Raw genomic sequence first — 57,671 nt, 5'->3', positions numbered from 1 at the left:
CGCCGACCGAGACGCCGTCAGCGCTTCCGGAGACATGGCCTCCTCTTGGGAGCGCCAGCGCGCTCCAGATCGATGAGGTTTATTTTGCGGGCGGCGATCAGGAGTATATTGCTTTGACGAACCTCGGTGCAGAAACGATCTCGTTGCGTGGATGGATGATCGGCGATGCAGAGACGCCGGGGGACAACGAAGGCGTCTATCGCCTGCCCGAGGACGCGGAGCTGCCTGCAGGCGCCGTTTACGTGATTGCGCGCAATGCATCCGTTTTTCGAGAGATGTTCGGGCGCTCGCCGGATGCGGCATGGGAGAAACAAGAGGGCGATGTTCCACTGCTCCAACGTGATCGGCGGCTCGGACGCGGCGCAATGGCGCTCAACGATGGCGGGGACGAGGTTGTGCTGCTTGCCCCTTCTGGCCTGTTGGCGGATGCAGTCGCTTATAAGAATGGAGCTTACGCCTCGCTTTCGTTGACAGGGTTACTGACGGCTGGCGCCGGACAATCGTTGCAGCGCGTTCCCGGCGTCGATTTTGTCGCCGCCGCTGACCTGCGCCATCGATTTATGGCCGGGTCGCCGCGCCCCTTTGAGTCGCTCCGGCCTCTCCCTGCGCCAACAAAAGAGATTGTGCGACTTGATGAAACGCATCAGGCGCTTTGGGGTTCGACGGGCGCTGCAAGCAATTTTTCAGCGGGTTTCTCCTCTCCTCCGCATTATCTGCTGATGCAGGCGGCTGCGCAAGGGCTGGACTTCCTCGCCATCGCCGATGAAACGCCGACCTATCCCGTGTTGTTGCCCTCGGAGGTCATTTTTATTCCGGCATGGCGTTGGAAGGCCGAAAAGGAAGAGATCGTCATCTATAATGATGCGCCGCCGTCGGACCGTTCACGCCCCGGCGTCGAAGACTATCTCCGCCAGCTGAATGCTCCCTGGCAAGTGATCGCCGGCATCGGGAATTTCAGTCCGGCCCCCCTGGTCGCTTCCGCCCCCAGCACTCCTCCTTCGGATATGAAAGATTGGTTTGCAAGCTGGCGGAACAATCGCGCCCCTTCCCTGCCAGGAGGCAACAGCCTCCCCGGTTCAGCAGACGTCTCGCAACTGCGCCCACGCTACACCGGCCTTGCCGTGCGCAGCGTCGATGCGCATGGCGTGCGCGAGGCGCTGCAAGCGCGACGCGGCTGGGTGACGACGTCGCCCGGTTTATGGCTGACCATGCAGGCGGAAACAATGGATGGTCAGCGCATCTGGATGGGGAATTGGTTGGCTGTGGCCAACCAGGTGACGCTGCATATTGCCTATGGCGACCGCAGCGGAGAGGCCGCGGGGCTGGCGCTCTGGCAGGACGGCAAGCTGATTCACCAGCTCGACCGACCCGCGCCGGACGGCAGGTGGACGCTGACGATACCCGCGCTTCCCGGCTCCATCTTGACGGCGGTTGCAACGCAGTTTGATGGCGACTTCGCCGTGACGGCTCCTCTATTCGTCGAGCAGAATGAAACGGGTGACCTGCTGATCAATGAGGTGCTGCCGGCCCCGCGCAACGACTACAACGGCGACGGGGTCGTGGACAGCAACGACGAGTACATCGAACTATACAATCCCGGCCGCGCGCCGATTCCGCTCGAGGGTTGGGTGTTGACGAACGGCGACGAGGACGCCTCTGCTCAGCGCATGAAATTCGGCAAAGGGCGTTATCTCGGCGGCGGAGAGCGCCTGCTTTTGCTGCGCAAGGCGCACCGCCTGAGTTTGCGCAATGACGGCGGCGTCATCCGGCTGCTTGACCCGCAGGGCGTCGAGCGCGATCGCATCGAATGGGACGCAACGCTGATCCGCGGGCGCAGCGTCTCGCGCATCCCGGATGGAGGTCCGTGGGTCTGGAACGCTGATGCAACGCCGGGAGGGGCCAACGCCAACACCGGTGTCGATGATTTTGCCCCGTGGCCAACTCTCCCGCCGCCGCCGCAACCTTCAGCGCCATCCAAAGCCCGACCTCCTGTCAATCCTGCTGCGGAGGCGACGGCGGGCCAGGCGGGCGGCCCGCCCGGTTCGATTGCGCAGGCGAAGCTGATGGGACTGGGCGCCTGGGTGGAATTTCGCGCCGTCGTGGTGGCGCCGCCGGGGCTCTTCAACAGCAACATTTATGTGGCCGACCTGGCGGGGGATGGCGTCACTGCTGGCATCGGCATCAACGTCTATCTGCGACGGGGCGAGTATCCCCCGTTGGAAGCAGGCGATTGGGTTTTGTTGAGGGGGCGGTTGGCCTCCTTCCGTGGAGAGACCGAGTTGATCCTCGACACTCCCGAGCAGGTCTGGCGCATCCAAAGCGGCGTCGCGCCGAAGCCGTTGACGGTGCGCGTCAATGAGATCGGCGAATCGCTGGAAGGTCGCCTCGTCACGTTCCGGGGCGTCGTCACCCGCTGGCAGGGCGACAGCATCTATCTGGGCGATCCGGATGACGCGGATGCAGAGCCTGTGCGCGTGACGGTGCGCAGCTCTCTGGGATGGAAGCGCCCCTACGTGAAGCTGGGCGAAGTGTGGGAGGTCACAGGCTTAGTCAGTCAGTTCGCCCGCGCAGCGCCATGGAACGGTGGCTACCGCATCCTGGTGCGCTGGCCGAGCGATCTGGTGAAGATAACAGGTCAGAGATAGCATCCATTTTTGAAGCTAGCCGACAATCCGCTCCCGTTTTTCCCCGATACCCCACTCATTGACCACCCTGTGGCTTTGTTCCCATCGGCCTTTCTGGCATACACTTGGAAAAAGCGGGCGCGCCAAACCAATCCAGCGTCTGAATGGGACGCGTCCGCCTATAGGATCAAAGTCAGGCGAACGTTGAGATTGTGTGGATTCAATATGGGAAACAATCGCTTTGCTCTTGCTTTTTTGCTGGCTTTGGGCGTGTTGCTGGCGGCGTGCAACAATGCCCCTCAGCCAACTCTTCAGGAAACCCCTCTCCCGGCGGAGCCGGCGCCGGTGAACATGATGGTCACGGCGGCGCATCCCCCTGCTCTGGATATGAACTTATTGACCGCCGACGGCGTGACGTTTCAGTGCGACGCCTCAGGGCCGGAGGCGCTTCACTGCCAGACCGCCGACGGCGTCACGGTGTGCTTTGGAAAACGCGTCGGCGATGCTTCGCAGCCCGAGACTTTGCACTGCCAGACGGCGCAACCTCCTCATCGCATTGAAGCAAAGGTCAATGCTTCGATTTTTGCTCGCTGGTCGATGCGTTTGCCGCCGGAGACGCTGAAGCTCAGCGGTCGCGAAGTGCTGGCCCTCTCCTTGCGCGTGGAGGGAACCTTGAGGCCCAACTTGTATTTTGTGGAAGCGGATGGGCGGCGCATCTTGCAGCGTTTGCCTGCGCTGCCGCTCGCAGAAGCGGGAACCGGCTCGACGACCTTCTATTTCCCGTTGAACGAAGTCCGTGATGACGAATTCCGTCCGTTGAACGTCGCCGCTTTGCAAGAGTTGCAGCTTGTCTTTGAGTGGGCGGACATGGAGGGCGCGCTTGAGATTGAGGATGTCCGCCTGCTGAGCACATGGCGCGAAATCGTGGCGCGGCCGACGCAGACGCCGCCGATCGAAGCGCCGAGCGGCTTCCTTGTAGAGCCAATTGCCGCCGAAGTATTCTCTATCACCCAATTTCAGGTCGTTGCCAAGGATACGCTCCTCGTCAGCCAGCAAAACGGCCGCATTTGGACATATCACGATCGCAACGGCGACGGCTTCTATGAGGAGCGCCAGCTCTATGCATCGGGCTTCGAGGAAGTCGTCGGATTGTTGTACGATCCGATCGACGGCGCTGTCTGGGTGGGCGGACGCGGCAATCTCTGGCGCACGATGGATGGAGACGGCGATGGCGTCGCCGATCAATTTGAGCTGCGCCTCGAAGGATTGCCCTGGGGGCGCCATCAAAACAACGGATTGATCTGGAATCCGGTCCCCGATCCGTTCACCGGAGAGCCGCCGTACACCTGGATTTACTTTGGATTAGGCTCCACCGGTGATCTGGAAACGGGCGGCGACCTCAATGCAACGATCCTGCGCCTCCATCGCGATGGTCAGGGTCAGGACGCCTTGGAGGTGGTCGCACGCGGCGTGCGCAACGCCTATGGTTTGCTGTGGGCGCCTGTCCCGTATCAAGGCTCGATTCTTTGGAGCCTTTTCGCCGGAGAAAATGGACCGGACTTCAACTCGGCCCCAGACGAGGTGAACCATATCCGCTGGGGACTGCACTATGGGTTCCCCGAGCAGTTCGGCATGGTCGACCCTCCAGAGCAGGAGGGACAGCCCTACAGCAGCCCCGTGCTGGAAGTCACTGCGCATGCAAGCGCCAACAGCCTTGCGTACATTACCAACCCGGACTGGCCCGAAGAATATCGCACGCTGTATGTCTCGCTCTTTGGGTCGGTCTTTAGCGCCGAACCGGTTCAACCGGCCGTTGAGCGGATTCTTCTGACCCCCATTCATGGGCCGGACGGGGTGACTTTCCGTGGAGAGGCTTCGCTGTTCCTCGACAACCTGAGTCGCCCCTTGCCCCTGGCCACGGATTCCAATGGCGATCTGTTGGTCGGCGATTACGGTTCAGGAATCATCTATCGAGTGCGCTATGTTGGAGCGCCTTGAACGATTGCGGGCGCTATCTGTGTTGTCTGTGTACACAGATTGACATGCCATTTGCCGCGTGCTACACTGCACATCACCATCAATCACGAACATGCGTTGATGGAGACGAGTAACCGTTGAAACGTTCTCAGCGAGTCCGGGATGGTGGAAGCCGGATGAACCCTTCGACGGTGAAAATCCCTCCGGAGCAGCGACCCGAACGGATGAGCTAGTAGGCGTCGCCGGTGACGTGAACCGTTATCTTCACGGCGGACTCGATGAGGGTTGAAGCAACTCGCTCATCGGCTCTGCACTGAGGCGCCTGTTCCATGGAACAGGAACCGGGGTGGTACCGCGGACTCTACAGCCCGTCCCCGTTGGAGGGAACGGGCTGTTTTTTTGGAATGATTGCGATGAGGTGATAGACGCCATGGAACCGAAATTTAAAGAAGTCAAACCGAGCGTCAACTATCCAGAGATGGAGGAGAAGATTCTGCAGCTCTGGCGGGAGCGAGATGTCTTTCAGCGCAGCATGCGCGAGCGCGAAGGGGGGCCGGAGTACGTCTTCTATGAAGGCCCGCCGACCGCCAACGGCCGACCCGGCATTCATCACGTGCTGGCGCGCGCGTTTAAGGACATTTTCCCCCGGTACAAAACCATGCAGGGATACTACGTCCTGCGCCGCGGCGGATGGGACACGCATGGCCTGCCGGTCGAGATTGAAGTCGAGAAAAAGCTCGGTCTGACCGGCAAAAGGCAGATTGAGGAATATGGCATCGACCGCTTCAATGCCCTTTGCCGCGAATCGACGATGGAATACATCGCCGACTGGGAGCAGCTCACCGAGCGCATGGCGTTTTGGGTCGACCTGAAAACCGCCTATGTGACCTTTCACAACGAGTATATCGAGTCGCTTTGGTGGATTCTCAAGCAATTTTGGGAGAGAGGCTTGCTCTTCCAGGGCTACAAGATTGTGCCCTATTGCCCGCGCTGCGGCACCCCGCTCAGCAGCCATGAGCTTTCCTTGGGGTACAAAGAAGGCACGATCGACCCCAGCGTCTACGTCAAGTTCCGCGTGCGTCATGGCGAGGGGCGCTCCTTCGTACAGAGCGGCCGATCGCCGGAAGAGGTGGAATACCTCCTCGCCTGGACGACGACGCCGTGGACGTTGCCGGGCAATGTGGCGCTGGCCGTCGGCGCCGACATCGACTACGTGCGCGTGCGCGACGTCAGTGGAGACATCCTTACGCTGGCGGCGGATCTGGCCGAGCGCGTCCTGCAGCCAGGCTATGAAGTGCTCGACCGCATGAAGGGGAGCGACCTGGCCGGCATCCACTACGAGCCGCTCTATCGCTTCTATCCCGTCGAGCAGGACTATTGCTACGTCGTCACGGGCGACTTCGTCAGCACCGAAGAAGGCACCGGCATCGTGCATATTGCGCCGGCCTTCGGCGCCGACGACATGGAGGTCGGCAAAAAGTACAACCTGCCGATCCTCCTCACCATCGACAGCGCAGGCGCATTTCGCCCCGAGGTGAAGCCATGGGCGGGCATGTTTGTCAAGGACGCCGACCCGCTCATCCAGCAAGATTTGGCCAACCGCGGCCTGCTCTACAAGGCGGGCGCCTATGAGCACACCTACCCCTTCTGTTGGCGGTGCGACTCGCCGCTGCTCTACGTGGCGCGCGAAACCTGGTACATCCGCACCAGCGCCTATCGAGACCGGCTGGTGGCCAACAACGAGCTGATCAGCTGGTATCCAGAGCACATCAAGCACGGACGCTTCGGCAACTGGCTGGAGAACAACGTGGACTGGGCGCTCGGTCGCGAACGGTACTGGGCCACGCCGATCCCCATCTGGAAGAGCGACGCGCCCGGCAGCACCTACATGGAATGCATCGGCTCGATCGCCGAGCTGGAGGAGAAGGTGGGGCGCAAGCTGGAAAACCTCGATCTGCACCGCCCCTACGTGGACGAGCTGACCTGGCCGGCGCCTGACGGCGGCGTGATGCGGCGCATCAAGGAAGTCTGCGACGTCTGGTTCGACTCCGGCTCCATGCCGGTGGCGCAGTGGCATTATCCCTTCGAGAACCAGGAAATCTGGGAGCGCCAGAAGCAGGCCGACTACATCTGTGAAGCGATCGACCAGACGCGCGGCTGGTTCTACACGCTGCACGCCGTGAGCACGCTGCTCTTCGACCGCCCGGCCTTTAAGAACGTGATTTGCCTGGGGCATATCCTCGCCGAAGACGGCAGCAAGATGAGCAAGAGCCGCGGCAACGTCGTCAACCCGTGGGACGTCTTCAACCTGCACGGCGCCGACGCCACGCGCTGGTATATGTACACCGCCAGCCCGCCCGGCAACAGCCGCCGCTTCTCCATCAACCTGGTCGGCGAGACGGTGCGAAGGTTCCTGAACACACTGTGGAACACCTATTCGTTCTTCGTGACCTACGCCAATCTCAGCGATTGGAGAGCAACGCCTGCCGCATCCTCAGCCTCTTCATCCCCATCCCCCCATCTCCTGGATCGCTGGGTGCTCTCCGAGCTGCATCGGCTCGTCCGCGACGTCACCGAGGCGTATGAGAACTACGACGTGCTCGGCGCCACGCGGCCGGTCGCCGACTTCGTCGAGAGCCTGAGCAACTGGTACGTGCGCCTCAGTCGACGCCGCTTCTGGGACGGCGACCCGCACGCGCTGCAGACGCTTTACGACGTGCTGGTGACGCTGGCGCATCTCCTGGCGCCGGCCACGCCTTTCATTGCAGAGGAAATCTATCAGAACCTCGTCGTCAACGTCGCATCGAACGAAGCGCAAAAAGCGGCGTCGCCGAACGTTCCGCCGCCGGACTCCGTCCATCTCTCGCGCTGGCCGCAGGTCAATCAGGCGTTGATTGACGAGCAGTTGAGCGCAGACATGGCGTTGGTGCAGCGCGTGACCAGCCTCGGTCACGCCGCCCGGCAGAACGCCAACCTGAAGGTGCGCCAGCCGCTGGCGCAGGTCGTCGTGCGCACGCGCAACCCGGCGGAAGAGGCGGCCCTGCGTCGGCTCCAGCAGCTTGTGCTCGACGAACTGAACGTCAAGGCCATGAGCTTCACCCACGCCAGCAGCGACCTGGTGGACGTGACGGTCTTCCCCTATCCGAAGCAGCTTGGCCAGAAATACGGCAAAGGCTATCCCAAGATTCGACAGGCGATGGCTGCAATGGACCAGGCCGAGCTGGCTGCGCGTTTCCAGGCCGGCGAGACGGTGGAAATTGAGGTCGACGGCGAACGCTACGCCGTCGCGCCGGAGGACGTCGAAGTGCGCGTGACCCCGCGCGCCGGCTTCAGCGTGGCGCAGGACGCCGGCTATCTGGTGGCGGTCACCACCGAACTGGACCAGGCGCTGATCCAGGAGGGGCACGCCCGCGAGCTGGTGCGGCGCATTCAGCAGCTGCGCAAAGACGCCGGGCTGGAGATCAGCGACCGCATCGTCACCTACATCGGCGATTCGGAGATCATGCACGACGTGTTGGCGCATTTCGGCGGCTACGTGCGCGAGGAGACGCTCAGCGTGGAGCTGGTGCAGCTTCACGCCGCGCAGGGGGACGCCGTCCCGGCGCACTTGCCGCAGACGAGCTTTGAGCTGGATGGCAAGACTATCACCATCGCCATTGCGAAGAAAGCATAGGCGGAGCAGAGCCGAAGCGCGTTGGCGTTGTTTCGGTTCTGACCGACTTTCTGTACAATAAAAGGCATGGTCGAACGCGAGGCAACGCCTGTCCAAAACCCGCTGAGCGAACGGGAGATGGAGGTGGCGCGGCTGTTGGCGACCGGCGCCAGCAACGCAGAGATTGCGCGGGAGCTGGTGATCAGCCCCCACACCGTCAAGGTGCATCTGCGCAACATCTTCGAGAAGCTCCAGGTGAACAGCCGCACCGAGGCGACGATGTTGCTGGTGCAGCGCGGCTGGCTCATTGTGCCCGGCGCTGTGGTGGAGCCGGTGGAGGCGGAAAAAACGTCGCCTCCACCGCCTGAACCGCCTCCCCTCGACGATCTGCCCGCCTACGTTGCGCCCTGGCAGCGCGCCTATTTGGTCGCCGCCCTGTCCCTCTGCCTCTTGCTCTTTATCGCTCCGTTCGCAGGCGCATGGATGGCCGAGACGCCCGATCTGCTCACCAACGCCAAAGCGTCGGCGACGGCTCCCCCTTCGCTGCAGCTGGATTCGCGCTGGCAAGCGCGAGCGCCGTTGCGCTTCCCGCTAGGACGTCACGCCATGGTGAACCTGCGCGGGGTGCAGTTTGTCCTGGGCGGAGAAACGAACGGAGGCGCAACGTTGGACTCCGTCTCCTACTATGACCCTGGAGTCGGCGCATGGGTTTCGGCGACGCCCCTGCCGACGCCGCTGGCCAACCTCGCCGCCGCCGTCCATGGAGAACGCATCTATGCAGCAGGGGGCAGCCATTTTCAACCCGACGGAACGGCCGCGCTTTCCGATCGCCTCTTTGCCTTCGACGCTGCTTCGGGACGCTGGGAGGAAGTCGCTCGACTCCCCTATCCGGTGGCCGGGGCCGCGCTGGTCGCCGACGACGGCGCACTCTATCTGCTCGGCGGCTGGGACGGCCAGACGATGCGCGATGAGATCTGGCGTTTCCCACTCCAGGCTGGAGAAGACAACGGCTGGGAGCAGGTCGGTCATCTGACCAAGGCGCGCGCGTTCCTGGGGGCTGCGCTCATCCAGGGGGACATTTACGTGGGCGGCGGCTATGACGGCGCACACGAACTCGACCTGCTGGAGCGTTTCACTCCTGCCACCGGCGAACTCCACGAGCTGGCGCCGATGGCGACCCCGCGCGGCGGACTGGCGCTGGTGTACGACGGCGTGGCGCTCTATGCATTGGGAGGCGGTTGGACACGGACGCTGGTCAATCTGGAGCGCTATGATCTGGTCACCAACGCCTGGAGCAACTTCCTATCGCCGATCGAAGGAGAGTGGCGCCATCTCGCCGCGGTCGGCGACAACGGCCAGATCGTGATCACTGGCGGCTGGGCCGGCGACTACCTTGACAGCCAGCTCCAGTATCAAAGCTCCTTCCGCGCGCTGCTGCCTGTCATCACCAGCGATTGAGCCTGCAGGAGGGTCCATCATGACGAGCGTTTTCCTATCGTGGCGCTGGTGGGTGATCGCAGCGCTCCTCCTGGCAGGCTGCAGGCCGGTTGCGCCGCCCCCTCCAGCCGTTGCAACGCCAGATGCGACGGTGACCATCGACGTCATCGCCTTTGGCTCCTGCGCCCGACAGACCAAACCACAGCCGATCTGGGACGCCGTGCTGGCGACTGCACCCGACCTCTTTGTCTTTCTGGGCGACAACGTTTACGGCGACACGACCGATATGGCCGAGCTGCGCCGCGCCTATGCATTGCTCGCTGCGCAGCCCGGCTTTCAACGCCTGCGCGCAACAACGCCCGTCGTCGCCACCTGGGACGACCATGACTATGGCCTCAACGACGTCGGCGGCGACTATCCCGCCAAATACGGCTCCAGGGAGGTTTTCCTCGATTTCTGGGGCGAACCGCCCGACAGCGAACGGCGGCTGCGCAACGGTGGAATTTACACTGCCTACGCATTCGGCCCGGAGGAGCGGCGGGTGCAGGTGATCCTGCTCGACACGCGCTGGGATCGCTCGCCGCTCGCACGGGTCAGCGACGAAGAACACCGGCGCAGAAGGGCGCACAACATCGGCCCCTATACGGCCAATCTCGACCCCGATGCGCGGCTGCTCGGGGAGGATCAGTGGGCGTGGCTGGAGGCGCAGCTTCGTCAACCGGCGACCGTGCGCATCATCGCCACCAGCATTCCCTTCGCACAGGAGGGAACCGGCTGGGAGATTTGGGCCAACTTTCCGGCGGAGCGCGCTCGACTGTTGCGGCTGCTGGCGGAGACCCGCGCCAACGGCGTCCTCTTCATCACCGGCGATACGCACCGCGCGCAATTTTCTCGCCTCGATGCAGGCGCGCCGTATCCGCTGTGGGAGGTCAATTCCAGCGGACTCACGGAAAATGTGGACCCAGATCGGGTGGCGCCGGACGTCAACCGCTACGGGGATTATTTCGTCGGCGACAATTTTGGGCTGATCACAATCGATTGGTCCGTCGAGGATCCGACGATCGCCTTGGAAATCCGCGCTGTGGAAAATCGCCCCGTGCTGCGCCACGTTCTGCGTTTGAGCGAGCTGCAGCCTTGACGCTGAGCAAGTTCATGCGCACAATTCATGCACCTTTCATCATGGCGTACAACGGATGGCCGACCGCCTGTCCGCCGTCGATGAGAAAAGTGGCGCCGGTGGTGAAGCTCGACGCCGGCGAGGCCAGATAGAGCGCAATCCCTGCAATTTCCTCCGGCTCGGCCATGCGACGCTGCGGAACGCCCGCCAGCACAGCCTCGTTGATCGCCGGGTTGGACCAGAGCGCAGCGCTGAACTTGGTTTTGACAAAGCCCGGCGCGATGGCGTTGACCTGAATGTTGAGCGGCGCCAGCTCGGCGGCCAGCGCCTCGGTCAGCATGATCACGCCCGCCTTGGTGACGCAGTAGACCCCCATGCCCGGCTGGGGAATTTTGCCCGCAATGGAGGCCACGTTGATGATCTTGCCGCCCCCACGCGCCTGCATATGCGGGACGCACGCTTTCACCATGCGCCAATATCCCTTGACGTTGACGTCGAAGGTCTTGTCCCAGTGGCTTTCCTCCGCCGTCAACACCGGCCCGAAGTGCGGGTTGGTGGCTGCATTGTTGACGAGGATGTCGACGCCGCCATAGCGCTCTACGGCGCCCTTCACCAACGCCTCGACCGCCGTTGCGTCGCCGGTGTGTGCGGCGATCGCGGTGACTTCGCCGCCGGCGGCGCGCAGCCGGGCCGCAGCGGCGTCCACATTCTCCTGTTTGCGGCTGGAGATGACCACGCTGGCGCCCGCGCCCGCCAGCGCCGCAGCGATGGCCTCGCCGATGCCGCGCGAGGCGCCGGTGACGATGGCGACTTTCCCGGTGAGATCAAATGTGGCAGCCATGCACGCCTCCTCTTTTGCCCTCTCTTCAATGTAGGTTTTTTGAGCATCCAAGACATTTGTAGCTTCGGCCTTGGGGTCGGACGCCTACAGTCGCACTGGAGGCGTGACCTACAGGAACGGCCGCGCTACAACAGCAGCGGAATCTCGGTGTAATTCGGCGGGACGAAGAGGCTGCCTTCGGTCACGCCCTGCGGCGCAATGCGCTCCAATCGCTTGCGCAGCGCCGCTCCGTTCAGCTTGCCGTCCAGCGCTGCGCGGAACGCCTCGGCGACCTCATAGACCTGGGCGCCGCTTTCGTGCACAAACTCCAGTCGATAGTGCTGAATGCCAACTGCTCGCCATGCATCGAGGTGCAGGCTGGCGTCCTGCGCCTCGGCGCCGAAGACGGTGTTGCGACAGCCGACGTCGGCCATGACCGGGTGGCGGCGTCCGGCGCCGTCCTGTAAGGCGACCTTGTGTTTTTCGCATGGATGGCCGCAATCTTTATAGCTGGTTCCCGTCGAGAGGAAACGGCAGAAGACGCAGTGCTCGGTGTGAAAGACCGGCAGGTGCTGATAGGCGATCGCTTCGATAAGGGCCGGGCCGACGCGCCGGGCCAGCTCCGCCACCTGAGCGGCGTTGAGGTCATGCGTCGGCGTCAGACGCGTCAGCCCCAGCGCCAGCAACGTGCGCGCCGAAAGTTCGTTGGCGGCGTTGAGGCTGAAGTCTCCGATCAGTTCCGGCGCGGCCGGCGCCGTGCGCAGGGCATAGAGCAGGCCGCTCGAGCGCACCAGGATGGGACAGCCCAGGCGCAGAAGAAAATTCACGATGCGCTGCTCGTTGGGTTTCAGGACGCGCGGGCTGGCGACGCGCACATCGACGCCGGCGGCCTGCACTTTTTCCACCGACGTGCGCAGCCCATAAAGCTCCAGATAGTCGAGCGTAATGCTGCTCGGTCGCACGGCCAGGGCGGCGTCGAGCTGTTCGGGCGTGCGCACCAGCAGATGCAGGGCGATCTGCTCTTGCCTGGAGGAAGTTCGATGGATCGGGAGATGAACGGTCGATTGCTGATTGGCCTCCGCCACCCGCCGCAGCGCATCGAGCGGATCATGCACGACGGCATGGCGGCGACGTTGGCGCTCCTGAAGTTGCGCCACAGCCTCGCGGCGCAGGTGGTTGAGCAGGGAGGCGGGCGCAAAGGGACGGCCGCTGACGTCCAGCGTAAGTTCGGCAAGCTCGTAGGGCGTGCCGCCCAGGCGTCCGAGCTGCTCGCGCAAGAGAGGGGCGTCGAGCGCGCGCTGGGTGGCGGTCTCCAACGGTTCGTCTGACCAGAGCGTGACCTGCACCTGAGGATCCTCCGCCAACGTCCACTCAAGCACGAGCGGCGCGCCCTCCGCCGCGATCGCATGCACCTTGACCGGCTGACGACGCACCGGCGCTTTCGCCTCCACATAAGGACGCACCAGCCGATCCAGGTCGGGATCGTGGGTGCGCCAGAGCAGATCGCCCGGTCGAATGCGCGAAAAATCGATGGCTCCGTTGCCGAAGGTCAGTTCGACCAGCCCATTGCGCCGAGGAAGGACATGATAGATGCGGCCGCCTTCCTCCGGCTCCTCCGGGCTGCGCCAGTCGGCGGCGTCGAAGACGACGCCGTCCCCGGGTTTGAGGGGCGCAACGGCGGCCACTTCCGGCTCCACCGCAACCCACACTCGATCCGCCAGCACGCGCACGACGCGCCCCATCAACACGCCGCGATGGCGCGGGGTGCGTCCTCTCACGACGGCTTGATGATTCACTCCGGCGATGAAATAGGGCCCCAGGCCGCGCGAATAGACCTGCTCCAGTTGCAGCTCCTCGCGACGCGTCAGGCTCAGCGGCAAGCCGGCCCACGCCTCATCCACGGCTTTGCGATAGGCTGCGGTGGCGAGCGCCACATAGTCGGCGTCTTTGTAGCGTCCTTCGATCTTCAGCGCATGAACGCCGATTTGGAGAATCTCCGGAATTTGGCGCAGGGCGTACAGGTCGCCGGGCGAGAGCAAATAGCGCGCGTCGCCTAGCGGCTTCGGTGCGTCATCCACGATCAGTTCATAGGGGAGGCGGCACGCCTGCGCGCACTGGCCGCGATTGGCGCTGCGTCCGCCCCACGCCTCCGAGGAGAAGCATTGCCCGGAATAGGAGACGCACAGCGCGCCGTGGACGAAGAGTTCGAGCTCGCAGTCGGTGGCGCGGCGGATGGCGCGCACCTCCTCCAGCGAAAGCTCGCGCGCCAGCACCACGCGCGAGACGCCGAACTGCTGGGCCAGCGCCACGCCTTCGGCGCTGGTGATGCTCATCTGCGTGCTGCCGTGCACGGCGACGTCGGGGGCGATGGCGCGCACCAGCCGGGCGACACCGATGTCCTGCACGATCAAGGCGTCGGCGCCCGCTTCGACAATCGCTGCGATTGCCCGCGCTGCGGTTTCCATTTCATGGTCGAAAACGAGCGTGTTGAAGGTGACGTACCCCTTGACGCCGCGGCGGTGCAACGCATCCATGACTTCCGGCAGCTCTTCAAGCGCAAAGCCGACCTTGGCGCGCGCCGTGAAGTGGCGCAAGCCAAAGTAGACTGCGTCGGCGCCCGCCTCAACGGCGGCGTGCAATTGGGGCCAGTAGCCGGCCGGACTCATGATCTCCGGCTTCACAGGAAATGTCATTTCGCTCATGCCATGCAGTGTATCAGGAGCATGCTTGTTCCGAAAACTTTGGGAGATGCATCGTCAATTAGAAACGCCTGGAAATGCAAACACCGCTCATTCAGCGGTGTTTGCATTTTTTTATTCTTTTTTGTTTTCATCACAGATGCATCTTTGCAACTGTGCGGGAGAAAAATTATCTGGCGTGACCGCCGTGATAGGTCTGGCGTAGAGACGTCGGCTGGTAATGCGCCTTCAAGCGCGCGCCGACGCTTTCCAGCCACTCGCCCAGGCGAAAGAGCATGCGGCTCATCACGCCCGGTTCCTCGAGCTGGCGGCGTTTCGCCATCAATTCCATCTCCGCTTTGCGAACACGCTCTTCGTATTCGCTGCGAGCCAATTGAACAATAAAGTAATCCATCATAATCCTATACTCCTTTCGATGATGGAGAACGATTTTGCAGTTTGGCAGGTTCCAACTTGCCGCTTTGACTTGCTCGTCGTTCCCATCGATTTGTTGTGAGTTGTGCAAGCGGTCAGGAGTGTTGAGGCTCGACAAGCAAGCTCAAAAAAACTGACATTTGCACAACCCTTTAAGGTATCGGCGCAGAGCGCCAACACCATCACAATATTCTACACCATGGGAGGCGATCTGCATGTGAGAGAATTCACAATGTGATCATGTGAAAAAGTGCAAAACTCCGCCGAGGAAATAGACGGATCGCCGCCGATTTGGTACACTTTGCAACGCATTTTCTTGAATTGTGCAATTCAAAAAGGCTGAATTGTTCCTCGCAATGGCTTGTTTCTTTTGAATCAAATGCCTGCACGACCCAAAAGGAGAAGAACTCATGGCTTACCAGAAAATTGTCGTCCCCAGTCACGGCGAAAAAATCACCCTTGTGGATGGCAAGCTCCATGTGCCCGACAACCCGATCGTCGCCTTTATCGAAGGCGACGGCACGGGCGTCGACATCTGGGCGGCGAGCCAGCCGGTGCTCGACGCCGCGGTGGAAAAAGCTTACGGCGGCAAGCGCAAGATCGCCTGGATGGAAGTCTACGCCGGCGAGAAGGCCAATGAGGTCTACGGCGAGCCGATCTGGCTGCCGCAGGAGACGCTCGACGCCATCGACGAGTACATCGTCGCCATCAAAGGCCCGCTGACCACCCCCGTCGGCGGCGGCATCCGCAGCATCAATGTGGCGCTGCGCCAACGGCTCGACCTCTACGCCTGCGTGCGACCGGTTCAGTACTTCACGGGCGTGCCCAGTCCGGTCAAGCACCCGGAGCTGGTCAACATGGTCATCTTCCGCGAGAACACGGAGGACATCTACGCAGGCGTCGAGTGGGAAGCTTACTCCGAGGGCGCCCGCAAGGTGATCGAATTCCTGCAGAACGAGATGGGCGTCACCAAGATACGCTTCCCCAAGAGCAGTGGCATTGGCATTAAACCCATCAGCGAGGAGGGCACCAGCCGATTGGTGCGCGCCGCCATCCAGTACGCCATCGACAACAAGCGCAAGAGCGTGACCCTGGTGCACAAGGGCAACATCATGAAGTTCACCGAGGGCGCCTTCATGCAGTGGGGGTACAAGGTGGCGCGCGAGGAGTTCGACGCCGAGCCGCTCGACGGCGGCCCGTGGCATCGCCTGCCCAACGGCATCATTATCAAGGACGTCATCGCCGACGCTTTCCTCCAGCAGATTTTGACCCGTCCGGCCGAGTACGATGTGATCGCCACCATGAACCTCAACGGCGACTACATCAGCGATGCGCTGGCGGCGCAGGTGGGCGGCATCGGCATTGCGCCGGGCGCCAACATCAACTACGTCACCGGTCGCGCCGTCTTTGAGGCGACGCACGGCACGGCGCCCAAATACGCCGGGCTGGACAAAGTCAACCCCTCGTCCGTCATCCTCAGCGGCGAGATGATGTTGCGCCACATGGGCTGGACCGAAGCCGCCGACCTCATCATCCAGGCCATGGAGCGCACCTTCAGCCAAAAGATCGTCACCTACGATTTCGCCCGTCTGATGGAAGGCGCCACCGAAGTCAAATGCAGCGAGTTCGGCAAGGCGTTGATCGCCAACATGGGATGAGGCGCGTGCTGAGGCGGATAGGCTCCCGACTATTCGCCTCGCTCCACCCTTTATTTCGCATCCGGATTCCATCCCTTTTGCAAACCATGAGCGCCCAACTTGCAGCCCCATTCCAGCGCGCAGCCACCGATGGGAAGCTGCCAGGCGACCTGCGCGGGGGCGCTCATCGCAATTTACTCGGGCGAGGGACGGTGACCTTTGTGATGCGCGCGCCCTTCAAGCCGTTCGTCAGCCTGGTCGGCGACTTCAACCACTGGGACACGCGCAGCCATCCGATGCAGACCGATGGTCAGGGGACGTGGTGGATTACGATCCCTGACCCGGGCCGCACGCGCTATGGCTTCTATGTCGTGGTGGATGAAGACTCGCACGCCTGGGTGGGCGATCCGTATGCGCGCGAGGTCTTTTGGGGACAGAAGACGCCGTGGGCCGTGCTTTCCGGCGCCGAGGCGCCCTTCCCCTGGCGCGATCAGGGGTGGCGAACGCCGGCGCTGCGCGATCTGGTCATCTACGAGCTCTGCGTGCGCGACTTCGCCGGCGTCTGGCATGGAGGCTATCCGCACTACGGCAACTTCGAGCGTCTCACGCGGCAGCTGCCCTACATCGTTGGCCTGGGCGTGAACTGCGTCGAGCTGATGCCGATCAACGCCTTCCCCGGCGAGTCGAGCTGGGGGTACAATCCGGTTTTCTACCACGCCGTCGCCAACACCTACGGCGGCCCCGACGACTTCAAGCGTTTCGTGGACGCCTGTCATCGCGCCGGCGTGGCCGTGATTCTAGACGTCGCCTTCAATCACGCCTGGGGGCAACACCCCTACTACAACATCTATCCGCCGATGTACGGCCCGAAGGGGGAATGGCTGACCGATTGGAACCCCTTCTTCCACCACACGCCGCCGAGCATCAACATGTGGGGCGGGGTGGATTGGGATCACTTCAACCCGGAGACCACGCGCTACTTTCAGGACATCGTGCGCTTCTGGCTGGAGGAGTATCACATCGATGGCTTCCGCTTCGACTGGGTGGGCGGCGTCGATTATGACAGCAACAACCCCATGCGGCCGGACTTTAACCCGTACCACGGCATCGCTGCGATCTGCTGGGCGGCGCGGCAGGCCAAACCGGATTGCATCCTGATCGGCGAATTTTGGCAATTGGAAGGAACCAGCCCGGAAAAGACGGCCCCGCGGCTGGTGCACGAGACCGAGATGGACGCAGTGTGGAACGGCTATTTTCACCACACGCTGGACGATGTGCTCAACTGTCGTTGGGAGTGGGAGAAGCGCGACATCTTCCGCACCATCGGCGGCTACCGCGATCTGGGCTTCAGCACGGCCACGCAGGTCGTGAATTATTCGTGCAGCCACGATGAGGTGCGCCCGGAGCACGAAATCAAGTTTTACACCGGCAAGTACATCCCGCAGCCGCCGGGGATGACGCTTCAGGATGTGGCGCTGGCGCGGGCGAAACTGGGGCTGGTGGCCGTCTTCGCTGCGCCAGGCGTGCCGATGATCTACGCCGGCCAGGAGTACGGCGACGACAGCCCGCGCACCATCGACTTTGCGCCGCTGCAGTGGAGCAAGCTGACGCGTCCCAAACATCGCCGACATCTGGAGATGACCAAACGTTTGATTCGGGCGAGACGCCAGCATCCTGCGTTGCGCAGCGACTATATTCGTTTCTTCGACAACCACTTTCCCACCGAGCAGGTGGTGCGCTTCTGCCGCTGGGACGATGCAGGCGACTATGCGGTCTGCGCGCTGAACTTCTCTCCCGATCCGCGCACCGTCGAGCTGCCGACCTCGCGCGACGGCGTCTGGCGAGATGTCGTGGGCAATCGTCGGCGCACCGCCCAAGACGGACGCATCGTGATGGAGCTTGGACCCTATGACGCTGCGCTCTTTGTGTGAAGCAATTCAGTCAAACGAAAGGAATGACCATGCACTATCTGCTGTTTTATGACTACGTCGAGGACATTCTGGAGCGGCGCACGCCCTATCGAGCTGAACACCTGGCGCTGGCGCAGGCGGCCCACGAACGGGGCGAGCTGCTCATGGTCGGCGCGCTCGCCGAGCCGGTCGATGGCGCCGTGTTCGTCTTCAAGGCGGACGGGCCGGAGCCGATCGAAGCGTTCGTCCGCAATGACCCCTATGTGAAACACGGGCTGGTGACGGCGTGGCGTATTCGACCGTGGACGGTTGTCATCGGCGGCTGAACGCAACCCCGTAATAAAGCGAAGGAGGCGCAATGAACTATCGCAATCTTGGGCGCACCGGCCTGAAGGTCTCCGAACTCTGCCTGGGCACCATGCAGTGGGGCTGGACCGCCGATGAGGAAACAAGCTGGCGAGTGATGGACGCCTTCGTCGAGGCGGGCGGCAATTTTCTCGACACCGCCGACATTTACAGCAACTGGGCGCCGAACAACCCTGGCGGCGTCAGCGAGGAGATCATCGGCCGCTGGATGAAGGCGCGCAAAAATCGCCACCAAATGGTGGTGGCGACCAAGGTGCGCGGGCGCATGTGGGAAGGCCCGAACGGCGAGGGGCTCAGCCGCGTCCACATCCTCAAGGCGTGCGAGGACAGCCTGCGCCGTCTACAGACCGACTATATCGACCTCTATCAAGCGCACTGGTGCGATGCAGAGACCCCGATCGAAGAGACGATGGATGCGCTCGACGCGCTGGTGCGTCAGGGCAAGGTGCGCTACGTCGGCTGCAGCAACTATCCGGCGTGGCGGTTGATGGAGGCGCTCTGGGCCAGCGACAAGCGCAACCTCGTGCGCTACGATTCGCTGCAGCCTCACTACAACCTGGCGCATCGGGCGGAATACGAACGGGAGCTGAAAGAAGTTTGCCTCACTTTTGGCCTCGGCGTGATTCCCTACAGCCCGCTGGCCGGCGGCTTTTTGACCGGCAAATACGCGAAAGAAGGCGCAGCCGAATCGGCGCGCGCCGAGGGCATCAAGCGCCACTATTTCAACGAGGCGGGCTGGCGCGTACTCGACGCGGTGAAAGCCGTCGCCGCCGAAACCGGCGCCACGCCGACGGCGGTCTCTCTGGCGTGGTTGTTGGCGCAGCCGGAGATGACGGCGCCGATCATCGGCGCGAACTCAGTGGAGCAGTTGCAGGCGAGCCTGGCCGCCTGCGATTTAAAGCTGACGAGCGGCCAGCTGGCGCTGCTCGATCAGGCCTCGGAGTGGCGCTCCGGAGCCTGAAGAGCCTCGAGGAGGCTGACCGACTTTTCCTGCTGGGGCTGTGTGGATGCAAGGAGGGCGTTCTCTGCAGCATCCTCCGCTCTTGTATGCAACTGTTTGAGAACGTCCGCATGAGCAACGCCCGCCTATCGAAACAGGCGGGCGATCACGTTGAGCACAATCGTCAGCACAATGCTGAGCAGGATCATCGTGCCAAGCGGCGCAAAGAGTGTGAAATTGTCGCGTTTGATGACGATGTCTCCCGGCAGGTTGCCAAACCAGGGAAATCTGGCGCCGAACACGAGCAACAATCCGATCAAAAACAACCCGGCGCCCATCACCATCAGCAATTTGCCTACTTCCGTCATAGCCTTTTACGAAATGTCCTGTTTGGGATTCACGCCAAGTGCGCGCTGCAAGTATAGCATGATTCATCACACTTGGCACATAGCCTTCACGCTTGGCGCATAACCTTCGCCGGTGTTAAAATTTTACGGACCCCACTGCACAAAACATTCACCGCAGAGGCGTCGAATGCGCAGCATTTTTCCGGTGATCGGGCTTCTGCGTCTCGCCTGGGAAACATTCTTTGGCGGTCAACTGATTTTGCAGCTCATTTCATCTTGGAGATTCAGCGTATGCATGGCGGAGACCGCGTGGCGGAGGTGCTCAAAGCGCAGGGCGTCGAGCTGCTTTTCACCCTGGTCGGCGGCCATATTTCGCCGATTTTAGTAGGGGCCAAACGGCGCGGGGTGCGCGTCATCGACACGCGACACGAGGCGACCGCCGTCTTCGCCGCCGACGCCGTGGCGCGGCTGACCGGTCGCCCCGGCGTCGCTGCGGTCACGGCGGGGCCAGGCGTCACCAACGCGATTACGGCGCTCAAGAACGCACAGATGGCGCAGTCTCCGGTCGTAGTGATCGGCGGCGCTGCGCCGACTGCGTTGCAAGGCCGCGGCGCGCTTCAGGACATCGATCAGATGGCCGTGGTGCGGCCGGTGGTCAAATGGGCGAAGCAGGTGAGGCGCGTCCGAGAGCTGATCCCTGCGCTGGAAGAGGCGTTTTACGTCGCCCAGAGCGGCGTCCCCGGCCCGGTTTTTGTCGAGTGTCCGGTGGATCTGCTCTACGACGAGGCGACGGTGCGCTCCTGGTACGGCGCCGACCGCGGCGGCAAGTCGCTGGCCGACAAGGCGCTCAAGCACTACTTGCGTTTTCACGTCAACCGTCTTTTTCGCGGCGCCGATAGCGTCCATCCGGGCGACAGGATCGAAGCAGCGCCGCCCGCCCCGGATCTGACGGCGCTGCAAAAGGTCGCCGAACGCCTCCTCGCCGCCCGACGCCCTTTGCTCCTGATCGGCAGCCAGGCGATGCTCGACGCAGGGCGCGTCCACGAGCTGGCGCAGGCGCTGGAGACGATCGCCGCGCCGGTCTATCTCTCCGGCATGGCGCGCGGGCTGCTAGGGCGCGACCATCCGCTGCAGATGCGCCACAAACGTCGCGAGGCGCTGCGCGAGGCGGATTTTGTATTGTTGGCCGGCGTCCCTTGCGACTTTCGGCTCGACTACGGCAACCACATCCGTCGCAGCGCCGTCTACGTCTCGGTCAACCGCAGCCGCGAGGACCTGACCAAAAATCGTAAGCCGACGCTCGGCCTTCTGGCCGACCCGGCCTTGGCGCTGCGCATGTTGGCTGCGATGCTCTCCTCTCCCCGACCTGAGGCTTGGCGCGAGTGGGTCGCCCATCTGCGCGCCCGCGACGACGCGCGCAACGCCGAGATCGCTGCGCAGGCGCTGGCGCCGACCGGCAAGGTCAACCCGTTGCACCTGTGCATGGAGATCGACCGCCAGCTCACGCCCAACTCGATCCTGATCGGGGATGGAGGCGATTTTGTGGCGACCGCCTCCTATGTGATCCAGCCGCCGGGGCCGTTGCGTTGGCTCGATCCGGGGGCCTTCGGCACGCTCGGCGTCGGCGCCGGCTTTGCGCTCGGCGCCAGGCTTGTCCATCCCACAGCGGACGTGTGGGTGCTCTACGGCGACGGCTCCTTCGGCTATTCCGTCGCCGAGTTCGACACTTTTGTGCGCCACGGACTGCCGGTGCTTGCAGTGATCGGCAACGATGCGAGCTGGTCGCAAATTGCGCGTGAGCAAGTCGAGCTCCTGGGCGACCCGGTGGCGACGGAGCTGGCGCACAGCGATTACGAGCGCGCGGTGGAGGGCTTCGGCGCGGCGGGCTTCCGCCTGGAGGACCCTGAACTGGCGGCGGAGACCATCGAGCAGGCGCGCCAAACTGCAGCCTCCGGTAGGCCGACGGTGCTGAACGTCATCCTTGGCAAGACTGATTTCCGCAAAGGCTCGATTTCGATGTGAGGCCGCCTGAGAAAGGTGGTGAGGAAGGCGTTTATGCGACCGCCAGACTGGCCCTTGCTTCGTCGCATTCCGCATCCACGCCGAAGGGGTGCAAAAACACGGTCTCGTTGCGTCGAAGCTGCTCGACCACGACGTTGACAATGTCGCGCGCCCGCGCCAGGCGCGCTTGCGCGTGTCCGACCGCTCCTCTGCGTTGCAGTCCTCGCTCATCCAGCCAGGCATCCACCAGCCGGAAATTTTCGCAACAGTGGTCGATTTCCTGATACTCCACCCACCGCCAACGCCCGTTCTCGAGAGTGGGCGTTCGCTTCCTCCGTCGATAGCGCACGCCGGCGAGATTCTCCGCCAGATGGATGGTGGTGTTGGCCGTGTGGTCGATCCCGAGCAACAACACCTGCCCGTCCAGCGCATAGACGCGGCCCACCGGGCTGTCCACCCCATGGGGGACGTCGATCGGATGCGGCGCGACGATCTCCGGCGCATGTTTTCCCCAAGCGGCGAAGGCATGGGGGCTGTGGCTGCGCAGCACATCGGGCAGTCGCCAAAAGAGGTCGGCGACGACGCCCATGCCCAGGCAGGGCGTGTGTTCAGGGTCGAAGACCTGTTCCTCTTCGTCGGTCATGCTCGGCATCACCAACGTCCCGTTGGGGCCGACCGCCGCTTGCAAAGCTGCGATCAGCCCCAGGGGGCCATTTTCGACCGGCTTCACCTGCGAGAACGCACAGTGCACCAGCAGCACTCCGCCGGAATTCACGCCAAGCGTTTCAAGCTGTCGAACAAGCTCAGCAATGGGGATAATTTGCGTCATTGAGTCGCATTCGATAGAACGTGCTGCGGATTGCGTTTGTGCACGTTTCGCATTCTTTCATCAGCCCCAGAACACGCATGGTTCCACCCACGCCATCATACCACGCAACACGCAGCACGCAACACGCAGCACGCAACACGCAACACGCCTCCTCATTTCGCTTTCACCGCCGTAATGCGCGCGCTGTAAATTTTCGGCATGCCCGGCTGCATTGGTGCAATGTCCTCGGCGGAGCGTTTGTCGGTCACCGCGATTTCAGTGAAACCGGCCTGCTGCATGAGAGCAACGTAAGCGTTGACGTCGATGGCGCCGGTGACGCACTCCGCCCAGCGCGAGAGGTCAGCGCGCAGCTCCTCGCTGAACTCCCCTTCGGTGACGATGTCGCTGATGGCGATGCGTCCACCCGGCCGCAGCACGCGGAAGGCCTCGCGGAAGACGGCCAACTTGTCCGGCGCCAGGTTGATCACGCAGTTGGACATCACGACGTCGATGCTTTCGTCCTCGACCGGCAGCGCTTCGATCTGTCCCTGGCGAAACTCAACGTTCTCGACGCCCAGGCGCGCTTTGTTGGCATTGGCCTTCGCCAGCATGGCGGGCGTCATGTCTACGCCGATGACGCGTCCTGTCGGGCCAACCTGTCGCGCCGCCAGGAAGCAGTCGATGCCGCCGCCGCTGCCCAGGTCGAGCACGCGTTCGCCCGCGCGCAGCCCGGCGATCGTCACCGGGTCGCCGCAGCCGAGCGCGAGGTCCGTCACCTCGACGGGCAGCTCTTCGAGCAGCGTTGTATTGTAAAGCGACGTTGCGTTGGAAGTTTCGCTGCAACAGTCCGTGGGGCCACAACAGCCGCCGCGCCCTTCGGCGATGGCGCCGTAGCGCTGCTGGATCACTTCGTGAATTTCGGTGAACTGCGTCATGGTCTTGTTGTTCCTTTCGGTGAATTGATGGCTTTGATCGATGTGCTGCAACGTCCCGGCGCCCGGATTGCCTTATAATATATCGATATTTATCGATTTGTCAAGCGGAAAATTTTGTTGATGCGTAGCTCGTCACGGTGCAGCCGCCCTCATTTTCCAGGATGCTTCGCCCGATCTATGGTTTGGGGTGGCTGCGGCTCGCAGTCGCAGGTTCTTGGTGGACCTCACAAAATTTTTAGAGAATTCGAGCCAGCGCAGCTGCGAGCGGCCTCTATAGGCCGCCAGCGGTTAGCAGCCATATAGAAATCGGACAAGAAATCCTTTGCGGAAAGTGTGAAGCGGCAAAGCGCGCCTATTTTCCAGGCTGTTCAAGCTCCGGAAGACGCCAGGCGACAGAAGGATCGACCTGGAGGCAAGCACCGCGCAGGCACAGCGGAGAGGGAATGTTGTTGGTGAAAAGGCCGCCCGTGCCCAGGCCGTGAATCTGCGCGCCGCCGATGGCGCTCGTCCACTGGCAGATGGCGTTGAGGCCGAGGTTCGATTCGAGCAGGGAATTGATGATCCAGCGGATGTTGCGCGTTTCGGCTTCGTCGATCCATTCCTTGCCGGCGGCGAAGCCTCCGAGAAGCGTCGGCTTGATGATCAGGAGTTGGGGCCGCACAATGGATAGGAGGGCGTCGCGTTCCTGTGGAGAGCGAACCGAAATCAGCTCTTCATCGAGGGCGATGGGAACCGGCGAGTGGCGACAGAGGTCGGCGAGCACGCTCCATGCGCCGACCCCCACCGGCTGCTCGACGAAGGCGATGTCCAACGGCCCCAACGCGTCGAGGCGGTCGAGCGCTTCCGCAGGCGTGAAGGCGCCGTTGGCGTCGAGTCGAATCTCGATGTTGGGATAGGCGCTGCGCACAGTGCGCAGGAGGGCGAGTTCTTCCTCGAAGGGCAGGGCGCCGATTTTGAGCTTGATCACCGAGAAGCCGGCGGCGATTTTCGCCTCAATCTGCCGCAGAAGGCCGTCGACGTCATCCATCCAGATCAGGCCATGCGTCGGCAGCGCGCGCTCTCCACGTGTAAAGGGCGTGTCCCACCAACGACGTTGCGCGCCTGTGTGTAGATCGCTCAATGCCATCTCCACACCGAAGGCGAGCGACGGAAGCTCCCATGCAATTTGCTGCACCCATGTCTGCGCCGCATCGAAGGAATCGATCTGTGCGTCGTTGAAGCGGGCGCAAAATTGTTCCGCCAGCGCGCCGAAATCCTCGCGTCCGTCTCGGCTGAGGGTGGGCAAAGGGCCGCTTTCCCCCCAGCCGACCTGATCGGGAGCTTCGCTGCGCCAGACGCGTACAAACCAGATGGTGCGCGCCGTCAACATTCCGCGCGAGGTCGGCACCGGCTTTCGGAAGAAGAGCTGATAGGGCGCTGCAGCGAGACGAAACATAGCGCGCTCAGGCGTTGGTCCCTCGTGAGAATTCTCGCAGTTTACAATTGTCAAGAGCCTTCTGTGTTTCAGCCTATGGCCAACGGGGGAATTTCTCGAACTCAGGCCGCCGCTTCTCCACAAAGGCGTCTCGGCCCTCTCGGGCTTCGTCCGTCATATAGGCCAGACGAGTGGTCTCGCCGGCGAAGATCTGCTGGCCCACCAGGCCGTCGTCGATCAGGTTGAAGGCGTACTTGAGCATCTTGATGGCCGTAGGGCTCTTGCTATTGATGGTTTTGGCCCACTCGCAGGCCACCTTTTCCAGCTCATCGTGGGGCACCACCGCATTCACCATGCCCATCTGGAAGGCCTCTTCGGCCGAATAGACCTTGCCCAGAAAGAAAAGCTCCCGGGCTCGCTTCTGGCCTACTTGACGCGCCAGGTAGGCGGAGCCATAGCCGGCGTCGAAGCTGGCTACGTCTGGGTCTGTCTGCTTGAACCTGGCGTGTTCCTTGCTGGCCAGGGTCAAATCGCAGACGACATGGAGGCTGTGGCCGCCGCCCACCGCCCAGCCGGGCACCACGGCGATGACCACCTTGGGCATGAAGCGGATGATGCGCTGCAGCTCCAGGACGTTCAATCGAGCCAGCCCGGTGTCATCCACGTAGCCGGCGTGGCCTCGCACCCGCTGGTCGCCGCCCGAGCAGAAGGCGTAGACGCCGTCCTTGGGCGAAGGACCGTTGCCTGTCAGCAACACCACACCGATGGAGCCGTCCATCCAGGCGTCGCGAAAGGCTTCGATCATTTGGTCAATGGTCTGGGGACGGAAGGCGTTGCGCACTTCAGGCCGGTTGAAAGCGATGCGAGCGATGCCTTCTCCCTTGTGGTAGGTGATGTCGCTGTACGCCTTCACCTCCTGCCAGGCGACGCCGCTGGACGCCAGCAATTTCTTTAGATTCTGGGCTGCGATCTCGGCCAGTGGGTCGTTCGTTTGGAGTTCTCCCATGATGCTCGCCTGCTCCTTTACTGCCTTGTTTCTTTTCTTGACTTCATGGCGCTCTTGCTCACCTGCAATTGTTCACCGCTCTTGCGGTCGTATATTCCGGTCGTGTCGTACGGTCGCAAAGTCCTGAATTCTCGTTTCCAGCCTGGCTGCTGCGCAGAGTGCTCGACGGTGACATGGGCAATTGCCCGCCGCTCTTTACAATTGTGCGACTTTACAATTTCAGACCGGCCGTCATTTCTCTGAAGGACTGGAAAACGGAGCGATTGACGGCCATTTTTGTCTCGATTTCCAGGATCGCCGGCCCGGCGAAGGGCGAAAAAAAGTGCGACAAAGCGTCGAGGAGCGCTGCTTTGTCTGCGGCGTAAAAGTAGCGCAGTCCGTGGTCGGCTGCTGTGCGTTGCGCCGAGAGCGGCTGCGGCGTCAGGAAATAGGTCGTGCGCGTCTCCGGATCGAGGCGATTGGGCCCCTCGATGATGTCGAAGATGCCGCCGCCGTGGTTGTTGAAGAGGACGATGCGCAGGTTGGGCGGCAGGGTGCGCTGCCAGAGGCCGTTGCGGTCGTAGAAGAAGGCCAGGTCGCCGACGAACAGCGTGGTGAGTGCGTCGGTGGTCAGCGCTGCGCCGACTGCGGTGCTGACGCAGCCGTCGATGCCGCTGGTTCCGCGGTTGGCGTTGACCTGCGCCGGCGCGTGGCCGGGCGTCACGCCGACGAAATTCGCATAGCGAATCGGCATGCTGTTGCCGATCTGAAGCAAGCTTTGATCGGGCAGCGCCTCCAGCACGATGCGCGTGGCCTGAAACTCTCCGAAGGGTGCAGCGTCCAGCAGCTGAAAGAGCCGTTTTCGGGCCAGGGCGTTCAGCGCGCTCCATTTCTGCGCATAGTCAGAAGCGATGGGTGCAGGGGCGCGCTCGGCCAGTGCACTGAAAAAATCGCCGGGCGTCATGTGAATGAGCGTCGTGGTGCATTGATAGGTGTCGGGCGCTGCGCCTGCCGGCTGCACTCGCCAGAGCTGTTGGGGCGGGCGGGTGCGCAACAGTGTTTTCAGGTATTTGGAGGTCACCGGCCCGCCGATGTACACAACCAGGTCCGGCGTCAACGCCTCCAGAGTGGCGGGGTCGCGCGTGCCGAGCGCTACGTCTGCATGGACAAGCGGGGCGACCCGCGGCCACAGGTTGGCCGTCATATCGGCGAAGACGACCACGGACGGATCGTTCTGGAGGCATTGCAACGCAGCGTGCAGCGTCGGATCGACGTTCATCATGCCTGCGACGATCAATTTGCGTCGGGCGTGGCGCCACTGGTCGAGCAAGGGCCGCCAGGCGGATTCGTCCAACGTCGGGTGAGCCGAGGGCCGACGGCGGATGATCACTTCATGGGTAAACTCATGTCGATAGTTGGGGGGCGGGTAAAGCGGCTCGCGCAGCGGAACGTTGATGTGCACCGGCCCGGGCTGCAACCCATGCGCAGCGTCGATGGCCTCGGTGATCAGCCGCGCAGCGTGCCAGCGCGTGTCGGGATGGCCGTCATCCATCGGCAGCGCGGCGGCGTAGCGCACATGAGACCCATAGAGTCCGGCTTGATGGATAGTCTGGTTGTCCTGCTGGTCGATCCATTCGGGCGGGCGGTCGGCGGTGAACACGACCAACGGAATCTGCTGGTAGAAGGCTTCCACCACCGCCGGAGCCAGATTGACGGCGGCCGTGCCTGATGTGCAGACCAGGCCCACCGCCGTGCGCAGTTGTTGCGCCATGCCCAGGGCGACGTAGCCTGCGGAGCGTTCATCGTAGACGACATGCACCGTGACGTCGGGATGGGCGGCCAGCGCCGTCGTAATTGGCGCAGAGCGAGAGCCGGGCGCTGCGACAAAGCGACGCACGCCTCTGGCCACACAGATCTGGATCGCCAGCTCCACCAGCGGGAAGACGCCGTCCGCCATCTCAGCCGGAAGCCTTTTCACTTGCGCCCAGCACGGCCAGCATCGTCTCCGCCTTCAAAGCGGTCTCGCGCCATTCGGCGACCGGGTCAGAATCGATCGTGATGCCGGCGCCAACGTAAAGATGCGCCTGGTCGACGCCGAGGCGCATGCAGCGCAGATTGACGTAGAGGCTGGAGCGACCCTGAATGTGCACCGGGCCGAGAAAGCCGCTGTAAAAGCTGCGGTCGTATCCTTCGTGCGCAAGGATGAAGGCCAGGGCTTTGCGTTTGGGCATGCCGCAGACTGCGGAGGTGGGATGCAATTCGTCGAGCACGCGGTTGGCGAGAGCGAGACGCTCGGCCTCGGGCAGGTTGACGCGGAAGAGCGTCTGCAGATGGACGACGGAGCCTGCGGCGACAGTCTGCGGGCCGCGTTCTTCTACGCCTGCAACGCCCGCAGCAGCGAAGAAGCTACGCACGTAGTCGGCCACCATCTCCTGTTCGACGATCTCTTTACGCCCCCATTGCACTTGGTCGAGCGGCAGGTCGGCGGGGCGCTGCTGCGTGCCGGCCAGCGCCATCGTGGTCAGACCTTCATGGTCAAGGGTCAGCAGCACCTCCGGCGTAGCGCCCAACCACACGCCGACGCCCGGGATCGCCGTCAGCGACACGAAGGCGTGAGGATATCGCGTGCACAACGATAGAAACGTCTTCACCGGGTCGAATTGGGGCGGCAGGGGAACCGGGACGGTGCGCGAGACCACTACTTTGGCGATGCCCGACGCGCGGATGAAATCGATGGCCTTACGCACGAGCGCAATGAACTCATCTTCCGTCGCAGCGTGAGTGCGAGCTGCGTCGGCGCGATACCATCCCCGCGGCGCACAGGGAGCATCCGCCGTCAACGCAGCAAAAAAACGCTCCGCTCGCTCTGCGCGCGCCGGCGAGCCATTCGGTCGATGGCTGTGCAGTCGCTCGCCGTCAAACCAAAGGTCGGCCTGCAGCTGGAAAGCGGCCCCCGCCGGCTCCGACACAAAAGGTGCAAAGATAAAAGCGGAGCGGCGCTCGAGAAAATCCACCGGCGCAAACCGCACAGGATGGTTGAAATCAACCATCGCCTGCGGCTGCGACGTCCCCGGCAGCCGCCAGAAGGCGACTGCGCTGTTCGATGCAACGGCTGCATCATACAGCTTGCCAATGCGCCGCTCGACATCCAGTTGGGTAAATTGCAAGTCAATATTTTTATGGGTCATAAACGTCCCTTCGCCGCCTGAGTCGGATTTGGATGGTTTGCTCCGGCGCTCATTGTCCATCGCCCTTTATTTTATTCAAAGTCCGGCGCCTGCTGCGTGACGCGGCGTACCTTCGTTGTATTTTTCACAATAGAGTAGGAATATCACAACTGCGCGTTCGCTGTCAAAAGATCGTGGTTTTGGGGTTTTTAGTTGAACGGGAAATGGGTGAGGAGCTTATGGAATTGAACAAACGACCCCTAGCAAACGTAGGCGCAGCTTACAGCTGCGCCTACGAGAATGCACCGATTTGATCGTAGCTGCGGCTCGCAGCTGCAGGCTCTCGGTGAACCCTGGAGCCAGGGGAAAATCGAGCAAGTGCAGCTCCGAGCTGCGCCTGCATTCCTCCAAACCTTTGCGCTCCGCCGAGACGGCGCTGACCGGGATCGCTTACCGACTCCTATCAATGGCCTTCCAACTGATGCAGCAGGTCATGGAGTTCGGCGGCCAGCGCTTTGGCTGCGTTGAGGTCATTGTTGGACAACGCCGCATGCAACGCTTCCGCCTTCGCCCGGATGGCGCCGACGGCCTCTTTGAGCTCGTCAGGCCACGAGGCGGCGTGGAGCTTTTCCTTTAGTTCGTGAACGGTCTCCAGCGCAGCGTTGAGATCCATGGCTTCGCCGGCGTGAAGCGCCTCGTCCAACTTGTGCACTGCACTGATGGGCAGCGCCTGGATCGCCGCCATCGTCGCCTCGCTCTGCGTCATGTGGCCCTGATCGTGGCTGTGCGATTCTTCCTTCATCTCGGCGTCGCCTTGATCATGGTCATGGGAGTCCTCTTCTGCTTTGGCGTCCCCATGATCTTGGCCATGATCGTGCTGCGCATCCGGCATGGGCATGGTCATCTGCATGTCGAGCACCGGCACGGTCAGCTCGAAGGATTCGCCGTTGTCGAAGTTGACCGTCAAGTTGAATTCATCGCCCGGTTGCAGCGGCTTGACGAGGTCGATCAGCATAATGTGTTTGCCGCCCGGCTTGAGCACGAGCGCCTCGCCTGCGGGAATTGCATAGCCGTCAGGGAGGGGGATCATCTTCATGACGCCGTTTTCGCTGACGGTTTCATGCGTTTCGACGACGTTGGCGACCGGGCTGGAGGCGGAAACCAGTCGAACCTCCTGGTCGAGTCCATTCAACACTGTGAAATAGACGGCGCCGGTGCCGCCCGCCAGCGGCGCAGGCCGCGCCCGAACGTCCACGATCGTCAGTTTGCCCGGCTCCGGCTCTGGCAGCGGCGGTTCGGTCGCCGTAGCGTCGGCGCCTGCCATCGGCGCCATCGGTTGAATCGGCGTCATCGTGCAACCGGCGAAAATGAAAGTAAGCGCCAGAAGACACACTGCGAAACGATGCATGTAGGTGCGCATGGTTCTCCTCTTTCCTGAAAATTTCCTAAAAAAACGAAAATGTGCCCGGTTTGTCTAACTGCGTAGGCGCTCAGATGTTTGCTGTGAACCCCATGAACATGGGGCAGACGTTTACAAACGTGGTTGCACCCCTATGCAACACTGTGATAGGTTGTCAGACAGCTGCGCGTCGCCATTCGAGACATCCGCTCGATGGCTGACGCACCCATGTGAGAGGCAATTTTTCAGAAAAGAGAAGAGGGGCGAGGCGGGGGCGTTGCGACATCGAGGGGGAGCCAGCAAAGAAACATCGCTGAGAAGCGTTCTGGGAAAGCGCCTAGATGATGACGAAGCAATGCGATTAAAGCGCCGAAGACCACAAGCAGCAACAAGGTGACGGCCAGGGTCTGCGGCGTCGACTGACCCGCCGGCGAGTTCGCTGTAGCGCTTTTGACAGGAGCGGTGCACAGCTCATGCAGACCCTCCGCCATGGAACGGGCGGCGGCGAGGACTGCAGCTTGTGCATTAGGATAGGCCGTGAACGTCTGACCGGTGGAAGCATCGGGCGTCATGAAGACGAAATGCGCGCGAAGGTGCGCGTGCCCCGGCGTGGCCTCGGCGCCCCAACAGACGAAGGGGAGGATCAACCCAAAAATGCCTGCCAGGAACACGTTGACGTAGCCAAGCCAGCGGCGCTCTCTCCGGCGACGGCGTATCCGTAGAAGAGTGGCGGCATGCGATCGCATCGTGCGCAAGAATAGCAAAAGCGGTTTGATCCTGCAAATGGCGCGCCTGGCGACGGACGTCAGGCGCCGGCTCGCCGTCGTCGTTTTGCCGGTTTTGCAACCCCTTGAAACAGCGTTGGCCAGGCGTGGCCTGGAATTTCAGACATCGCACTGGGCCTTGCAATGACTGCAGCAGGAGTCGTTGCGCATCGATAAGGTCTCCGGCGCTGACGCCGTCGAGCAAGTGGGAGCCATCGGAGATCGCTTTCGTCCTGAAGAACCTGTCCACCACGCATCCGCATTTCGCCTAAAATCCTAACTTAAGCCCCGCTGGCGTTGAGCTGGGCGGACGCTAGCTCGTTGCGACCTTGCAGCGTTGTTTTCATGACTGAACTCTTAGAAAGCCTATTTGCCTGAACCAAGCGTCAACCCTTGAATGAAGTAGCGTTGCAGGAAGACGAAGACGATCAGCGTCGGAATCGTAGCGAGCAGCGCGCCGGAGGTGATCACCGGCCAGTCGGTGTTGAATTGGCCGCGCAGCGTGGCGAGACCGGCGGTCACCGGCCGCAGCACATCGGAGCGCAGCAACACGATCGCCCAGAGGTAATCGTTGAAAACCCAGGTGAACTGCAGCGTGGCCAGCGCCGCCAGCGCCGGCAGCGTAAGCGGCAACATAATCTGCCAGTAGATGCGAAATTCGCTGCACCCATCGACGCGTGCGGCGTCCATGATCTCGCCGGGGACGGTGCGCATGAAGTTGCGCAGCACGAAGGTGCAGAAACCCAACTGAAAGGTGGTGTGGATCAGGATCAACGCGCCGTAGGAGTCGTACAATCCAAGCGCATTGGTGAGACGAAAGACGGGCAACAGCAAAATCTGAAAGGGCAACATCGTGCCTGCCACGTAGATAAAATAGATGAACAGGTTGCCTCGGAAGCGATAGCGCGCCAGGGCAAAGGCGCTCAACGATGAGAGGAAGAGCATGCCGATCAGCGCCGGGATCGTGATGATGAAGCTGTTGAGCAGATATTTTGAGACGCGCGCAGTCGTCCAAGCGCGTTCAAAGTTGGAGAAGACGATTTCACGCGGCCAGCTCCAGAAGCCGTTGATCGTAATGTCGTCCATTGTGCGCAGCGATGTGACGACGGCTGCCAGCACAGGCGTCAACCAGATGAGCGTCGCAGCAGTCAGGACGACGTAGAACAGAAAGGTGAGAAAACGTTTCCAGGCGCGGCTCACCGAAGTGGGGGCCGGTCGACTGATGGGTTGCGTCTTGATCGATTGCGTCGCCATGCTCGCCTCCGCTCAATACTCTAGCTCATCTCGAATCGCACGACTCAAGTAAAAGGCGATGAACACCATGCTGATGGCAAAAAGCACCACAGCAATGGCGGCGCCGTAGCCCATGCGATAGTTGTTGAACGCTTCCATGTACATGAAGTTGGCCAGCACCTGGGTGCCCTGACCGCCTCGCGTCATGATGGAAACCAGATCGAATGCGCGCAATGAATCGATGATCGAGATCACGATCACGATCGTCGTCACCGGCGCCAGCAGCGGCATCACCACATGGCGGAAGAGCGCCAGCCGGCCGGCGCCATCGACGCGCGCGGCGTCGATATAGCTGGGGTCGACGTTCTTCAGACCCGCCAGATAAAGCACCATGACATAGCCGACCTGTCGCCACACTGCAGCGGCGATCACACACCAGATGGCGAGCTCGCGACTTCCCAACCAGCCGGGAAGGTTCGTCACCCCCATCATCGACAGCAAGCTGTTGATGAGTCCCAGGCGAGGATTGTAGAGCCACGCCCAGATCAGGCCGATGACCGGCAAGGAGAGCACCAGCGGCGCATAAAAGCTGACCTTGTAGAAGCGGCCTCCCCACATTTCATTGTTGAACAGGAGCGCAAGCCCAAGGCCCATTGAGGTTGGAATCAGAATGAAGACGATGAGCCAGCGCAGGTTGTTGACCAGCGACTCGACGAAGTTGCGGTCGCGCGTGAAGAGACGTTCGTAGTTCGCCAGTCCAATAAACTGAGGGGTGGAGACGCCGTCCCAGTTCGTTAAGCTGAGATACATCGTGTACACCGTCGGACCCAAAATCCAAATTGCATAGAGAATCAGGGGCAGCGCAATGAAGAGGTAGGGCGTCAACCACTGGGGCAGACGGCCGCGGCGCACGCCTTTCCGCGGCGCACCGCCGCGTTCGGCCACCGCCGGCATCGCAAGCACGAACTGCAGAACCATGGCGATGGCGCAGACGAAGGCCGTCCAGAACCCGGCGCCAGGCGTGAGCAGCGGATGCGCACCTGCACGACCGAGCGCCGGCACAAAGTAAAGCAACGTCGTCAGACCCAAGAGTGAGGCGAGCGGCGACGCAATCCGCGCTTGCTCTGGAGCCATCGCTCCCCAAAGCGTGGCTGCGAACGTGGCTACCGCGACCACAGGGATCAGCCAGATCAGCGCTTCTGTGCGCAACGCCCCCGGCGCTTCATACAGGATGTCGACCATAATGCGAGCGCCGTTGTTGCTCACGTTGTCGCCGAACCAGGGCAAAAAGAAAAACGCAAAGAGCATGACCGCTCCGGCCAGGAGGGCCATCACGTTGGGCCCCGAGAAATCCCATCCATCAAACCACGTAGAGCGTCTTGACAGCGTCTGTTGCATGGAACACTCCCCCTTTCAGAGACAAGCACGGGCAACGGTGATGGCCGTTGCCCGTTTTCCACCATTCAGTCCGTCAGGACTCGACACGGTTGCCAACGTCTCGTTGTAGAAACGCCTCGGCAGCTATTCCTCAGCTTCCGCCAGAATGCGCTGTCGCTCCGCCTCCAGCTCCTCCAGAATCTGGTCAATCTGATCTGGATTGTCCCAGAAGCGCATCATCCCGTCCATACCGGCTTCGGCCATCGGCGGCGTGGTGTCGCGGTCGTAGAACTGGGCGATGAAATCGGCGCTCTGGATCAGCTGAATGCCCTTCTGTGTGGCGGGGCTGATGTTGGAGATGTCCACGTCCACGCGCGAGGGCAGACGGCCCAGGGTGTCGAGCAGCGACTGCTGGACTTCCTTAGAACCCAGGTACGCCAGGAACTCTTTGCCGCCCGCCAGGTTGCCTGCATTGGCGGCCAGGAAATACCCATCGGTCGGCGCGTCTTCGCCGATGGGCACGTCCGGGTTGATCACGGGGAAGCGGAAGAAATCGAGGTCGTTCTCCGCTTCATCCGGATAAGAGTCGGTGATGAAGGCGCCCATCAGATACATCGCAGCCTGGCCCTGCACCATGGGGTCGATGGCTTCCTGCCAGTCATAGGCAGCCGGATCGCTGATGAAGCATTTGGCGTCGATCAGTTTCTTCCAGTTCTCGAAGACTGCTCTGACGCGCGGATCTGTGTAGGGAACCTTGAGATCCATCAGCTCAATATGGAACTCCGGCCCGTTCGTCCGCATGTTGAGATAGTCGAACCAGGCTGCGGCCGGCCATTTGAAGCGGGCGCCGATCGTGATCGGTGTGATGCCGGCTGCGTTGAGGGCGTCGCACGCCGCCAGTAGATCATCGAAGGTCTCGATCGGAGCCTGGACGCCGGCCTGCTCAAAAAGGGAGGGACGGTAATAGATCGCCCACCAGTAATAGGAGCTGGGAAGGAAATACTTGCCCCCGTTGTAGGTGGCCAGAGCGATGAAGCCCGGTGCATAGACGGCGTCCCAGCCTTCGCGCTCCCACAGATCGGAGAAGTCGGCGATCAGACCCCGATCAATAAAGAAGCGGGCGCGATTGCCTGCAAACCAGTCGAGCACATCCGGAGCCGGGTTCGCAGTGAGCATGGCGCGCAGCGCCTGCTTGAAGTCCTCGTGTGCAATGATCGAGAGGTCGACCGGCATGTCCGGGTGCGCTGCATTCCAGTTGGCTACGACGCCCTCGATCCAGGCGCGCGGGGCCGGGTCGCTTTGATAGGAATTGTAAGTGATTTTGTTGACGGTCGGTGCGGCCGGCGCCGGCGCTTCAGCGGCTGGCGGCGCCGTCACCGGTGTGGCGCAGGCGGAAAGCGCCATACTGAAGAGAAGCAGCAACGTCAATAAGAGACTGGATGATTTGCGGGTCATACTTCAATCCTTTCGTTTGTCGTAGAGGTTGCACTTGGACTCGATCGATACATACACCACGTTGTAGCATGTACAACTCTGTCCTGCACGATGAACGACCGTATTGAGACGAGGATGGATGGATTGTGGAATTTGACGCCCGCTCGATCTAACTATACTGTTTCCAGTGGAATCGTGTCAACTAGGTTTTCAATCGACTGAAGAAGAGCAACTCAGGAAAGCACGGCAAAGGTTTTTTCTCTATGGCAAGAGTCCTCGTATTGACACAGCCCAAGTCGCTGGAAATCAAAGAAACAGCGGATCCGCCTCTTGCGCCTGACGAAGTGCGTCTACGCACCCTCTACACCGGCGTCAGCGCCGGCACCGAGCTGACTTTTTATCGCGGCGTCAATCCCTATCTGCACAAGCGTTGGGATGACGGGCTTCGCCTCTTTCTCCCTGCAGCGGAAAGCAGTCTGCAGTATCCGATCTACGGCATAGGCTACGAGGAATGCGGCGAGGTGATCGAAGTCGGCGCCGAGGTGAGACAGGTGCGTCCAGGCGACCGCATCTACGGGACGTGGGGCCATCGCACCCATCACGTCATGACCGAGGCGTATGCGGCGCAGCGCATCCTGCCGCCGGGGCTTGACCCTATCCTCGGCGTCTTCTCGCATATCGGCGCCATTGCGCTCAACGGCGTGCTCGACGCCGCCATCCGCATCGGCGAGACCGTGGCCGTCTTCGGCCTGGGGACGCCAGGGCAGATCATCGCACAGCTCGCCAAACGCTCCGGCGCTCAGGTGATCGGCGTCGATCCGCTCGAATTGCGACGAACCGTCGCCGTTCAAGTGGGCGCAGTCGATGAAACGCTCACGCCGCAGGAGGGCGCCGTGGCGGAGCGGATTCGAGCTTTGACCGACGGCCGCGGCGCGGACGTCTGCATCGAGGCCAGCGGCGCATATCCGGCGCTGCACGAGGCGATCCGCTCAGCCGCCTATTCCGCCAGGGTGGTGACGTTGGGCTTCTTCCAGGGAGCGGGGCAGGGCCTCTTTCTTGGCGAGGAGTTTCATCACAACCGCATCCATCTCGTCTGCTCCCAGATTTACGGCGTCAACCCTGAATTAACCTACCGCTGGAATCGAGAGCGCCTGGTGCGCACGGTCATGCACCTTCAGGCGCAGGAGGTGTTGAACCTGCGCCCGTTGATCACCCATGTGCTGCCCTTCAGTCAAGCCGCTGAAGCCTTCCGCCTCTGCGATCAGGAGCCCGAAAAGACGATCCAGGTGGTGCTGGACTGCGCCGGCGAAGGAGAGTAATACGCCCCCTGTGCGCACTGCATCCAGCTCGATTGCGCCTTTGCATCTTTGCGTCTTGGCGTTGTTACATTCTGCTCATGTTACATTCTACTCAAATGAACCGGGTTCATGTTCAATCAAGGAAGACAGGCAACCGATGAAAGCAATCATGAAAGTGGCGCCGGGCGTCGGCAACATCGAGCTGCGCGACATTCCAGAACCTGCGCCGGGTCCCGGCCAGGTCAAGATTCGCGTGCGCGCCGCCGGGCTGTGCGGCACCGACCTGCACATCTACAAGGACGAGTTCCGCTCCTGGCCGCCGGTGGTGCTCGGCCATGAGGTCGCCGGCGAGATCGTCGAGGTGGGCGAGGGCGTCGAAGGGGTGACGCCGGGCATGCGCGTCACCACGGAGACCTACTTTTCCTATTGCGGCAAGTGCCGCTACTGCCGCGCCGGCCAGATCAACCTCTGTCCGGAGCGCCGTTCGATCGGCTCGGCGGTCAACGGCGGCTTCACCACGCACCTGATTGTTCCGGCGCGCAATATCCATGCGCTGCCGGAAAATGTGGACTTTCAGGCCGGCGCACTGACTGAACCGCTCGCCTGCGTGGTGCACGCCACGCTGACGACGCCCACGGTGACGCCAGGCGACGTGGCCGTGATCGCCGGACCGGGCGCCATCGGGTTGCTCACCTTACAGGTTGCCAAAGCTGCTGGTGCGACCGCCGTCGTGCTTGGAACGGACGCCGATGAGCGGCGGCTGGCGCTGGCGCAAGCGTTGGGCGCTGATCACGTCGTCAACGTGCAGCGAGAGGATCCGCTTCCTCTTTTGCGCGACCTCACCGAAGGCGGCCAGGGCGCCGATGTGGTCTATGAGTGCGCCGGGGCCGGCGCAGCCGCGCAACAACTGTTGACGCTGGTGCGCCGTCGCGGCCGTTATGTGCAGATCGGACTGTTCGGAAAGCCGGTGGCGTGGGACCTCGATCAGCTTGTCTACAAGGAGCTGACGGCGACCGGCAGCAACGCCAGCACGCCGTCGTCGTGGCTGCGGGCGCTCGAGTTGATGCGCACCGGCAAAGTGCACACGGCGCCGCTGATCACACATGTTTTTCCCATCACGGAATGGGAAGCGGGATTTGCAACGTTTGAAGATCGCAGCGGGGTCAAAACGCTCTTTGTTCCGGTGTGATGGATTTGGCAGCCGACGGTGACGACGCAATCTCGACGCAAATGTCGAAAAATTTTCCCGGAAGCTCTACGTCGTTTCACAAATTTCTTGGTGGCCCGGAGGTGCAGCTCGTAGCTGCATTTCCTTGAAACCTGCAAACCTTGCGGTTCACCGAGAATGTGCGGCTGGGAGCCGCCCCTACGGTGCTCCCTTCTCCCCCTCTCCCAGCATGGGAGAGGGGCTAGGGGTGAGGGCCTCCTCCCCCTCTCCCGGCATTGGGAGAGGGGGCAGGGGGTGAGGGCCATCTGGCTCCCCCGAGAATGTGCGGCTGAGAGCCGCACCTATGATAATTGCCGGATTATTTTGTTAAAGCTTGCCTACTCCACAATCAACCTGCCCTGCATGGCCGGGTAATGGCCGGCGACGGTGCAGATGACGATGTATTCACCGGGTTCGCTTGGCGCCGTGAAGGTCTCCGAATCCTTCTGTCCCGCCTGCAGCACCCCCGCCTCCCAGTAGAGAAGATCTTTGTTCTGGTCGGGCATGAAAGGAATCGGCAACTCTACACCCTTTTTCACAACAGCCCAGTTGTGCTCCAGCCCGCCCTGGTTATCGAGGTTGACGGTCACCTCCGCGCCGGCCGGCACCCGCCAGACCGGAGGATTGGCGATGTTGTTGCTGTCGTCGCCGAAGTAGATGTCGTGCATGATTACCTCGAGCGTGGCGGCGATCACCTGTTGCGCAGTAGGCGCCGTTGTAGGCGTCGGCGGTGGAGTTGGCGTAGGCGTCGTCGAACCGCCGCAAGCCGCCAGCATCAACATTGACAAAATCGTCACCACAAGGAACAAACGTCTCATGAGAAACTCTCCATTCATGAAGCAAATTTGTGAAAATTATCGCAAAACCGAGTTTAGCACAAACCTCCTGCGCCTATTGTTTAATTCTTTCCAAACAGGGCATCCAAACTGCGCGAATGGATAGAAAATTCTCCAGACAGCTTCGAGCGTTTGGAAGGGGTGTGCGGTGCAGCCCGGAGGATGTCTTCGATTTGCATGAACGCTCACGGTGATTGCGCCGAACTTGTTTTATCATGAGAAAGCGATCGATGGACGAGGGATGCTTTAACTCTCGTCCTTTTTATTGGAAAGTTTTTTGTGCGAAGAGTGTAGCATCGGTTATACTGAAAGAACTTTTGTTCGATGCTTTTATCATGCGGTCTTATCATGCAGTCGTCTGCATGACGGTGAGGCAACCATGGCGCTGGACAAATTGATCGTGCGCGGCGCGCGCGAGCACAACCTCAAAAACATTGATCTCGAAATTCCCCGCGACAAACTGGTCGTCATCACCGGCCTGAGCGGCAGCGGCAAGAGTAGCCTGGCCTTCGACACTATCTACGCCGAGGGGCAACGACGGTACGTCGAGTCGCTTTCGGCCTACGCTCGCCAGTTTTTGGGGCTGATGGAAAAGCCCAACGTCGACCAGATCGAAGGGCTGAGCCCCGCCATCTCGATCGACCAGAAGGGCGCCGGTCGCAATCCGCGCTCCACCGTCGGCACGGTGACGGAAGTCTACGATTATCTGCGTCTGCTCTATGCCCGCATTGGGCAGCCGCACTGCCCCACCTGCGGCGAGCCGATCACGCAGCAGACGCCCACGCAGATCGTGGACAGCATCATGGAGATGCCGGCCGGCAGCCGGCTGTTGATCCTGGCGCCGATCATCAAAGACCGCAAGGGCAACCACAAGTCGGTCTTCGAGAGCTTGCAAAAGCAAGGCTACATGCGCGTGCGCGTCAACGGCGAGATCTACGAAGTCACCGAAGTCCCTGAGCTGGATCGCTACAAAATGCACACGATCGAGGCGGTGATCGACCGCATCATCGTGCAGCCGCCGGGCGTCGACGCAGCGGGCGAGCCGACCGGCACCGACCTGACGCGGCTGGCCGACTCGGTGGAGACGGCGTTGAAGCTGGGCGAAGGCGTGCTCATCGTCTCGGACGTCACCGACCGCAACCATCCGGTTGACCGCACCTTCAGCGAGCACTTCGCCTGCATCAAGTGCGGCGCCAGCTTGCCGGAGATCGAGCCGCGCACCTTCAGCTTCAACAGCCCCCACGGCGCCTGTCCCACCTGCACCGGCCTCGGCGCGTTGCAAGAGTTCGATCCAGAGCTGGTGCTCGACGAGGAGCTTTCGATTGAGGATGGCGCCATTATCCCCTGGCGACGGCAGAACGAAGAGGAGAGCGAAGGCTACTATCGCCAGATTTTGCGCGCCGTCTGCAAACAGTATGGCATCCCGGCACGAACGCCGGTCAAAAAGCTCAGCCTGAAACAGCGCGACATCCTCCTCTGGGGCACGCCCACCAAAGGCGAGAAGATTCGCATCGACTACACCAACAGCCAGGGTGAGCTGCGCTACTACGAGACCACCTTCAGCGGCGTCATTCCCAACCTTCAGCGCCGCTATCAAGAGACCACGAGCGAGTACATTCGCGCAAAGCTGGAAGAGTTCATGAGCGTGCGCCCCTGCCCCACCTGCGGCGGCAAGCGACTGCGCCCCGAGGCGCTGGCCGTGACCATCGCCGGCAAGAACATCTGGGAAGTCACGCGCATGCCGGTCAGCGAGTCGCTGGCGTGGGTGCAGTGGCTGCGGGGAGAAAGAGTCGAGAGCAGCGAGAGCCAGAAAGCAGGAGAGTGGAGAGCGGGGGATGGGAGAGGAGAGACGGGGGGCGTCGCGTCGGCGAACGGCAACGGCTCGGTCGATTCCGCCATCTTGCCTTCCCCTTTGACGCCGCGCCAACGCGCCATTGCGCACCAGGTGCTCAAGGAAATTGCGGCGCGACTACAATTTATGGTCAACGTCGGGCTGGATTACCTGACGCTTGACCGCACGGCGGTGACGCTCTCCGGCGGCGAAAGTCAACGCATCCGCCTGGCGACGCAGATCGGCAGCCAGCTGATGGGCGTGCTCTACATCCTCGACGAGCCGAGCATTGGCCTGCATCAGCGGGACAACGCCCGCCTGATCGAAACGCTTAAGGGCATGCGCGACCTCGGCAACACGGTGCTCGTGGTTGAACACGACGAGGACACCATCCGCGCCGCGGACTGGGTGGTGGACATGGGGCCCGGCGCCGGCGAGCACGGCGGTCACGTCGTCTGCTCGGCCCCGCGCGAGGAGTTCATCCACTGCCCCCACAGCCTGACGGCCAAATATCTGCGCAGAGAGCTGCGCATTCCGGTGCCGCAGATGCGCCGCGAGGGCAACGGCAAGTATCTGTTCATCAAAGGCGCGCGCGAAAACAACCTGAAAAACGTGGATGTGCGCATCCCGCTGGGCAAGCTGGTGGCCGTCACCGGCGTCAGCGGCAGCGGCAAATCGACGTTGGTGATCGAGGTGCTGTACAAGAAGCTGGCGCAGATCATGTACCGCGCCAAGGACCGACCCGGCGCGCATGACGCCATCGAAGGCGTCGAGCACATCGACAAGGTGATCGACATCGACCAGAGTCCGATCGGCCGCACCCCGCGCAGCAACCCGGCCACCTACGTTGGCCTCTTCACCGACATCCGCGACCTCTTCGCCAGCCTGACCGACGCCAAGGCGCGCGGGTACAAGCCGGGGCGCTTCTCATTCAACGTCAAGGGCGGGCGCTGCGAGGCGTGCCAGGGCGACGGCATCATTCGCATCGAGATGCAATTTTTGCCCGACGTCTACGTGCCTTGCGAAGAGTGCAAAGGCCGTCGCTACAACCGCGAGACGCTGGAAATCAAGTACCGCGGCAAGTCGATCGCCGATGTGCTGGATATGACCGTCGAAGAGGGGTTGGAGTTCTTCCAGAACATTCCGCGCATCCGCAACAAGCTGGAGACGCTCAATGCGGTTGGCCTGGGCTACATTAAGATCGGTCAGCCGGCGACGACGCTTTCCGGCGGCGAGGCGCAGCGCATCAAGCTCTCGAAGGAGCTGAGCCGTCGCGCCACCGGCAACACGCTCTACATCCTGGACGAGCCGACGACCGGCCTGCATTTTGAAGACGTGCGCAAGCTGCTCAACGTGCTGCATGAGCTGGTCAACAAAGGCAACACCGTGTTGGTGATCGAGCATAACCTGGACGTGATCAAGAACTGCGACTGGATCATCGACATGGGGCCGGAGGGCGGCGTCAAGGGCGGCTACGTGATCGCCGAAGGCGCGCCGGAGCACGTCGCCGCCAACCCGCGCAGCTACACCGGGCAATATCTTGCGCCCATGCTGCGCGAGGAGAATTATGAGGAGAATTATGCGGTGGTGGCTTGAGCGCACCGGCGGCTGCGAGCTACGGTTGAGAAACTCCCGTCGGCGTGGCGCATTTATGTCCGATTGCCATGCGCCGGCGACTGCGGGCTGCCGTTGCGGTTGAGAAACTCCCGTCGGCGCGGCGTCGTTTATGTGCAATTATGTGTGCTTGCCACGCATTCCCTGGAAGATGAGCGCCTGAGCTGGCGAGTGCTTGGTTGTACGCAATATGAACTCACTGATCCGCATAGCGGGCCGCGATCGTTCACTGGCGACGGTGGTGGCCGACGCTCAACTGCGCGGCGTGCCCGTTGCGGTTTCCTGCGTCGCCCCCTCTCCCGAAGAAGATTACGCCCTGCTCGACCCAACGCTCAGCGTCGCCAGAGGCAGTTTTGAGGGACCTCCTTCTAACGAGCCTGCGCCGGCCGCAGGGTTGAGCTACAACGCCTTCACCTCTCGCCAGCGCGGCCGGTTTCTCGCCTGGGTGGAGACGCCGCTCACGCCTGCGCCGCTTGCGTTTCAACAGCTCTACCTCGCCAATCTCGAAGTGCGCCTGCTGGAAGGGGGCGAAGCTGCGGACGCCGCTCTGACCGAGCTTCGACGTCTGCGCGACAGCGACGCGTGGAGCCAGAACCCGGGCTTTTGGCGGACGGCGCTGCTGGCCGCATGGCTGCGCCAGGACGGCGCGCTGTTGGCGGAGTGGATCGCAGCGGCGTCGATGCCGGTCGAGCTGACCGGCGTCGCCCTTGGCCTGCAGGCGCTGCTTGCGACGCCGCTGAGCGCCGCCGAAGCCGGACAAGTGCTGGAGGCATGGGGGCGCGCAGCGGTGAAGCTTTCCGAATCTGCGCTGGCGCTGCGGCTGCATTCTCTGACTGCGGCGCTCGGCGAGGAGCCCCTGCGGCATGCGCTGCAGACGCTAGGCGGGACGGCGCGCACGCCCCGCCCCTGGCGCTGCCAGCACCGCGACCTACGCATCCACCTGCCCCAACCCGACCTGCGACGCGCCCTGGAGCCGCTTCTCGGTGAACTGACGGCCATCGACGCCGCCGAAGCGCAGCCGGTGGACGCCGAGGCAGCAGCCGACGCAGGCGACAACAAAACGCAGGAAGAGCTCGCACTTGCCCACATCATCCTCGAATTTCGCCAGAGCCGCTCCGAATACTTCCCCTTTGTGCTGCGTCTCGCCCAGAAACGCGCGGGCTTCATGCAATTGCTCGACGAAGACCGCCATCTGGTCTACCGCGTGGCCTTTCGCAAAAGCGAAATGGGCGCCTTCTGGCAGTTGTGGAATTACGTGCAAAGCTGGTCGGCGACGCGGGTCTACTGCAAGGGACGAGAGTTGCAAAAGTGGCAGGTGTATCCGTATTCGCAATATCTGCGGTGAGGATCAGAGGTCGGTCATGTTTGCAGACCTTTTTTTACCCGTCACCCATTCTTCGCTATACTACATGCGCCCCACACTCGCAATTGGGATTGGCGACGTTGTAGGGCAGGAGGATTCTCAGTGACCAGATCGATGCACAAACAAGATCCGACCATGGAGCCGCAGCCGGCGTGGGAGGTGGCGTTGCTCTTCCCTGCTCAGGGCGCCTGGAGCGAGGAGGAGTATCTGCGCCTGGACACGAACCAGTTGGTTGAATTCTCCAACGGCTATATCGAGGTGCTGCCCATGCCGAGCGACAGACATCAGGCTATTGTAGGTTTTCTCTTCGTGCTTTTCCGGAAGCTCGCCGACGCCACAGGCGGAATCGTTCGCATGGCGCCTTTACGGCTGCGACTCTATCCCAACAAGATTCGAGAGCCAGACCTGCTGTTCATCAATTACGCTTCGGATCCGCGTCGGCAGGAGGCGTACTGGACCGGCGCGGACTTGGTGGTGGAAGTCGTCTCGCCCGACGACCGCGAGCGAGACCTGGTGGTCAAACGGCAGGAGTATGCGCAGGCGGGCATCCCCGAATACTGGATCGTCGATCCACAAGCGGAGACGATCACTGTGCTGAAGCTGGAAAGCGACCGCTACGTCGAACACGGTGTCTTTGGCCGTGGAGAGATCGCCGTCTCAGCGTACTATCCCGACCTGCAGGCTCCGGTGGACGACGTGCTCGACGCGCCGTGACGAGTTTCGCAGATGGATCATGGGCAGAGTTGTGGGAAGGAGGGTTCTCGATGATTCATGCAACGCATCCAACTACAGAGCCGCAGCCGGCGTGGGAGGTGGCGTTGCTCTTCCCTGCCCAGGGCGCCTGGAGCGAGGAGGAGTATCTGCGCCTGGACACGAACCAGTTGGTTGAATTCTCCAACGGCTATATCGAGGTGCTGCCCATGCCGAGCGACAGACATCAGGCTATTGTAGGTTTTCTCTTCGTGCTTTTCCGGAAGCTCGCCGACGCCACAGGCGGAATCGTTCGCATGGCGCCTTTACGGCTGCGACTCTATCCCAACAAGATTCGAGAGCCAGACCTGCTGTTCATCAATTACGCTTCGGATCCGCGTCGGCAGGAGGCGTACTGGACCGGCGCGGACTTGGTGGTGGAAGTCGTCTCGCCCGACGACCGCGAGCGAGACCTGGTGGTCAAACGGCAGGAGTATGCGCAGGCGGGCATCCCCGAATACTGGATCGTCGATCCACAAGCGGAGACGATCACTGTGCTGAAGCTGGAAAGCGACCGCTACGTCGAACACGGTGTCTTTGGCCGTGGAGAGATCGCCGTCTCAGCGTACTATCCCGACCTGCAGGCTCCGGTGGACGACGTGCTCGACGCGCCGTGACGAGTTTCGCAGATGCTTGATCGATCAACTGGACCGACGTCGGAGAGTGGATGTTGCGCGTTCCGTGAAGCGTCTCTTTACGGAACATGCAACATGCATTTCATTTCATCTTGGCGAGTAACTCGCAAGCACCCCAGGACCGAGCAGGCGCGGCTCTCCGCCTGCGATCACATCCTGCACCCAAACGCCGCTGCGACCATCTTGCAGCGCGCCGGCAAAGACAAAAGCGTCGCCTGCGGGCGACCAGATGCGGTGACTCTGCGCATACTGGTCAAAGAAGGGCAGATAATTCTCCACAAAAACGCTGGAAGGGAGGAAGAAGGCGTATTTCGCAACGCGACGGCCCTCCCACACATGCCAACGCAGCCCTAGCCTGCCATCGGCGAACTCCAACGTTAGATAGGCCAGGCGTCTCCCATCCGGGCTCCAGTAAAAAGCCAGCACAGGGTCGTCCGTCACCTCGCGGGTGCGCAGCGTTTCTACATCGACCACATAAAGAGGGCCGAAAACGCTCCATCGCGAGGGATCATCGGTCACAACATAGGCCACCTGCGCGCCGTCCGGGCTGAGGGAAAAAGCGATCCGCCCTGTGTAATCGGTCAGCTCGACCAACTCTCGCCCGGCGCGGTCGGCGACGATCAGGCGCTGGCGACCGTCAGCGACCGCGTAAATCAGTCGCTCTCCATCCGCCGCCCACTGAGGAGCGGAGAACTGCGCAGCTGTGATCTCCAGCGGCTCCACCTCGCCGTTGAGTTTCAAGAGCTCGATGCGTTCGCCGTCGATGTGGGTCAACAGCGTTTTTCCATCGGGCGACCAGGAAAAGTACAGAGGGCGCCCTTCCGCCAGTGTGCGTACGTTGAGAGTCTCTTCCTGCAGCTCGACGAGGCGCAGCGCAATCGTGGGGCGGTTCATCGCCACCCAGTTGCTCAGAAAGGCGAGATGGTCGCCGTCGGGACTCCAAAAGAAATAGAAGGCCGGGAACGACGTGGCGACTGAGCGACGCTCGCCGCCATCGAAACGACTGACCTCTACAGCGCTGTCGCCGCCCTCCAGGCGCGTCCAGGCGATGCGCTCTCCATCAGGCGACCAGGCAGGCTGCAAATATTGGCGCCGAGGCGAAGCGTCGACGGTTAACGCAAAACGCTGCCCACCGATGGCGTCGATCAAGAACAGATTGCCGTCTGCGCCAACGACCAGAACCTGATGCTCTGGGCTGAGGGGGGGAGAGGCGGCCTCACGCGCCAGCCGCGTCTGCGTCAGCAACCGCTGCACCTGCTGTTGGAAACGATCGGGCGTCAGTCCGGACGAACAACCTGCGCTCACGAACAGCGCAGTTGCGATTAGCCCAACCACAAAGATTGCTCGAACCCTTTGAAGCGCTTTTGCATATGCAAAGCCGGCAGGGAAGCAGCGCCTGTTCATAAAACCTCCAGCTTTTCACATCTGGTTTTCTGCCCTTCATCATCCACAGAAAACGCTCTCCCTGCAGCATAACGGCTTACAAACGAGGAAGCAAAGAAGCGATGCAACTACAGGTTCGGTCAGGCGTCTTTGACTTTGACAGCGCGTTCGCGGCCCGTTGACTTGGAAGTCGGTGACTGCAACTACGACCTTTCTTTCTCCAACGGCGACAGCCAGACCGTGATCTCGCTGCGATTGTGAAACAACTGGCGCGCGCCGGCGATGCGATACGCCTTGCGCAGGATGGCGAAAGCCTGGTCGAGCACAGGACGACGCTGCTGCTCCGGCAATTTCAACGTCATCAGGGCCCAGCCGTGTGGGCGCAGATAGGGCGCAAAGGCGACCATCAGCCGCGCCGAGTCGCGCGCGTCCATGCGCATGTCGTTGACGATCAGGTCGTAGAGGTCGGGGCCTTGCCGGAGATACTGCTCGGCGGTCATGCGGAGATGGCGGACGCCGCGGTCGTTGGCCAGCCGAGGGTCCAGCTCGCCCGGATCGACGGCGGTCACGTACTGGCCGCGCTGGCGCAGTACGCGCGTCCATCCTCCCGGCGACGCGCCCAAGTCGAGCGCCACGCCGCGTGGAGGCAGGTCCAGCCCAAAAACCTCGAACGCCTCCAGCAGCTTAAATTCCGCGCGACTGATCTGCCCCTCCTCGCGGGCGAAGCGACGCATCCCGCCCGCCCAGCTCGACAGATTCTCTGCGGCGAGGGAGACGCCGGCCAGAGCGGCCAGGCGCGGCTTGCGGTTCTCGCCTGCGCTTGCGATCGTCCAGACGCCCTCCTGTTGGCGCAGAGGCGCCTCGGCGCAAACAACCGAGACGATCTGCTGCGGCGCGCGCACGTCAAGCGGAGGGCCGCCTTCGCTGCTCAACGCCCCGGCCAGCGCTGTGTTGACATCGAAAGGTTTATAGGGCAACGCGGCCAGCAAGCGCGTCTGCACCGAAAAGGGAAGGGTGGGGGCGAGCGGCGGCAGCAGGGGCGGCAGCGCACGCGCAAGAAAGGCCGGGTCGCCGACGTGGCCGCCCAGCGGCAAAATCGCCTGCACGGGCATCATATGACGCACGAAAATTGGCGGTTCGCTGCGCCAATGGGCGGCCAGCACAGAAAAAGGGACGCCGGCCTCCACCAGCAGCACGCCAGGGGCCAGCGTCGCCTGCAGCGCTGCGCCGGACGCCGCAGCGTGCAGCTCCTCCATCGCCAGGTCGATGGAGCCGTCGTCGCAGGTGAGGATGACGAGGGTTTCGGTTGTCACGGGACGGTCGTTGTGGCGTTCGGTTGCTTTAACGCAGCGCGAATCTGCGCCGCCAGCGCCAGCGCTCGCTCCGCCGCGTCGCCCACGTGTGCGCTGGCGTCGAGCAGCGCAGGCAAGGCTGCGGCGGGCACGTAGCGGGTGATGCGCTCATCGCTTGCCAGCAGCTCGGCGAGAGGGTTGGGTTTGCCCTCCTGCACCGCCGCCCACGCCGCCAGGCTCTGTTGGCGGATCGCTTCATGCAGCGCCTGGCGATCGCCGCCGGCGCGCACCGCCTCCATCAACACGCGCTCGGTAGCGGCGAAGACGCCGTAGTCTCGCAGGTTGCGCTGGATGGCGCCGCTCCAGAAGCGCATCCCTTCGATGAGGCGCAGCGCGCGTTGCAACGCCTCATCGGTGAGCAGGAACGCCTCCGGCAGCAGCAGGCGGCGGTTGGCCGAGTCGTCGAGCGTGCGCTCGAGCAGGCTGAGCGCGGCGTTATCCCACGCCACGCGCGGCAGGGCGGCCACCAGCCGCGTCAGGCTGTCGATGTTCTCGGCGACGATCGGGTTGCGTTTGAAGGGCATGGCGCTGGAGCCGACCTGTTTTTCGCCGAAAGGTTCGCTCCATTCTCCGAAGGGAGGACTTTGCAAGATGCGCAGATCGAACGCAAATTTATGAAGCGTTGCGCAAAGGCCGGCCAGCGCATTAAGAACCAGCCAGTCCTGCTTGCGCGGATAGGTCTGCGTAGCGACGGGGAAGGCTTCCAGGCCAAGCTTCGCCATCACCCGTTCTTCAAGCTGGCGGGGCGTCCAGCTCGTGCCTTCGAGCAGGTGGGCGTAGCTGGCGCTGGCGCCGACGGCGCCTTTCAGCCCTTTGCCGCGCACTCCCGCACGCACGCGGCGCAGCTCTTCCAGATCGATCAGCAAATCCTGCCCAAACTGCGCCAGCCGATAGCCGAGCGTGGTCGGCTCCGCCGGCTGAAGGTGGGTGAAGGCGATTGTGACCGTGTGCGCTTCGGCCTCGATGCGGTCGGCGAGCGCGGCCAGCGCCTGTTCGAGCGTCGCAAGGATCAGGTCGAGCGCAGCGCGTAGCCGCAAGGCGTCGACGTTGTCGAGCGCATCCATGGAGGTGGCGCCCAGGTGGATGATGGGGCCGCCCACCGGGCATTGCGCCGCGTAGGTCTTGATCTCCGCCATCAGGTCATGGCGAATCTCGCGCTCGATCGCTTCGGCGGCTGCGATGTCGATGTCGTCTTGGTGCGCGCGCAAATCGGCCACCTGCTCGGCGGTGACGAGGCCGGCCTCGTGTTGCGCCTCGGCCAGGGCGACCCAGAAGCGCCGCAAGAGGCGGCGCTTGTGCGCTTCACTCCACAGCCTGCGCATGGCTTCGCCGCCGTAGCGCCAGGTGAGGGGAGAGAGGTAGGTTTCGTGGTCGAACACGGTCGCCATCACTCCTCCATCACCAGAATCCATCGTCCTGATTGTAACCGAATTCTTCGCAGACCGCCGCCACGACCTCGACCACCTGGTCGTGCAAGACGCCGTTGGTGGCGACCAGACCATTGTGGGCGCGCACGTCGCGTTGGTTGTAACGCAGCGGATTGCCCCAACAGTCGGTGATGCGCCCTCCGGCCGCCTCGAGCAGCGCCTGGGGTGCGCACAGATCCCACTCCTTGCAGCCAGGGCTGGGGTGAATGTAGAGGTCGGCGAGCTGGCGGGTGATCAGCCCGACTTTCAGCCCCACGCTGCCCGAGACGCGTTCGCGCGTGATATTGAGCCGGGCGCGGATGACGTCGACGATCTGCTGGCGATGGCTGCGGCTGCTGACCATAATCATGTCGCGCAGGTTGGCGCAGTCGCTGACGCGCAGGTCGATGCGTTCTCCATCTTCGATCATGTACGCTCCCTGGCCGACGACGCCGGCGTAGAGGAGGCCGGTGGCAGGCTGTTGAATCACGCCCAGCACAGGCCGACCTTCGATGGCCAGACCGATCATGATGGAGAACTCGCCGTTGCGGGCGATGAACTCCTTCGTGCCGTCGAGCGGGTCGACAATCCAAACCCGCGACTTATGCAGGCGGCTGAGGTCGTCCTTGGATTCCTCGGAGAGGATGCCATCCTCGGGAAAGGCGGCGCGCAGTCGCGCCACGATGTGCTGATTGGCGCTGCGGTCGGCTTCGGTCACCGGCTCATCGTCGGATTTGTAGCGCACCTCAGAGGAGCCGATATAAAAGGTGTTGACGATGGTGGCCGCCTCATGCGCCAGTCGGGTCACAAGCTCCAGTTCTTTGGTCAAATCCAGGGTTTCAATTTGTCGTTCCGTCATGTCCGCTTTCACTCTTGTCCACGCTGTTTTTGAATTCGGTGCGATACTGTACTCAAAAGATGGGCGGGATGCAAAGTTGCAACAGGGCGGTTGCACGCATCAATGGCCCGGCGTCCGTCCTGCCTATAGCAGGACTCAGCGCGCGTCGCGTGCGCAGCGCACGCCTAGCCAGTCGGCCGACGTCTGGGGAGGGAGCGCCTCGGCCGCCGACGTGCGCAGCGCCGTCGGTTCGCTGAGAAAGGAGCCGCCGCGCACCAGATAGTACGTGCGCCCTTCCACCTCTACGCGGGTCGCCGTCCACTCGGCGACGTTGCCCGCCATGTCGCTGACGCCCAACGGGCTGTCGCCGGCGGGACGATAGGAGCCGACCTGCACCGTGTCGCCGATTCCACTGAGGGCGCTGTTGGCGGTTTGCGCTGCAAATTCGTCTCCCCAAGGGTAGCGATACATGCGGCCGGTCGTCGGCGAGTAGGCGGCGGCCACCTCCCATTCGGCTGCGCTCGGCAGACGCTTGCCCATAAACGTGCAGAAGCGCACTGCGCTGTCATGGTCAACGTGGATCATAGGAAAATCGGCGAAAGCCGGATCGAGGAGGTAGTTGGGCCGCGTGGCGCTGGCGGGCGACGCAGGCCAGGGACACGCCCCGCGTTCGTAGCAGGCTCGATACTGGCGCACGGTGGCCTCGAAACGGTCGATCAGGAACGCTTCCAGCATAATTTCTTGCGCCTCGCCGTCAGGCCAGCTCGAGACGACATATCGACCTGCGGGCGCTGCGACCATATCCGTCGGCTGTGGGCGCAGCCGCCACGCCAGCGCGACCACAGCCAGCGTCAACAGGACGAAGAGGGCTGCGCGCAGCCAGAGCGCCCTAGGGTGAGAGGTTGGCTCGCCTTCGAGCCAAAGTGGAGGCGTTGCGCTTTTGGCCGGAGTCTTCTCCGTCAGTGCAGCAAGCAGGGGCGCAACCTGCGCTTGCGTCTCCGGAGCGCCTGCTGCGCTCTCCTGCAGCAGCCTGGAGAGTGCAGGCGCCCAGAGGGTGCTCTGGGCGTCTTCTCGCACCAATTTCTGTAGGGTCTCGGCGTCTAGGGGATGCGTCGGGTGCAGAAGCGCCTCTTGCAAAACGAGGGCGGTGCGCTCCGGATCGGTCTGATGGCGCAACGCGGTCAACATGCCGCGGCGCCGCATCAACGCCGTGCGCAGGAGGAGCGTGCGCTGGCTTTCGTCGAGGTCATGGCCGGCCTGGAGGACAAACAACCCCTCGCGCAGCAGATCGTCGGAGGGAAGAGCGCCGTGGCGCCACCACTCGTCGAGCGCGTGATTGAGCGCCCGCCGCGCGGCGAGGGCGCGCGCATCGCCCTGCGCTGCGCGGGGCGATGCACTGGAAGGCGAGGCGCGAAAAGAGACGTCGTCGCCATACTCCCATGCGACGGCGTCTTCGGCTTCGTTTGACGGGAACAGGGGGGCGTTCGGGTCGAATCGCCGCTCTTCACGCAAACCCATGCGCCCATTGTAATGGGTGAAGCGTGAAGTGCAAATCGCAGCGGCCGGGTCTTCACGCTCGCAGGCGACGCACAATCTGTTCGACCGTCTCGAAGAATTCGTCGGGGCCGGTTGCGAGCAGCGCTTCGGGGGGCTGAAATTACAATTTTCGCTATTGACAAATCACGCACAACTATGTTAATGTGTCGTCGAAGCGTTTAGTCGAAACGTTTCGACTAAACGCTTCGACCAATAAGGTGTGCCAGCTCCAATGCATCTAATCCCATTGAACTTTCGCATGTGCAACGGAATAACGGAGCAGTAGGATCTTTTTGCACAGCTGCACAGGCATCTTGTGTAAATGAAGAGAGAATCATCGAATCTGTGTCAACGTTTTATAACCATTTTCAATCCACAAAAAAGGAGACACAAATGAATGTCCATGGGATTTCACGAAGGCAATTTTTGGAAGGAATGGCGCTTGGCGTTGGTGCCGTGTTTCTCGCCTCGTGTACGCCGACGGCTTCTCCAGCAGGAGGGAATGCTGCGCCTTCTACAGCTGGAACCTCAGCACCTGCGGCAAGTGCGATAACGATCGCATGGTGGGATTATATGAGCGATGCCAATGGCGCAGCGCTGGACACCCAGATGGCGAAATACATGGAAGCGCACCCAGATATCAAGATCGAGCGCACCTATATTCCATTTGCCGATCTCAAGCAAAAACTGTTGCAAGGCGCTGCCGCCGGGCAATTGCCTGATGTGGTGCTCATTGATAACCCAGACCATTCTTCCTTTGCGGCGCTCGGCATCCTGGCGGATCTAACCGATGTAGTTAAGGCGTGGGGACAGGAGAGCAACTATTTCGCGGGGCCGTGGGCTTCGACCGTTTTCCAAGGAAGGAACTTCGGCATTCCGGACAACAGCAACTGCCTCGTCAACTGGTACAATAAAACATTTACCGAAGCGGCCGGGGTGCAACCGCCGACCAATTGGGAGGAACTCAAAGAAACTGCAGCTACGCTCACGCAAGGGGAACGCTATGGTTTCGCTGTTTCTGCAGTGAAGAGCGAAGAAGGCACCTTCCAGTGGTTGCCCTTCCTGTGGATGACCGGCGAAGATTTGGCCACGTTGGACAGTGAAGGTGGACGCGCGGCGCTCCAGCTCTGGGTGGATTTGGTGAACGACGGCTATATGTCGCGCGGCATTTTAAACTGGACGCAGGGTGATGTTAAGGGACAATTCGTAAACGGTTTGGCGGCGATGATGGTGAACGGCCCTTGGCAGATTCCGGTTATCAAGGAGGAAGCTCCGGACTTATCTTGGGACGTCGCTACGTTGCCAGCGCAGAAGCAGGGTGCATCGATCCTGGGAGGAGAAAATACGGCCATTATCAAAGGCTCTGCTCACATCGAGGCAGCATGGCGACTGTTGACCTGGCGTCAGGAGCCGGAGAATCTCAAGGCATATCTTCTCCAGGCTGGCAAGTTGCCTAGCAATGCAGCCATGGCGCAAGACGTCGCCTGGACGGGCGATCCGGTCCTTAATGTGTTTATCGAACAGCTCAAAGTCGCTAAGCCGCGTAATTACGGCCCTAACTATCCGGAAATCTCCAATGCCATTCAGGAGATGTTGCAGGCAGCCATCAGCGGACAGAAGACAGTGGATGCGGCAGTGGCTGAAGCGCAGGCCAAAATTACGCCATTATTGCCTGCGTAATTACGGCGTTCGTTCAACAAGTGGCTTCTATGCGGCGCAGAGACTGCAGGATGCATAAAGGCCGAAAGCCTGAAACTTTTGCAGGTCTGCGCCGCTATGCTCCAGATACAATGCTCAGCACAGAGTTCCCCTCGCCATTCTAGGGAGAATGCTGATGAGACGATCCACGCCCACCCTAACAGAGGTGCAGCGATCAACGCATCGTAAATCTTTGCGTAGATGGAGCGCTTATCTGTTTATTGCCCCTGCAATGCTCTTCATTGTGTTGACAATGATTTATCCTATCTTCGCAAACCTGCGGATGAGCGTATATGACGTCAACGTCGGGACGTTTCTTTCCGATACAGCGCCTTTTGTCGGCCTCGGCAATTATATTAAGGTGTTGCGAGACTCGGCCTTTCAAAAAGCGTTTCTTCTTTCACTTATCTTTACAGTCGGATCATTGGTCTTTCAATTCACGATTGGTTTTGCGCTGGCGTTGCTCTTTAATCGTTCCTTTCCAGGCAATCAGATATTGCGTGCGCTCATGTTGTTGGGTTGGATGCTTCCTACCGTCGTAAGCGGCAGCGTTTTTCGCTGGATGTTCGATGGAGGAAACGGTATCATCAACTATGCATTGCAGAGCCTGGGGCTGATGTCTTCTCCACGTTTTTGGCTAATTGAGCCACAAACTGCCTTGCTGGCCACTATCATTGCCAACATCTGGGTTGGTGTTCCGTTCAACATGATTCTGTTGTTACCAGGCTTGCAAAGCATTCCACGCTCGCTTTATGAAGCGGCTAGCATTGACGGCGCCTCCTCAAGGCAGAGTTTTCGGTACATCACGCTGCCGCTTATGCGTCCGGTGGCGCTCAGCGTATTGTTGTTGGGGATTATTTACACGTTTAAAGTTTTTGATCTCATTTACGTCATGACGCGTGGAGGGCCGGTGGATGCGACCACCGTGCTCCCGATATATGTATATCAACTCTCTTTTAATTTCTTTCGGTTCGGAGAAGGCGCAGCTGCAGCGATCCTGCTGCTGGCGCCGCTGAGCCTGGCGGCCATCGGTTATTTGTGGTTCAGTCGACGAGAGGATGTCATGGCATGAATGGATGGAACGTGCTGCGCCGTTCAGGGTTGGGATGGACGTTGTTTGCCGGGTTTCTTGTCGCAGGGTATCTTTTTCCTGTGTACTGGATGGCAGCAACTTCGCTCAAGACAAACGCTGCGGTCTATGCATCACCGCCGCAGATTATCCCCTGGCCGCCGATTCTAAGCGCTTATCGTGAGGCAGTATGGAATAACCCATTGACGCTTCGCTCAATTCTTAACAGCGCAATTGTAGGGCTTGGTACCATGTTGCTGACATTGGTGCTTGCCGCGCCAGCTGCATACGCTTTAGCACGCCTCAAACTGCGCGGCGCAACATTAGCAATTCTCTTACTTCTAATCACGCAGTTGCTGCCGGCCATTGTCATTGCAACGCCTCTGTTCGTTGTGTTTAGCCGGATCGGCCTAATCAACTCCTATCCTGCGCTCATTTTAGCTAACACCACCTTTACGTTGCCTTTCGCCGTGATTTTGTTGCGACCTTTCTTCTTGACCGTGCCGCGCGAGCTGGAGGCGGCAGCACAGATCGACGGATGCACTCAATTCGGTGCTTTCGCGCGCGTCATCTTGCCGCTTGTTCAGCCTGGCCTGCTCACAGTGGCAGTGTTTGCCTTTCTCATGGGATGGGGAGAATTTTTATTTGCCATGACACTCACTACCAATGAGATGATTCAACCCGCGACTGCAGCCCTCAATAAATTTATCGGCCAGTATGGTACGGAATGGAACAAACTTATGGCTGTTGCCACGACGATTGCCATCCCCATCATCATTATCTTCGCCAGTCTGCAGCGCTATATTGTCAGCGGATTAACGACTGGCGCTGTCAAGGAGTAACGAACTCAAAAATAAAGAAAAGGAGCAGAAACGATCATGAAATTTACTGCTGGTTACTGGGATATGCGTCCCGGTGTCACGCCTTTTCACCCGATGCAAGTGTTAGAAGTTGAAACAGACGTCGCCGGGCTGACAATTTATGCGCTCACTAAACATGTGCGCCATCGTTTTGAGACGATTAATCTTCCTATGTTAACTATCCGGTTCACTTCGCCGCTGCCGAACGTCATACGCGTTCAAGTGGTTCATCATAAAGGCCGGCGTGTGCATGCGCCGCATTTTCAAATTTTTGCCCAACCCACAGCGATTGTAACGGAAGACAACGAAGATGCCGCCACCCTGACGAGCGGCAAGTTGTCGGTGCGCGTATCTAAAGGTGATCGATGGCGCATCGATTTTATGGATAACGACCGGTTGATCACAAGTAGCGCTGAACAGGCAATGGGCTTTGTTGATACACCCGAAGGTCGCTTTATGCTCGAACAACTGAACCTGGGAGTAGGTGAATGCGTCTATGGTCTTGGTGAGCGCTTCACACCTTTTGTAAAAAACGGCCAAGTAGTCGATCTTTGGCATGAGGATGGCGGCACTAGCAGCGAGCTGGCGTACAAAAATATACCCTTCTATTTAACCAACCGCGGCTACGGCGTTTTCGTCAATCATCCAGAATTAGTATCGTTTGAGATTGGCTCCGAAAAAGTCAATCGCGTCCAGTTCAGTACACCAGGCGAACAACTCGATTACTTCTTCATTTATGGACCAACCCCGAAAGAAGTCCTAGAACGTTACACTGCGCTGACAGGGCGTCCGGCTCTCCCTCCCGCATGGTCTTTTGGCTTATGGTTGAGCACTTCATTCACAACCTCCTACGACGAAGAAACCGTCACCAGCTTCATTCAGGGGATGGCCGACCGCAACATTCCATTGCATGTCTTCCATTTTGATTGCTTTTGGATGAAAGAATTTCAATGGGTCGATTTTGAATGGGATCGACGCCTTTTTTCTGACCCAGAGGCAATGTTGCGGCGACTCAAAGAGCGAGGGTTGCACATCTGCGTCTGGATCAATCCGTACGTTGCCCAAAAGTCCCCACTGTTCGATGAGGGAATGGAAAAAGGATATCTTCTCAAACGGCCGGACGGAGACGTATGGCAGTGGGATCGATGGCAGGCGGGCATGGGATTGGTCGATTTTACCAACCCTGAGGCGCGACGTTGGTACGCAGAGAAATTGCAACGGCTACTCGATATGGGTGTAGATTGCTTCAAAACTGATTTCGGTGAGCGCATCCCTACCGACGTGGTTTACTACGACGGTTCAGATCCTATAAAAATGCATAATTATTACACCTACCTTTACAACGAAACCGTTTTTCGTCTTCTAGAAGAAACGCACGGCAAGGGAAACGCCATTGTCTTCGCTCGTTCGGCCACGGCCGGTTGCCAACAATTTCCGGTGCATTGGGGCGGCGATAACACCGCTTCCTTCGAATCTATGGCTGAAACGCTGCGCGGCGGCTTGTCGCTTTCTATGTGCGGTTTTGGCTTTTGGAGCCATGACATCAGTGGATTCGAGAAAACCGCGCCACCAGCGGTCTATAAACGTTGGTGCGCCTTTGGTCTACTCTCATCGCACAGCAGGTTGCATGGCAATGAATCTTATCGCGTCCCTTGGCTCTTTGATGAGGAGGCAGTGGACGTGTTGCGTTTCTTCACCAAGCTAAAATGCCGCCTAATGCCTTATCTGTACGAAGCCGCACGTCAGGCGCATACGCGCGGGCTCCCGATCATGCGCCCAATGCTCCTGGAATTTCCCGATGACCCCGCCAGCGCCACTTTGGATCGTCAATACATGCTGGGAGAGTCGCTGCTCGTGGCGCCAATCTTCACCTATGATGGCTGGGTGGAGTATTATCTTCCTGCGGGTCGATGGACGCATTTCTTCACAGGGAGATCGGTTGAAGGGGGGCGTTGGCTGCGTGAGAGGTATGATTTCTTCAGCCTGCCGCTTCTAGTTCGACCGAACACAGCCTTAGTTATTAGCGATCGAGAGGATTGCCCTGATTATGATTATTCTGTAGGTTTCACGTTACGACTTTATCAGCTCGAAGATGACGCTACGGTAAGGACAGTCATTCCTACGCTTCAAGGCGAGGTGGCGGTAGTTTTCAACGTTCAGCGCTGGGGAAGCGTGGTTACCATCTCTTGGGAGGGTGAGCCTCAACAGTGGCGTATTTTGCTAGCAGGAGTCCAATCACTTGCTTCAGTGATAGGTGGAATTATGCAAGTCGCCGATGAAGGTGCGCTTATCATGCCAGAAGACGACGCAACAACCGTTCAAGTCATACTCGCCTAGACTCCAAGCCTTCGCCACTAAGATGCGCAGAGCGGCGATAATAGGCTGCCGCCCTGCGCTCAAAAATCGTGATCTCCTTTTATTTGCCAATCTCTAGCTTAGCTCTGTTCATTCGCTGAAAAAAGGTGACATTGCTCAATTTTGGGCCAGGGCGGTGTAGACGGCAGGCGACAAGCCTAGCAACTCCAGGATGCGCACCTG

Annotated in this window: 41 protein-coding genes and 1 other annotated feature (1 of these 42 running past the window's edge); of the genes, 20 read left to right on the top strand and 21 right to left on the bottom strand. The window is 61.2% G+C overall.

The annotated features are described in order from the left end of the window. The 5 genes from Q0367_RS20680 to Q0367_RS20660 all read left to right on the top strand — a co-directional run. Nucleotides 1-2,645 carry the 3' portion of a lamin tail domain-containing protein gene (locus Q0367_RS20680; protein WP_298984496.1) on the top strand. The gene continues 1,552 nt to the left of window position 1, outside the view, so the window shows 2,645 of its 4,197 coding nt (coding positions 1,553-4,197); its start codon lies off the left edge, out of view; the stop codon is at nt 2,643-2,645. Between the two features lie 204 nt (nt 2,646-2,849). Next, on the top strand, nt 2,850-4,622 hold the full coding sequence (locus Q0367_RS20675) for a sorbosone dehydrogenase family protein (protein WP_297638705.1): 1,773 nt from the start codon (nt 2,850-2,852) through the stop codon (nt 4,620-4,622). Between the two features lie 87 nt (nt 4,623-4,709). Next, nucleotides 4,710-4,980, top strand: a binding site (T-box leader). 51 nt (nt 4,981-5,031) lie between these two features. Next, nucleotides 5,032-8,274 carry an isoleucine--tRNA ligase gene (gene ileS / locus Q0367_RS20670; RefSeq protein WP_298984494.1) on the top strand — a complete coding sequence of 1,081 codons (3,243 nt, stop codon included), beginning with the start codon at nt 5,032-5,034 and terminating at the stop codon, nt 8,272-8,274. 66 nt (nt 8,275-8,340) lie between these two features. Next, nucleotides 8,341-9,711, top strand: a complete 1,371-nt coding sequence (locus Q0367_RS20665) for a helix-turn-helix domain-containing protein (RefSeq protein ID WP_298984491.1) — start codon at nt 8,341-8,343, stop codon at nt 9,709-9,711. A 19-nt stretch (nt 9,712-9,730) separates the two neighbouring features. After that, nucleotides 9,731-10,828 (top strand): alkaline phosphatase D family protein, encoded by a 1,098-nt coding sequence (locus Q0367_RS20660; RefSeq protein ID WP_297638714.1) that lies wholly within the window; start codon nt 9,731-9,733, stop codon nt 10,826-10,828. A 25-nt stretch (nt 10,829-10,853) separates the two neighbouring features. Here Q0367_RS20660 and Q0367_RS20655 read toward each other — a convergent pair whose 3' ends face one another. The 3 genes from Q0367_RS20655 to Q0367_RS20645 form a co-directional block, all read right to left on the bottom strand. Beyond that, on the bottom strand, nt 10,854-11,648 hold the full coding sequence (locus tag Q0367_RS20655; protein WP_297638717.1) for a glucose 1-dehydrogenase: 795 nt from the start codon (nt 11,646-11,648) through the stop codon (nt 10,854-10,856). Between the two features lie 125 nt (nt 11,649-11,773). Continuing rightward, a complete protein-coding gene (locus tag Q0367_RS20650) occupies nt 11,774-14,320 on the bottom strand; it encodes a U32 family peptidase (protein WP_297638720.1) in 2,547 nt (848 codons plus the stop codon). Nucleotides 14,321-14,495: 175 nt separating this feature from the next. Continuing rightward, complete coding sequence (locus Q0367_RS20645; protein WP_297638724.1) at nt 14,496-14,723, bottom strand: hypothetical protein; 228 nt, start codon at nt 14,721-14,723, stop codon at nt 14,496-14,498. Nucleotides 14,724-15,150: 427 nt separating this feature from the next. On the opposite strand from Q0367_RS20645, the gene icd reads away from it, so the two are divergent. The 4 genes from icd to Q0367_RS20625 all read left to right on the top strand — a co-directional run bounded on the left by icd (nt 15,151) and on the right by Q0367_RS20625 (nt 19,614). After that, complete coding sequence (icd, locus tag Q0367_RS20640) at nt 15,151-16,398, top strand: NADP-dependent isocitrate dehydrogenase (protein ID WP_297638726.1); 1,248 nt, start codon at nt 15,151-15,153, stop codon at nt 16,396-16,398. An 86-nt stretch (nt 16,399-16,484) separates the two neighbouring features. After that, entirely contained in the window at nt 16,485-18,308 is a 1,824-nt protein-coding gene (locus Q0367_RS20635) for an alpha-amylase family glycosyl hydrolase (RefSeq protein ID WP_297638729.1), read from the top strand. A 29-nt stretch (nt 18,309-18,337) separates the two neighbouring features. Beyond that, nucleotides 18,338-18,613, top strand: coding sequence for a YciI-like protein (locus Q0367_RS20630; protein ID WP_297638732.1), 276 nt, complete (start codon nt 18,338-18,340; stop codon nt 18,611-18,613). A gap of 32 nt (nt 18,614-18,645) precedes the next feature. Beyond that, complete coding sequence (locus tag Q0367_RS20625) at nt 18,646-19,614, top strand: aldo/keto reductase (protein ID WP_297638735.1); 969 nt, start codon at nt 18,646-18,648, stop codon at nt 19,612-19,614. A 125-nt stretch (nt 19,615-19,739) separates the two neighbouring features. Here the strand turns inward: Q0367_RS20625 and Q0367_RS20620 are convergent, their stop codons facing one another. Then, nucleotides 19,740-19,961, bottom strand: coding sequence for a DUF2905 domain-containing protein (locus Q0367_RS20620; protein WP_297638738.1), 222 nt, complete (start codon nt 19,959-19,961; stop codon nt 19,740-19,742). Between the two features lie 270 nt (nt 19,962-20,231). On the opposite strand from Q0367_RS20620, the gene Q0367_RS20615 reads away from it, so the two are divergent. Continuing rightward, nucleotides 20,232-21,962: a thiamine pyrophosphate-binding protein gene (locus Q0367_RS20615; RefSeq protein WP_297638741.1), complete on the top strand. Its 1,731-nt coding sequence runs from the start codon at nt 20,232-20,234 to the stop codon at nt 21,960-21,962. Between the two features lie 31 nt (nt 21,963-21,993). On the opposite strand, the gene Q0367_RS20610 is transcribed toward Q0367_RS20615, so the two are convergent. From Q0367_RS20610 to Q0367_RS20560, 11 genes are all read right to left on the bottom strand, one after another. Then, nucleotides 21,994-22,770: an AAC(3) family N-acetyltransferase gene (locus Q0367_RS20610; protein ID WP_297638744.1), complete on the bottom strand. Its 777-nt coding sequence runs from the start codon at nt 22,768-22,770 to the stop codon at nt 21,994-21,996. Nucleotides 22,771-22,922: 152 nt separating this feature from the next. After that, nucleotides 22,923-23,684 (bottom strand): arsenite methyltransferase, encoded by a 762-nt coding sequence (gene arsM, locus Q0367_RS20605; protein WP_297638747.1) that lies wholly within the window; start codon nt 23,682-23,684, stop codon nt 22,923-22,925. A gap of 352 nt (nt 23,685-24,036) precedes the next feature. After that, complete coding sequence (menC, locus tag Q0367_RS20600; protein WP_297638750.1) at nt 24,037-25,119, bottom strand: o-succinylbenzoate synthase; 1,083 nt, start codon at nt 25,117-25,119, stop codon at nt 24,037-24,039. Between the two features lie 73 nt (nt 25,120-25,192). Beyond that, nucleotides 25,193-26,104: a 1,4-dihydroxy-2-naphthoyl-CoA synthase gene (locus tag Q0367_RS20595; RefSeq protein WP_297638753.1), complete on the bottom strand. Its 912-nt coding sequence runs from the start codon at nt 26,102-26,104 to the stop codon at nt 25,193-25,195. A gap of 211 nt (nt 26,105-26,315) precedes the next feature. Continuing rightward, a complete protein-coding gene (gene menD / locus Q0367_RS20590; protein WP_297638757.1) occupies nt 26,316-28,040 on the bottom strand; it encodes a 2-succinyl-5-enolpyruvyl-6-hydroxy-3-cyclohexene-1-carboxylic-acid synthase in 1,725 nt (574 codons plus the stop codon). Nucleotide 28,041: 1 nt separating this feature from the next. After that, a complete protein-coding gene (locus Q0367_RS20585) occupies nt 28,042-29,271 on the bottom strand; it encodes a chorismate-binding protein (RefSeq protein WP_297638760.1) in 1,230 nt (409 codons plus the stop codon). Between the two features lie 442 nt (nt 29,272-29,713). Next, nucleotides 29,714-30,670, bottom strand: coding sequence for a copper chaperone PCu(A)C (locus tag Q0367_RS20580; protein WP_297638763.1), 957 nt, complete (start codon nt 30,668-30,670; stop codon nt 29,714-29,716). Between the two features lie 224 nt (nt 30,671-30,894). Beyond that, the gene (locus tag Q0367_RS20575) at nt 30,895-31,395 is read right to left on the bottom strand and encodes a hypothetical protein (RefSeq protein WP_297638766.1); all 501 of its coding nucleotides are present in this window, start codon (nt 31,393-31,395) and stop codon (nt 30,895-30,897) included. A gap of 384 nt (nt 31,396-31,779) precedes the next feature. Continuing rightward, nucleotides 31,780-32,667: a carbohydrate ABC transporter permease gene (locus Q0367_RS20570; protein WP_297638769.1), complete on the bottom strand. Its 888-nt coding sequence runs from the start codon at nt 32,665-32,667 to the stop codon at nt 31,780-31,782. 12 nt (nt 32,668-32,679) lie between these two features. Next, nucleotides 32,680-34,044: a carbohydrate ABC transporter permease gene (locus tag Q0367_RS20565; protein ID WP_297638774.1), complete on the bottom strand. Its 1,365-nt coding sequence runs from the start codon at nt 34,042-34,044 to the stop codon at nt 32,680-32,682. A gap of 123 nt (nt 34,045-34,167) precedes the next feature. Continuing rightward, the gene (locus tag Q0367_RS20560) at nt 34,168-35,478 is read right to left on the bottom strand and encodes an ABC transporter substrate-binding protein (protein WP_297638778.1); all 1,311 of its coding nucleotides are present in this window, start codon (nt 35,476-35,478) and stop codon (nt 34,168-34,170) included. 242 nt (nt 35,479-35,720) lie between these two features. Between Q0367_RS20560 and Q0367_RS20555 the strand changes: the two genes are divergently transcribed. Continuing rightward, nucleotides 35,721-36,776: a zinc-binding dehydrogenase gene (locus tag Q0367_RS20555; protein WP_297638781.1), complete on the top strand. Its 1,056-nt coding sequence runs from the start codon at nt 35,721-35,723 to the stop codon at nt 36,774-36,776. A gap of 136 nt (nt 36,777-36,912) precedes the next feature. Then, entirely contained in the window at nt 36,913-37,944 is a 1,032-nt protein-coding gene (locus Q0367_RS20550; RefSeq protein ID WP_297638785.1) for a zinc-binding dehydrogenase, read from the top strand. A gap of 356 nt (nt 37,945-38,300) precedes the next feature. On the opposite strand, the gene Q0367_RS20545 is transcribed toward Q0367_RS20550, so the two are convergent. Continuing rightward, a complete protein-coding gene (locus Q0367_RS20545; RefSeq protein WP_297638788.1) occupies nt 38,301-38,780 on the bottom strand; it encodes a plastocyanin/azurin family copper-binding protein in 480 nt (159 codons plus the stop codon). Nucleotides 38,781-39,177: 397 nt separating this feature from the next. On the opposite strand from Q0367_RS20545, the gene uvrA reads away from it, so the two are divergent. From uvrA to Q0367_RS20525, 4 genes are all read left to right on the top strand, one after another. Continuing rightward, complete coding sequence (gene uvrA / locus Q0367_RS20540) at nt 39,178-42,225, top strand: excinuclease ABC subunit UvrA (RefSeq protein WP_298984477.1); 3,048 nt, start codon at nt 39,178-39,180, stop codon at nt 42,223-42,225. A 208-nt stretch (nt 42,226-42,433) separates the two neighbouring features. Continuing rightward, complete coding sequence (locus tag Q0367_RS20535; protein ID WP_297638795.1) at nt 42,434-43,588, top strand: hypothetical protein; 1,155 nt, start codon at nt 42,434-42,436, stop codon at nt 43,586-43,588. 120 nt (nt 43,589-43,708) lie between these two features. Next, entirely contained in the window at nt 43,709-44,320 is a 612-nt protein-coding gene (locus tag Q0367_RS20530; protein ID WP_297638798.1) for a Uma2 family endonuclease, read from the top strand. Between the two features lie 50 nt (nt 44,321-44,370). Further along, on the top strand, nt 44,371-44,973 hold the full coding sequence (locus tag Q0367_RS20525) for a Uma2 family endonuclease (RefSeq protein ID WP_298984473.1): 603 nt from the start codon (nt 44,371-44,373) through the stop codon (nt 44,971-44,973). 105 nt (nt 44,974-45,078) lie between these two features. Here the strand turns inward: Q0367_RS20525 and Q0367_RS20520 are convergent, their stop codons facing one another. The 5 genes from Q0367_RS20520 to Q0367_RS20500 all read right to left on the bottom strand — a co-directional run bounded on the left by Q0367_RS20520 (nt 45,079) and on the right by Q0367_RS20500 (nt 51,488). Beyond that, complete coding sequence (locus Q0367_RS20520) at nt 45,079-46,326, bottom strand: hypothetical protein (RefSeq protein ID WP_297638804.1); 1,248 nt, start codon at nt 46,324-46,326, stop codon at nt 45,079-45,081. A gap of 251 nt (nt 46,327-46,577) precedes the next feature. Beyond that, complete coding sequence (locus tag Q0367_RS20515; RefSeq protein WP_297638807.1) at nt 46,578-47,687, bottom strand: SAM-dependent methyltransferase; 1,110 nt, start codon at nt 47,685-47,687, stop codon at nt 46,578-46,580. Next, nucleotides 47,684-49,114: an adenylosuccinate lyase gene (gene purB, locus Q0367_RS20510; RefSeq protein ID WP_297638810.1), complete on the bottom strand. Its 1,431-nt coding sequence runs from the start codon at nt 49,112-49,114 to the stop codon at nt 47,684-47,686. Before purB ends, Q0367_RS20515 begins: the two co-directional genes overlap by 4 nt. 10 nt (nt 49,115-49,124) lie before the next feature. Further along, complete coding sequence (locus Q0367_RS20505; RefSeq protein ID WP_297638813.1) at nt 49,125-49,991, bottom strand: 3'(2'),5'-bisphosphate nucleotidase CysQ; 867 nt, start codon at nt 49,989-49,991, stop codon at nt 49,125-49,127. Nucleotides 49,992-50,126: 135 nt separating this feature from the next. After that, nucleotides 50,127-51,488, bottom strand: a complete 1,362-nt coding sequence (locus Q0367_RS20500) for an SUMF1/EgtB/PvdO family nonheme iron enzyme (protein ID WP_298984468.1) — start codon at nt 51,486-51,488, stop codon at nt 50,127-50,129. Between the two features lie 411 nt (nt 51,489-51,899). On the opposite strand from Q0367_RS20500, the gene Q0367_RS20495 reads away from it, so the two are divergent. From Q0367_RS20495 to yicI, 4 genes are all read left to right on the top strand, one after another. Further along, nucleotides 51,900-53,186 carry a sugar ABC transporter substrate-binding protein gene (locus Q0367_RS20495; protein ID WP_298984465.1) on the top strand — a complete coding sequence of 429 codons (1,287 nt, stop codon included), beginning with the start codon at nt 51,900-51,902 and terminating at the stop codon, nt 53,184-53,186. 154 nt (nt 53,187-53,340) lie between these two features. Beyond that, nucleotides 53,341-54,276, top strand: a complete 936-nt coding sequence (locus Q0367_RS20490; protein WP_298984462.1) for a carbohydrate ABC transporter permease — start codon at nt 53,341-53,343, stop codon at nt 54,274-54,276. Beyond that, complete coding sequence (locus Q0367_RS20485; protein WP_298984459.1) at nt 54,273-55,115, top strand: carbohydrate ABC transporter permease; 843 nt, start codon at nt 54,273-54,275, stop codon at nt 55,113-55,115. The genes Q0367_RS20490 and Q0367_RS20485 overlap by 4 nt, the downstream gene beginning before the upstream one ends. A gap of 36 nt (nt 55,116-55,151) precedes the next feature. Continuing rightward, a complete protein-coding gene (gene yicI, locus Q0367_RS20480; RefSeq protein ID WP_298984457.1) occupies nt 55,152-57,470 on the top strand; it encodes an alpha-xylosidase in 2,319 nt (772 codons plus the stop codon). The last annotated feature ends 201 nt before the right edge of the window (nt 57,471-57,671 follow it).

This window comes from uncultured Caldilinea sp. (assembly GCF_937128415.1).
Taxonomy (GTDB): Bacteria; Chloroflexota; Anaerolineae; order Caldilineales; family Caldilineaceae; genus Caldilinea.
The sequence above is the reverse complement of the archived record's forward strand: the minus strand, read 5'-3'. Positions and strand labels throughout refer to the sequence as shown.

Bases quoted from the DNA above. Each gene is read 5' to 3' on its own strand.
- Q0367_RS20660 (WP_297638714.1), top strand. From the start codon at position 9,731: ATGACGAGCGTTTTCCTATCGTGGCGCTGGTGGGTGATCGCAGCGCTC.
- purB (WP_297638810.1), bottom strand. From the start codon at position 49,114: ATGGCGACCGTGTTCGACCACGAAACCTACCTCTCTCCCCTCACCTGG.
- arsM (WP_297638747.1), bottom strand. From the start codon at position 23,684: ATGACGCAGTTCACCGAAATTCACGAAGTGATCCAGCAGCGCTACGGC.
- icd (WP_297638726.1), top strand. From the start codon at position 15,151: ATGGCTTACCAGAAAATTGTCGTCCCCAGTCACGGCGAAAAAATCACC.
- Q0367_RS20625 (WP_297638735.1), top strand. From the start codon at position 18,646: ATGAACTATCGCAATCTTGGGCGCACCGGCCTGAAGGTCTCCGAACTC.
- Q0367_RS20550 (WP_297638785.1), top strand. From the start codon at position 36,913: ATGAAAGCAATCATGAAAGTGGCGCCGGGCGTCGGCAACATCGAGCTG.
- Q0367_RS20580 (WP_297638763.1), bottom strand. From the start codon at position 30,670: ATGCGCACCTACATGCATCGTTTCGCAGTGTGTCTTCTGGCGCTTACT.
- Q0367_RS20565 (WP_297638774.1), bottom strand. From the start codon at position 34,044: ATGCAACAGACGCTGTCAAGACGCTCTACGTGGTTTGATGGATGGGAT.
- Q0367_RS20650 (WP_297638720.1), bottom strand. From the start codon at position 14,320: ATGACATTTCCTGTGAAGCCGGAGATCATGAGTCCGGCCGGCTACTGG.
- Q0367_RS20635 (WP_297638729.1), top strand. From the start codon at position 16,485: ATGAGCGCCCAACTTGCAGCCCCATTCCAGCGCGCAGCCACCGATGGG.
- Q0367_RS20620 (WP_297638738.1), bottom strand. From the start codon at position 19,961: ATGACGGAAGTAGGCAAATTGCTGATGGTGATGGGCGCCGGGTTGTTT.
- Q0367_RS20655 (WP_297638717.1), bottom strand. From the start codon at position 11,648: ATGGCTGCCACATTTGATCTCACCGGGAAAGTCGCCATCGTCACCGGC.
- Q0367_RS20485 (WP_298984459.1), top strand. From the start codon at position 54,273: ATGAATGGATGGAACGTGCTGCGCCGTTCAGGGTTGGGATGGACGTTG.
- uvrA (WP_298984477.1), top strand. From the start codon at position 39,178: ATGGCGCTGGACAAATTGATCGTGCGCGGCGCGCGCGAGCACAACCTC.
- Q0367_RS20665 (WP_298984491.1), top strand. From the start codon at position 8,341: ATGGTCGAACGCGAGGCAACGCCTGTCCAAAACCCGCTGAGCGAACGG.
- Q0367_RS20675 (WP_297638705.1), top strand. From the start codon at position 2,850: ATGGGAAACAATCGCTTTGCTCTTGCTTTTTTGCTGGCTTTGGGCGTG.
- Q0367_RS20560 (WP_297638778.1), bottom strand. From the start codon at position 35,478: ATGACCCGCAAATCATCCAGTCTCTTATTGACGTTGCTGCTTCTCTTC.
- Q0367_RS20610 (WP_297638744.1), bottom strand. From the start codon at position 22,770: ATGACGCAAATTATCCCCATTGCTGAGCTTGTTCGACAGCTTGAAACG.
- ileS (WP_298984494.1), top strand. From the start codon at position 5,032: ATGGAACCGAAATTTAAAGAAGTCAAACCGAGCGTCAACTATCCAGAG.
- Q0367_RS20500 (WP_298984468.1), bottom strand. From the start codon at position 51,488: ATGGGTTTGCGTGAAGAGCGGCGATTCGACCCGAACGCCCCCCTGTTC.
- Q0367_RS20595 (WP_297638753.1), bottom strand. From the start codon at position 26,104: ATGGGAGAACTCCAAACGAACGACCCACTGGCCGAGATCGCAGCCCAG.
- Q0367_RS20525 (WP_298984473.1), top strand. From the start codon at position 44,371: ATGATTCATGCAACGCATCCAACTACAGAGCCGCAGCCGGCGTGGGAG.
- yicI (WP_298984457.1), top strand. From the start codon at position 55,152: ATGAAATTTACTGCTGGTTACTGGGATATGCGTCCCGGTGTCACGCCT.
- Q0367_RS20555 (WP_297638781.1), top strand. From the start codon at position 35,721: ATGGCAAGAGTCCTCGTATTGACACAGCCCAAGTCGCTGGAAATCAAA.
- Q0367_RS20570 (WP_297638769.1), bottom strand. From the start codon at position 32,667: ATGGCGACGCAATCGATCAAGACGCAACCCATCAGTCGACCGGCCCCC.
- menC (WP_297638750.1), bottom strand. From the start codon at position 25,119: ATGTTTCGTCTCGCTGCAGCGCCCTATCAGCTCTTCTTCCGAAAGCCG.
- Q0367_RS20645 (WP_297638724.1), bottom strand. From the start codon at position 14,723: ATGATGGATTACTTTATTGTTCAATTGGCTCGCAGCGAATACGAAGAG.
- Q0367_RS20505 (WP_297638813.1), bottom strand. From the start codon at position 49,991: ATGACGGAACGACAAATTGAAACCCTGGATTTGACCAAAGAACTGGAG.
- Q0367_RS20575 (WP_297638766.1), bottom strand. From the start codon at position 31,395: ATGCGATCGCATGCCGCCACTCTTCTACGGATACGCCGTCGCCGGAGA.
- Q0367_RS20535 (WP_297638795.1), top strand. From the start codon at position 42,434: ATGAACTCACTGATCCGCATAGCGGGCCGCGATCGTTCACTGGCGACG.
- Q0367_RS20545 (WP_297638788.1), bottom strand. From the start codon at position 38,780: ATGAGACGTTTGTTCCTTGTGGTGACGATTTTGTCAATGTTGATGCTG.
- Q0367_RS20495 (WP_298984465.1), top strand. From the start codon at position 51,900: ATGAATGTCCATGGGATTTCACGAAGGCAATTTTTGGAAGGAATGGCG.
- Q0367_RS20585 (WP_297638760.1), bottom strand. From the start codon at position 29,271: ATGACCCATAAAAATATTGACTTGCAATTTACCCAACTGGATGTCGAG.
- menD (WP_297638757.1), bottom strand. From the start codon at position 28,040: ATGGCGGACGGCGTCTTCCCGCTGGTGGAGCTGGCGATCCAGATCTGT.
- Q0367_RS20630 (WP_297638732.1), top strand. From the start codon at position 18,338: ATGCACTATCTGCTGTTTTATGACTACGTCGAGGACATTCTGGAGCGG.
- Q0367_RS20615 (WP_297638741.1), top strand. From the start codon at position 20,232: ATGCATGGCGGAGACCGCGTGGCGGAGGTGCTCAAAGCGCAGGGCGTC.
- Q0367_RS20490 (WP_298984462.1), top strand. From the start codon at position 53,341: ATGAGACGATCCACGCCCACCCTAACAGAGGTGCAGCGATCAACGCAT.